This is a genomic window from Dyella sp. EPa41 (assembly GCF_016586165.1).
Classification (GTDB): Bacteria; Pseudomonadota; Gammaproteobacteria; order Xanthomonadales; family Rhodanobacteraceae; genus Dyella.
Map to the genome: position 1 here is coordinate 1 of NZ_BCPR01000041.1, position 40,920 is coordinate 40,920.

Here is a 40,920-nt window from a genome sequence, read left to right on the forward strand (position 1 = left end):
ACCCACGTGCGCGACCGCCTTTCGCGCCAGTCTTCATGGCTCGTCGTCCCGGCGTAGGCCGGGATCCAGGGCCTCGGTTCCTGATTGTCGCGTTATCGTGACTGTGCCCGCCTGCCGCGGGCTTCCGCCCTCCTGCCGGCGACGCGAAGCTAGTCCCCGTGGGAAGGCCGGGTTACTTTCTCTTGCTTGCCCAAGAGAAAGTAACCAAAGAGAACGGCACCCCGCGTGGCGCTGGCCGGGCTTCGCCCAGCCAGTGCGTGAGGGGCGGCCGGGCTTTTCGACCGGGCTCCTGCCCGGACGAAAAGTGCCCGACATCCGTGTCGGGCACCCCTGCGGGGCCTGATCGTCCACCCCTCACCGCCCCACAGGCGTTGGGTGAAGGCTCGTGCCGCGGCGCGGCACATCGCGTTGCGGAGAGGGTGGGCCGTTTCGAGATTGGGTTTGTTCTTGTGGGAGCGCACCCTGTGCGCGACAGCCCTTCGCCCCAGGCCACACCCATGGCAACTGCCCCCGCCGCGCACTACATCGCACCGAGAACATCGTGACCGCCGCCCATCCATTTGTAGGAGCGCACCCTGTGCGCGACATCCTTTCGCCCCGGTCTACTCATCTTTTGCTTTTGACGAAGGCGATAGAGGTATGTATTGCTGCTTTCATCAGGTTGCTCGCCTGCCGCGGGCTTCCGAGCCGCTGCCGCGGCCCGGGTCACTTTCTCTTGCTTGCCCAAGAGAAAGTAACCAAAGAGAACGGCACCCCGCGTGGCGCTGGCCGGGCTACGCCCAGCCAGTCCGTGAGGGGCGGCCGGGCTTTTCGACCGGGCTCCTGCCCGGACGAAAAGTGCCCGACATCCGTGTCGGGCACCCCTGCGGGGCCTGCTCGTCCACCCCTCACCGCCCCACAGGGGATGTTCGAAGGCTCGTGCCGCTGCGCGGCACATCGCGTTGCGGAGAGGGTGGGCCGTTTCGAGATTGGGTTTGTTCTTGTGGGAGCGCACCCTGTGCGCGACAGCACTTCGCCCCCGTCCCCACACCCTCATCACCACAACTGCCGTACCCCTCACCACGCTCATACCCATCAGCCAGCCAAAAAAATCCCCGCCCACTGTCGAAACCCCACCCACCCAAACGTCGCCTAGGTAAGGCAACACCCACCAAGGAAACCACCCCATGCGCCCACTCATCCTGAAGATGTCCATCTCCCTCGACGGCTTCGTGGCCGGGCCGAACGGTGAGCTCGACTGGCTGTTCCGTACCAGCGACGAAGGCGGTCGCCGCTGGGTGGAAGAGATGCTCTGGCAGGCGGGCCTGCACGCGATGGGTAGCCGCACTTATGCCGACATGGCCAGTTTCTGGCCCACGTCGGACATGCCCATGGCGGCTCCCATGAACGAGATTCCCAAGGTCGTCTTCACGCGCCAGAAATCCCTGGATCTCGGCGCGGGCCGTACGACAGCCGCGCTGCGCGACGCCCAGTCAGCGGAACCGGCCGCCGCAGCACCGGCGCACGCGGCAAACCTCAAGAGCTGGACTGAAGCCGAAGTGGCCAGCGGCGACCTGGTCACCGAGATGACGCGGCTCAAGCAGCAGCCGGGCAAGTTCATCCTCGCCCACGGCGGCGCGCAGTTCGCGCAGAGCCTGGTGGCGTCCGGTCTTATCGATGAATACCGGCTGGTCGTGCATCCGGTCATCCTGGGCAAGGGCCTGCCGCTTTTCAGCCAGCTGCCCAAGCCGCTGGACCTGGAGCTGCAGGCGATCACCGTCTTCCGCTCCGGCACCGCCGCGCACATCTATCGGCCGGTCCGGTAGGGCCCGGCCGGCGACAAAGGCTGCGAACCACCGAACGCTCACCCACGGGCGGGAAAAGCCCCAGGCGACCCATCCCGGCCCGCTTCGGCCCGCGACATTGCGACCCCCGGCGCCCGGCGGCGATAATCCCCGGTTCCGATGCCCTGATCTGGACCCATCATGCTGGACCCCGCACTGCTGCGTTCGCGCCTGGCCGAGACTGCCTCGCGCCTCAAGGAAACCCGTGGCTACGAGCTCGACGTGCCTGCCATCGAGTCGCTGGAAAGCCAGCGCAAGCAGCTGGCCACCGAGACCCAGGAGCTGCAGAACCTGCGCAACACGCGGTCCAAGGCGATCGGCCAGGCCAAGGCCAAGGGTGAAGACGTCGCCCCGCTGATGGCCGAAGTCGCCGGCATCGGCGACAAGCTCAAGGCCAACGAGGCCGCGCTTGCCGAGGTGCAGGCCAAGCTTGCCGACATCTCGCTGGGCATCCCCAACATCCCGCACGAGTCCGTGCCGCTGGGCAAGGACGAAACAGAGAACGCCGAGCAGCTGCGCTGGGGCACCCCGCGCACGTTCGACTTCGAGGTGAAGGACCATGTCGACCTCGGCGCCCGCCACGGCTGGCTCGACGCCGACGCCGGCGCCAGGCTTTCCGGCGCGCGCTTCACCGTGCTGCGCGGCCAGCTCGCGCACCTGCATCGCGCGCTCGCGCAGTTCATGCTCAACCTGCACACGGGCGAGCATGCCTACCTCGAATGCAACGTGCCGCTGATCGTCAACGCCGAAACCATGCAGGGCACCGGCCAGTTGCCGAAGTTCGAGGAAGACCTGTTCTCCACCCAGGTGGGCGACAGCAAGCGCTACCTCATTCCCACCGCCGAAGTGGCGCTGACCAACCTGGTCGCCGACAGCATCGTCGAAGCCGACGCGCTGCCGATGCGCCTCACCGCGCACTCCATGTGCTTCCGCGCCGAGGCCGGCAGCTACGGCCGCGACACGCGCGGCATGATCCGCCAGCACCAGTTCGAAAAAGTCGAGATGGTGCAGATAGCCTCGCCCGAGCAGTCGCATGCCCAGCTCGAGGAAATGGTGGGCCACGCCGAAAAGGTGCTGCAGCTGCTAGAGCTGCCGTACCGCAAGGTGATGCTGTGCACCGGCGACATGGGCTTCGCCGCCATCAAGACCTACGACCTCGAAGTGTGGCTGCCCAGCCAAAACACCTATCGCGAAATTTCCTCGTGCTCCAACTGCGGCGACTTCCAGGCCCGCCGCATGCAGGCCCGCTGGCGCAACCCCGCCACCGGCAAGCCGGAGCTGGTGCACACGCTCAACGGTTCCGGCCTTGCCGTGGGCCGCACCCTGGTCGCCGTGATGGAGAACTACCAGAACGCCGACGGCTCGATCACCGTGCCCGACGTGCTGCGCCCGTACCTGCGCAACCTCGAACAGATCGCCTGAGCCCGGCCATGAGCAACCAGCGCTGGGACAAGGTGGAACTCGCAGCCAGCTACACGCTGCTGACCATCCTTGCCACCGAACTGCTGACCCGCCTCGGGCTGGTCAGCATGTTCGAGATCCCCACGGTGGACCTGGTGCTGAGCATCATCGCCACCGTGCTGGTACTCGGCGCCTTCTGGTTCGCCCGCCACAGCCGCAAACTGCGCTTCGCCGTGATCGCCTTCGCCGCCGCCACCCAACTGGTGCCGATGGTGATCCGCCAGCCGGTATTGCTGCTGCCCCTGATCGGCGCCGCGGTTCCGGTGGGCATCATGCTGTGGGCGATGATCGCGTTGTCGAAAAAAGGGCAGGGCAGAGCCCATTCCTGATAGGATGGCGCCCCCTAAAGCTCGTCATTCCGGCGCAGGCCGGAATCCAGTAGCCCAGTGCCCAACTGGAAAACAAACCTGGAGAGATGGCCGAGTGATTTAAGGCAGCCGTCTTGACGCGAAGGCAGGACGCCGAAGCGAACATCGACGAAGTCGATGGCCCCGAAGGGGTGAAGGGCAGGATGCCCGGAATCAAACTGCCGTAGCGGCGCGCAGAGCGCGCCTGCCACGGAGACAAATCGGAGAGATGGCCGAGTGGTTTAAGGCAGCAGTCTTGAAAACTGCCGTAGGTGTAAGCCTACCGTGGGTTCGAATCCCACTCTCTCCGCCAGATACGCAAGCGCCCCCACATGGGGGCGTTTGCGTATCTGATGGACAGACGGGGATGAGAACCCACCGTTCGACAAATTTGCAGGAGCAAATTTGGACGGCCGAAGGCCGGCCCCGCAGCGCGCAGCGCGGAGGGGTTGGGTGCATGGATGCACCCAACAATCCCACTCTCTCCGCCAAAACGGCAAAGAAGCCCTAGAAATAGGGCTTTTTTGTTGTCTGAGAAAAGGCACGTCACTCCACATATCGCTCCACATCCTTACCTCCTTTCTTGCGAAGAAAGGAGGGCAAAGAAGGCTGAGCCGATATGCGCATCCCGAACTACCTGCGACTTGCCCCATATGGGGTATGGCATTTTCGCCAGCGCCTACCTTCCCGACAGGCCCGTGAGACGGGCAAGACTGAACTCACCAAAAGCCTTGGGACACGAGACCTGTTGACGGCGCAGAAACGTGCGCTGGCCCTTGTTCAGGGGTATGCTCAAAGCCAGCAAGTTGATGGGGAGTGGCTGCGTCTTATGACGCGTCCGCGACACGTCAACGGGCATCCACAGGTCAGGGGGCTGAGTGTGGCTAAGGATGGCATTCCAACGGTTTCTGAGGTCGCTCAAGGGAAGACGCCTGAGCGTTATAAGGTCATCCGTCACCCAGATGGCACCGTAGAAATTGAAGCCAACGGTAAGGCAGACCATAGCTTTGCCATGGATGCGCTAGAGCGCATCGGTCCATTAGACCAGGAGCCCTACTATCAGGAACTCTTGCGCGCCGCTCAGGCCGCTGAGTCTCAGCGGGTTCTTCCAACCCCTGACCCTGCATCAAAGATTCCGGTTATTGCCATCGGCAAGGCTGTGACTCAGTGGCTGGCTGAGATTAAGTCCAGCACAAAGACCAAGACCTTCAAAATTAAAACAACAGCGGTTGAGGGGGTCGCCAAACACTACGGCGAAAAGAACTCACTCAAGAATGCGGGTCGCCTCGATGTAGGCAACTGGGTCATGGCACTTCGGGCCAGCAAGCTCGAAACCCCAACCATCGTCAACAAACTCAGCTATCTCAGGGGCTTCTTCGATTGGTCGAAGGCTCGTGGGTATTACCCAACATTTTCTTGCGATGAGAACCCAGCAGCAGGCCAGGTTGTTTACGGCCCCCGTGAGAAGCGCAAGCGTAGGGCGTTGGGTTTCAAGCCATTCACCACCGAACAGATCCAAGCGTTGTATGACGCTAAGACGATGGAGCAGGGTCTGAGTGAATCGGCCCGTTGGGGTGCTTGGATTGGACTCTATACGGGCGCCCGCGTGGCGGAAGTTGGACAACTGACGTTGGCTGACTTCGTGGAAGTCGAAGGCATCCCCTGTGTCCGCATCTGCGAAGAGTCTGAGGGGCAATCGGTCAAGTCGGACATCAGCATCCGAACGATTCCTATCCATCCAAAGCTCATCAAGCTTGGCCTTCTGAAACGCGTCGAGTCACTGCGTAAAGCAGGAGAAACACGTCTTTTTCCGAGCGTGAAGACCGATGGCGTCAACGGGATGGGAAATTGGCTATCGAAGGCTTTCAGTCGTCATGTTTTGGCGACAGTTGGAAAGCCGGAGAAAGGCAAGTTCGGTTTCCACAGTCTCAGAAAGTCTTTCATTCAGGGGCTACAGACTTTGGGCGTGCCTTCTGAGATTCGCGCTGCGTATGTGGGGCATGAGCTGGACGATGAACATCATTCTGCTTACAGCAGGGCTCCAACCATGAAGGAGTTGCTGGATGCGGTGAAGAAGTTGGATTGGGGACCCGTATGACTGGCAAGGAACACCCACTCTATCGCAATGCACTTAATGCGATTCAAGTCGGAGTTGAAGATTTTAAGGCTGATTCTCCAGCCCGTATCGCCTCCGCTGTTCGCAATTTGACTTCGGGAATCTTGCTTCTCTGCAAAGAAAAACTGCGTCGTCTATCTCCAGATGATGAGATTCTTATCTGGAAGAACATCAAGCCTGTTTTGAAGGCGGATGGCAGTGTTCATTTTGAAAAGGCTGGTCGAACGACGGTCGATGTTCGAGATATTTTGGAGCGCTTCAACAATTGTGGGGTGGAGTGCGATTCAAAACTTCTCCAGCGCGTAGCGGATGTTCGAAACGCTGTGGAGCACCACTATGTAGAAGACCAAGCTCAGATTCGTGGCGCCTTCGTAGATGGACTGCGTTTCCTTTCCCAGTTCATGCCAGAGCACTTGGGGATCAATCCGCGAGACGCGTTGGGGGCCGAAGTCTGGGAGACTCTTGTTGGTCTGAAGGAAATCGAGGACGCATTGCGGGCTGAGTGTCGTCTCACCTATCAAGACATGGATTGGCCACCTTTGTTAAAAGAGGCCATCGAAAACGTAGGTTGCCCTGAGTGCCGTTCGCCCCTTGTTAGGCAGGTAGAGACTGAAAACACGGACGCTTTTATGGCGACATGGGAGTGTGCTGCCTGTGGTCATCAAGAGGATGCGCAGGATTGGGTGGGAAAGGTCATTCCGGAGCACTATGCGGCTGAAAGCTTCATTGCAGCCAAGGATGGTGATGGGCAACCCATAGATGCTTGTCCAGAGTGTGGTGAGGATGCCTTCGTTCATGAAATATCCCAGTGCCTGGCGTGTGGATTTGAGTTCGAGGGTGCTGGGGAATGCGCCATTTGTGGGGAGCCTCTTGGTCTAGAGGACTACGAAGAGACGCTCTGTTCCTATCATCGATATGTGGTGGAAAAGGAGCGCGACCGATAGAGCGGTGATTGGTTTCACCGGGGGATGTTTTTCGCTGTTCTTGCTCGAGGACTTCTGGAAGATGAGTAGCACCTGGGATGAAGTCACCGCTATATGTACGGGCGTGGCAGCAATTGCTACCGCCGTGATGGCTGGTTTCACTTGGAAAGCCATTAAGGATAGTCAAAAACAACACTTTGACTTGCACCAGCAAGGTACCGATGCTCAAGTACTAAGCGAGAAGCATCATCAGAATTCGTTCCGGCCCATAGTGGTCGTCTCTCCATATGATGGAGTAGATCCGGTGGACCGTTCTGGCATTCTAAATTTCGATGGCACAGCTCGAACCGGAAACACCCGTCTGATCTTCATCTACGGACTCCTAAAGAATGTTGGCGTGGGTCCGGCACTAGTTGTTCGCCTTCACCTTCGGGCAATGGAAACCAAGGACTACGGGAGTACCCACGAACTATCGCCTCTTCAACTTGGAGAGGCGAGGGGTGGCGTTGATGCACCTCTCAAGCTAGTTCTACAGGTCAATGACGCGTTCAATGAAACCGACTTTGCACTTGCAAGCGGAACACTTTGGGAGCTTGTCATTGAGTATGAGGATGTGTTCGGAAATAGGTTTAGAACGACTCACGCTAAGAACTCTCAACGTCCGTGGACTTTGGTTGAAAAGGTGTAAGGGCTTGCAAGGATGAGGCATGGAAAAGTGCTACATGTGCGACAGGGAGGCCACCTCAAGAGAGCATGTGCCGCCCAAATGTTTGTTCCCTGAGGGCAAGGACATGGATGGAGAGAATCATCGAAGTAACCTGATTACGGTTCCTTCATGCGACCTCCACAATACAGCGAAGTCCAGGGATGATGAATTTTTGATGGTAAGCCTTGCTGGAATTATCGGTAACAACTCCATCGGCTACCGTCATAAGTTTGGAAAGGTCAATAAAGCAATCAGGCGCAGTGCAAACAAGCTTCTTTTAGCAACGTTCAAAGGCAAGCAGCGCTTCTATGTAGTCGAAGTTGGTCCGAACAAGTTCGTAGATGTCATCTGGGGAACGCCTGATTCGGAACGATTGAAAGTCTGCTTCGAGCATATCGTTCACGGCCTTCATTTCCACCACTTTGGCCACACGTTCAGAGGTCGCATCAAGCTGCATTTTGCGTATCTTTGGAGTGATAACAAGAACGCGACAAGCTTCCGCGATCTTATAAAAGCAAAGTTGGACGTTGAGCTTGCCGGGAGAGATAAATTTGGTGAGAACCAAGGTGTCTTCTACTACCAAATCACAGACAGAGACCAGTTTGACCTCTACATGTTCAGACTATGCTTCTACGGTGGAATTAACGTGCATGCCGCCATGATTCCGGAGCATGCTGACGTGCAAAAGGACCTGGCTTGGATGCTGGTTGAAGGTGGCATCAAGACCATCTTTAACGTCGGCGATAAGAAATTTGAGTTCAACTGATTTTCGTATACGGACAGGGGTGGCTAGATGAGTGATGAAGGGAAGTTGACGGTTGAGATTGAGCGCCTACGTTTCAGTGGCGAAGTGATGGCGGACCACCCCGTAACCATCCTTCCTGCGAATATGAATGCGTTGCCTCCCGAGTACGAGTACAGCTCGACATCGATGTCCTTCTATAAGTATGCAAGAGGGCACCTTGCGCTTGACTACCTCACGAAGCCGGAAAGGTTGTACACACAGCAGTCAGTCGATGTGTTTCTACCAGCCTTCCTGTTTGGTGTTGGTCAGGTTGTCGAGAATCCAGACTTGGTGAAGATGCTCTTAGAAGTCATCGTCAACTTTGCCAAGGAGACCTTCGTTGGTGACAAGGCGCCGATAGTCAAGGCGACTTTCTTATCAAGGAAAACCGAGGAGGAGAAGTACGTTAGTGTGACCTATGAGGGTCCCTTGGAAGGTCTTGCGAGTGTCGCTCCTGCTTTCCTTAAGGCCATCAAGCATGAGGACTGACTGGTTTGGTGAGGATGTGTGTTCTTCGCAAGACATCATTGATAGCTACAACAGCTTCATAGATTCGGCAAATTCACTGAACCTTCTTGTTCGCTCGTCTCGTTTGCAGCAGGAGAAGGTTCTAGAAATTGACGAGTACATCGGCTACATCAAAGGTTTTAAACATCAAGTTGCTTCGCGCGGTGATGAGCGCTTTGCGAATCTTCTCTTCCACTTCCAGTGCATGCTTCGATGTGTGCAGTCTTCTATCAGGATGTGGATGCATCTTAAAGAAGATAACCATCAGAAAGCTTGGTGCTGCCTAGTTGATGCCCAAGAATACAAAGATGTTGCGTTGAAGATTGAGGATCACGTTGGGGTTCGGCGAATTGAGGCTTTCTTAGGGAAGGTGCGAGATGCCATTTTTCCGCCATGGACTCACTACAACAGTGCTGCGTTTAGCACCACAATTGGCCAATGCTCGATCTGTGGCGAGCCGTTTGGTGATTGTGACCACGTCGAGGGCAAGGTGTACAAAGGGAGGCTCTGCCGAAGGGTCGGCATAAAGTTTCTTAGCGCGTATCACAGTGCCATCGTCAGCAATCCTCAAGACAGGAGATGCATTATCACGGAAGTGTCTAGAGATGATGGAAGCATGATGGACCTGTTCACTCTGGAAGACACGGGTGATGTCCATGAGAAAGAGGATGGGGTCTTGGGGCATATGAAGGGAATTCTTTTAACTACTACTAATCTGGACTTCGATTGACAGTGGTATCAATGCTGTCTTCACGATTAGATGAAGGTGGTTTGGGTTTGGGTCTTAAGCCAAGGAGTCGGGGCAATGAGTGATAATGTAATTTACTATCTAATACACGCTCTATTTTTTGCGGCGACTCTCGGAATGTTGGGGCGCGCGGCCTATGTTTTAGCAAAAAAGAGGAGTGATATATCGGTTTTTTCCTGAGGCATGATGCTCGTCGCTGTTGGCTTGTTGGCAACGCTTTTGAATGGCGTTAAGTCCTCTGGTATTCCAGTTGATTTAACGGATATGGCGAAGAACTATTTTCTTGTCATCTGTAGCATTGGTGGAAATTTAGTCGCCGCAAGCGCATTGTTGGCATTGCCTCAGCACAGTTGCCAGTGCTGCTCTTGCGGTGATGATGGCGGGCGGTCTAGAAACGTTCCCGAGCACCCGACCAAGCCATAACCTGGAAAGGCAGGGTAATTCATTATCCGCGCGATTGAGAGTTAGCTTGTCTCTTATGCGCTACTTTTGAGATAATTTGATCAATAACGATTGTTGCCAAGATACCTAGTGTTGTTCCAAGTGCGATGGCAAGAATGTCGCAAGATGTTAGAGGCGGGTAGTTCACGTTCGTATCCTAGTAGTTCTGGCGTCCTGGTTGTAACCGAGCATTAGCTTCAGTCAATATCGAGAGCGCGTCTATGTGTTGTTCCAACACGCCGCTCAATGCCAAGTCAAAACCCAGAGCTTTCTAAGCCAACCCTTTCCAAGGTTGGCTTTTTTATTGCCTTTCCCGCTCTTGACAGGTCTCGATAATCTGATTGGATGTATTGCGGGTCACGGATTGACCCGATTAAAAACACTAAGACGCTGTCACGGAGGACATCTATGGATATTCACGCCCACGCTCGCCCCCATCTCGAAGTTCACTCACGCTCGAAAGGTCACTCTGCTGTAGCCGGTGCGGCTTACCGGCTTGGTCTTCGTCTGTACGATGAAAGGCAGAAGTGTTGGCACAACTTCGAGAAGTGTGCCTTGGGCGAAGAAATTGTTCGCGCACTGACCGTTGCCCCGACAGGTTCACCTTCGTGGTGTATGGACCCCCAGGAGCTATGGAACAGGGTTGAGCGGGCTGAACGACGTTGTGATTCTCAAGTCGCCAGGGATTACAGAATCCCCGTCCCGCTGGGGCTATCAGACCAGGATGCAGGGGATCTAGCTGAGGAAATGGCCCGCTTCATCTGTGAGGAACTGCATGTTCCGGTTTCCCTTGGTTTACACAGAGATGCTGACCGGGATGCCCTGGGTAACCTAAAGTCCATCGAGCGGCAGGGATTTCACGCACATCTTTATTTTCCAACGCGTCCTCTATTGGATGTTGCAGATGGAGATGATGGAAAGGGTGCGGCAAGTATGGGTTTCGGTCCTAAGCTTCATGAGTTTTCAAAACAGAACTTGGGGTCAGCCTTCATCGAACTGCTCAACTGCAAGTGGAGTGAACTTGCCAATGACTATGCAAGGAAGGTTGGTTCAAGTAGCAAGTACGAGTACAAGAGCTACAAGCGCCTTGGGGTCACCATCACCCCACAGCCGACGTTAGGAAGGTCGGCTACAGCGATGGAACGGAGGGGTATCTATACCAACAAAGGTGATTCCCTGCGCGAAGCTATGGTCATGGCTCAGGTCTACGAGAAGGCACATGCGGGAGCTTTGAAGGTCCAACATGCTCAAGCCCTTCAAGACGTAAGGCGTGACCATGGGAGCAATCCACACCGCCATTTTGGGCTGTTAGCAACGTCCACTTCCATTCGTTTCCAAGGTTCAAAGAGACCTGCTTCTGCTCCGCCTCTGATAACGCCCCGAGGTTCCTTGGCCTACCGGCTTCGTACATCCGCACCGGCTCCTACCACGAAAGAAGAGGTCGAAGAGTTAGAGCGGTCACTGGTTCTCATCGAAGCACTCGACAAAGCCTTCGCGGTTTACCATCAGCTCCAGAATGAAATGGATGAGCTGTTCAAGATCATCGAGGCGAGTCGAGCCGCCAAGCTAGATGTGGAGTTCCAGGCTGATAGAAGTCGGGAGAAGCGAACAGTTGCTCAGGTCAGACTAAGACGCTGGGAAGATGAGAACAGGTGGAGAATTAAATTCTTGGCGTCCGTTGGGGGTGTGCCGATGGCCACCCATGAGAAGCTCCGACAGAACGTTCAACTGCACGATGGTCACGTGCAAGCCTTGAAGGCGACCATGGTCACCCACGCTATCGATGTGGGTGAGATGGAACAGCAGGTCGAAGGATTGAGGTCGAAGGTCGTCGAGGTGTTATCGACCATCCGGGACATCATGGTGAAGTTGCACGACATGGCGTCAATGCTTCTTCCAGAACTCTTCAGGGCGTTGCCCGAATCCGACAGGACGCTTTTAAAAGAACAGTTGCCGACGTTGATGGATGTCGAAAATCCTAACGAGGATGAAGGTCCATCAAGCAAGCCTGCACCTGAGAAAAGGCTCGCTCTCCCGAAGAATGCGATAAGCTTTTAACCCTCAACATGTCCTTGCTTCGAGGGTAAAATGGCCCGATTGGTAGTCAAGTCCGAGAACCTAGGCAAGGCCATACGGAACCCGGAACAGGTCTATTGCCTTCGCATCGAGCTGGATGGAACCACCCCGTTGGTCTGGCGCCGCATCGAGGTCTTGGCTTCGTCCACGTTCTGGGATTTGCATGTGGCCGTCCAGGACGCCTTCGGCTGGTTGGACTGTCACTTGCATGAGTTCGACATCGGGCCGCTCACCATTGGGGTACCCGACGAATTTGCTGAGAAAGATATTATTCCGGGCTGGACCGTGCCTTTGTCCAGGCACATGGGCGACGTTCGAACCTTTGCTTACCTCTACGATTTTGGTGATGACTGGCGTCACACCATCCATCTGGAAGATGTTGTCGATGCGGATGGGGAATCCTATCCACGTTGCTTGGCTGGGGAAAATGCGACGCCTCCCGAGGACTGCGGAGGCGTCTATGGCTTTGGGGATCTGAAAGAGGTTCTCACCAAGCCGAAAACTGCCAAGTATCGGGAGATGCGGGATTGGCTTAAGAACCGGCACGCGAAGATCTATTGGCCGTTTGATCCCCTGGCATTCGACCAGGCCAAGGTCGTGTTCCGAGACCCAAACGAAGCGCTTCAGATGTTGCGATAGGCGTAGACAGGGCGCTTGAAACGATGGACTTCACCTTCGCTCACACTTTCTGGCAAAGACTACTTTCCCCATCCTGCCCACGCCTGGGCAACGAAGTCGATGATGGGTGGCAAGACAAACGGAGGCGTTGTCCACCATCCGAAACAAGGTATTAGGGCTGGATGATGCGAATTCGCTGTTGATGCCCGAACTGTTGAAGGCTTTGTCACCTTCTGACCGGTAAATACTTGAAGTGCAATTGCCAACCCTTTCTTCAGAGGTGGCGGAGGGTGTGGATAGGGATTGCAGGAGTCGGAACGCAACGACTGCGATGATGGTGGGCCAGCCAAGGCGCGGTTAAAAAAAGAAAGCACCCCAGCAGACTTGCATGAGGTGCTTGAAGGTCCTGCAAGAGGCCATTCTAAGCCTTCGTTTTAGTTGGCGCCCAGGGGCTAGATTTCTTCCAGGCCACGCTTTGCAATTTCGCCCTGAGTTGAGATGACGCTTGGATTTCGCTTGACGTTATGAGCGATGTCGTATGCCTTGTCTACGACCTGTTGATTGGTTTCTACATCGGAGAAGTACCGATACTCAGCGGTTGGAAGCGCGAAATCTTTGTTTGAATCTGAGTAATGTAGGTACTTCTTGAATCCCGCAGCACCCATTTTTTTGTGCAGCGATTCGTAGTCGTCTTCATCTGCGTTATGAAGTTCCACGCGGACGGTAAACTTTTTACTCATCTGGACTCCCCATGCTCGCCACCATGGCGAGGGTCTGTAGGTTCATGGGGAGGCCTGACGGGCTTTCAATAGGACCTAGCCGAATGGCCTACTGACCACCCCACCATTTCATGTATTTTCCACGTGCATCGAACTGCACGAACGTCATGCTTGATTCGTGCGTACTCTTGCCCAGGACATTGCCAGCAAATGGGATATAGGACTTCGCATCCTGCCCGGTCTTGCTATAGAAATAGGTGAGGGTGGTTGTCCCATCTGGGTTCTTGGCGATGCCAGTGGGTTGGCCAAGCAACGCCTCAGTCTAATGAATATATAAAGGCATTTTATATAAGCTTTTGATTTTGACAATAAGATTAAGTCGAGACGCTAAGACGGTACTAATCAGATATTTGAGTTTTATCGGCCATGGATGGCCACCAAAACATACTGAGGAAGAAGGAGATCTCGATGAGGATGCAAGACTACTTTCGCTCCCTCAATGACGAATGTGCGGCTCTAAGGGATCGAATCAGACATTTCATCGAGGATAGGCACTGGTTGACTGATGGAGAGGGGAAGGAATCCATCCTTCGCACCATGATTGGGCGCAGCGCTCCGGACTCGGTCAAAGTTGGTCGGGGGTTTGTAGTCAGCCATGAAAATGTGAGCACGCAAGTTGATGTGCTTCTCTACGATGCTTCACATCCGGTCCTCTATCGCGACGGTGACTTGGTCTTCATCCCACCTGCGTCTTGTCGCGGCATCATTGAGGTCAAGACTTCGCTTACGCCACGAGACTTGGAAAAAGCCTGCAAAAAGCTTGCTGATGTGGCGGAGGATATTCGGCCATGGAAGAACGAGGACATCTTCGTGGGTGTCTTTTCTTATGAAAATATGATTCGTGGAGGTCAGGCCCAGAGACAGGTGCTCGACCTCGTGAAGGGTGCGAGTAACGGTGAGCGAAATCGCATCATCAATCATGTGGCCCTTGGTGACTCCACACTTGTGAGGTACTGGAAGTTTGACCCGGATGCAGAACGTCGTCCCTGTCCAAGACCTGTTCTTCGGCCACCACCGAATTATGCAGGCGACTACCGTCATTGGCATCTCTATCGGATGGAGCAGATGGCTTTTGGCTACTTCATCCACAACGCACTTATGAGCATGGCTTCCAACCTGTCAGCAGAGGAACAGCATGTTTATTTCCCAGACGAAGGGAAGGAGATGACACGGATTCGAGCGCTTGCGTTTGACTAACTGGCCATAGAGGGCATTGAAGTCATCTGAAAAAAAAGCCCCAGGATCTTCTGGGGCTTTTTTGTGGCTCAGTGTGGAAGGTCAGCTTTTGACTTTTCTGCGAACCGTCTTCTTCGCGGCTTTCTTAGCTACATTCTTTGCGACCTTCCTAGATGACTTCTTGGCAGTGGTCTTGCCGCCCACAATCAGAAGAGAGTCAATCGTTACACCACGTTTCCTCAGGGCTTCGGCGACCCAACTTGGCTTACGTCCACGACCTGTCCAAGTCTGACTGGCATCCTCAGGGTTGCGGTACTTCGGGGCGACGGTCTTACCTTTAAGCGCATTGCTTGCCTTGCCAGCCTTGGCCTGCTTGGTGGCACGACGATGATAGACGTCATCAAGGGTCAGTCCCGAATCCTTTAGTAAGGCGTCAATCTTGGCTCTGACATCTTTTACGAGGTTCTTTCGGGCACCTTGAAGATGTGCGCTAGCGTCCTGGATGAGGGCTTCTAGCTCGTTCGCAGATAGGGTTTTCAGATTGACGGCCATAAATGGTCCTCTCTTATGAGATGATGTTTTGGAGAAGGTCGGGGCCTAGATTGGCCGAAGATGAAGAGAATTTTGGGGCAGCCACGGCGTATGGAAGATTACATCTACCGGTTTAGATCAGCCAGGTCGTTGCTCGAAAACTACCAAGAGCTCCAGAAGCAAAGCATCTACTTCGCGAAGCTCGAAGAGTTGAACGACCCGATGGAGGGGTTCAAAGATATCTTCTGGAGTGGCGATGACATTGTTTGGAGCAATCTTTTCCGGCACTACATCCAATGCATGGCCCACGCATTTTTCTTTCTTTGTATAGCTCAAGAAGAACATGCTTTAACGTGGGACATGATTCCTGTCCTCGATGCGCGTCCCGAGCGTCTTACGGATGAGCTTAGAGTCCTCTACGATGAGGCGCTGAGCGAAGTTCTATCACAATCAGAGCTGAGTGAGTGCGTTCAGCGAATTGCTGCCAGAGTTCAGCCTGTTCGACGTAATGAGCTAGAATTTTATCTGCGCAATGTACATGAGCTTGCCGTTCCATGTGTTGCAAGAGTGTTTGCTCGTCGCAAGGTCCATCCGCCTTTTTTAGGCGTCGATGAGTCTATCGAAAATGCCAAGAGCAAGCTCGCCAAAGTGGCCGATTCGGTGCACATGGTCAACCTCATTGAGGAAGGTAGTTCAAGTGGCGAGCATGCATCGGAGCGGATGTTTGCCTCCTTGAATGAGGCTATGAAACAGGTCGCTTTGATAGATAAATACAACGGTATTTTTGATGCTTCTAAGAGGAACTCTGGCTTTGTGTTCCTAAGCTTTCCTGAGCAGTACGTCCGAAACATTGAACGGCTCGTCTACCCGGAATGGTATACCGCGTGTTTCAGCAAGGACTTTCATAACTCGGCAGTTTGGGGCACGTATGGTGACCGCCATCAGGGCGTTTGCCTCAAGTTTAGGGTTAAGAAAGAAGGCGAGTGGTCAGGACTGACATTGAACCGTGTGTGTGGCTGGAGCAGTGTTACTGGGGCTACCAAGGGGGATGTTCCGCATCCGCTTTTGCCGGTTACGTATCAATCTAAGTTCGTCGCCATCGACTTCTTTAGGTCGCTTGGGGGTGTCAGTGCACCGGTGCTCAATCGAGATTGGCATCGATCTCAAGACGGTCGCGTGAGCATTTGTGACTTTGGAGGGGATTTCTCCGAAGAGGAGCGCGATGACTTTTGGAAGGCTTTCATGGTCAGCGCAACGACCAAGCTGAAGGATTGGGAGTATGAGCAGGAGTACAGGCTTGTACTGTATGGCAATGTTTTAGATTTTTCGGACAAAGCAGACCGCGTTGCCAACTATGACTTCGCAGACCTGGAAGGAATTATTTTCGGACTAAACACCACGGATGCGGATAAGTTGGCCATCATGAAGATCATTGACGAGAAATGCCAACAGCATCAACGTGAAGATTTCAAGTTCTACCAGGCCTATTACGAGCATGCTACCGGGCGAATAGAGGCTACCGAATTGGGTCACCTTAAAGTGATTCTCAGTAAGGTTGCTTCAGGGGCTGTTTCTGCTTGAAGGTCCTCCCGAGCTCAGGCAGGATCACTCCACAACCCAAACCACCGGTATGTGGCTGGCAGGCCTTGGGGGAGAAAGAGGGGATCCCACACCACTCTCTCCGCCAGAAACGCAAAGCGCCCCGAAAGGGGCGCTTTGCGTTTCTGACTGAGCGACTGGGTGAGAACCCACCCGGGTTCGACAAATTTGCAGGAGCAAATTTGGACAGCCGAAGGCTGGCCCTGGAGCGCGCAGCGCGGAAGGGTTGGGTGCATGGATGCACCCAACAATCCCACGGTCATCGCATGCGTAGTCCCTAAACTAGCCAGCTCTAGTCACTGGCACTTTTCCGTTAAGACTCTGGCCTCTCTCTCAAGCCTTGACTCGAATCCCGTGCCACCTTCCGGCCTTAAGGCGTCGCTGCACAAATTCTCGGAAGGCTTCAAACGGGCGCGGCTTCCCGGCACGATGTCGATGGCTGTTGCAGTACCAGCATGCGGCGGCAATGTTCGAACTGGAATTGCTGCCGCCATCGCAACGAGCATGCTTGTGTTCAGCGGTGGCTTGCAGCAAACAGGCGCGCCGAGCGCTGATGCCTGGAAGCTCCGAAGGGCTGTGCAACCAAATGGCCACGTCGCAATAAATGCACCGGCCGTGCTGCTGCAGAAACGCGAGATAACGCTGGCGAGCGAGAGTTGCCATAAGGCCTCCACTAAGGGTCAGGGTGTTCCCGCGCTCCCAATGAGGGAAGCAATTCGGGTACCTGGCCCCTAGTCGGGCTATCAGGCCAATCGGGTGTAAGCGCAAGTCGGCCACGTCACCCGGCCGGCAATTGAGTCGCCGGCCGGAGATCTTTATAGCGGACATCTCCCGCAAACCACAACTCGTCGGTTACGGCTATTGCTCTTCGCGGCGAAGCACGTAGGGAGGGGCGTGCATGGAGGGGAGCTCACAATCTCACCCCGGGAGAAAAGGAGACGCTCCCTTGAGGAAGTCAGTTGGGTCAGCCATTTGGCTTACTTGTGGCTTACGAGACTAATGCCGATCATGGAGCTAGCGTCAGATGGGGCGCAAAGCTAGGCGGCATTCCGCAAGATCCAAGAGGCAGTCGATCTTCGCCAAGCCTGCATGATGATTTCAATCGTGCGAGAAGGTCATCGGGCGACATCACTGCATTGAACGATTGTGCTTTTAAAAAAACGGATAGTCGCGGTGGCGCTTTAACTAAGCGAGTTGCCCATCAACTTATAAAGCTAGAGACAGGGGGTCTCATGAAGCGTTTGTTCCTGGTCGCGGCTGCGGCCATGTTGTTTGCTGGTTGTTCGGTGCCGCGCCAAGTGAAAGAAGGTGGTGCGATGTCGGGCCAGCAAGTGTCCTCGCAGAGCAAAGTGCTTCTGTTGAACGTCAGGGATGGTCAGGAGAAGGGACAGGATCCGGCGACCGGTAGTGGACAGGGCATGGTCGCCGCATTGCGCAAGACCCTCTCCGCCCATGGAGTGCCATTGAGTACCAGTCAATCCATGGATCTCTCCAAAGGGTTCGATGAAGCACAGCGCAAAGGCTATGCCTACGTGATGAAGAGCACCATCACCCTCTGGGAAGACAACGCCACCGCATGGTCTGGCAACGGCGACAAGCTAAATATTTCGGTAGAGCTCTACGACGTGGGTACGCATGAGCTGGTCGCCGCGGCGACGGACAAGCGCACGGCCACAGGTTTCACATTCGTGTCCGGAACACCCGACCGCTTTATGGACGAAGTGGCCGCGGGTGCCTTGAGCCAGATCTACGGCTGGCCTGTAAAGAACTGATCAAGGGCGCATACGCGGCAATTGAGGTCAGGGTCAGGTCGAGGCCAAAGCCGGACCATCTCAAACTTCGTTGTAGTCACACCGCCAAGCGACAACCTCAGTCGAATGCCCCAAGGATCATGAGCACGGACGGTATGACGCAGACCGCAGTCAACCCAATTTTTGCCCATGTTGCTCGAACGCAGAGTGATGCGGCGGTGAGTAGGGCAGGTATTAGCGGTGCAAAATTTGTCATCACAATGTGTCTGGATTCATCCGGCGAGAAGCTGCGACAGGAACAATCGACGCGAAGTCTTGTTGGCTAGAGGAAGAGCGACGTCAATTTAACGTCCTGACCGCAGGCTAAGTCGGTAGTCTGCTGGGTATTTTGGAGCCGACATTGACTAATCCGAGCGTTAGACCAAGGACCAACCCAATAACATGAACAAAATTGTTTGACTGGGGATTTGCGAGCCAAGACAGTATGGTTAGGATTGTCGTAAAAACGATCACAATCCACCCGAAGTGCGGAGGGGCCCATCGCCAATTGCGCAATGCAATTCCACCCGCAAAGCCAAATACCGCGAAGACACCCCCAGAGACACCTCCCATGGCTTCCGAATGGAGCGTGGCGGGAAGAAGGCCATACAGGTAAGACGGGAGTATTGCTCCCAAAAGAAAGATAAGTGCGATAGAGCTTCTCTTTGCAAGGGCTGCAGAAAGGCCGGCTGCCATAATTAGAAGAGCGGTATTTCCCGCCCAGTGGGGCAGCCCTGAATGAAAAAGCGGGCCTATGACATATCTCCACGGCTCGCGTTCCGCGATATCATATACAAGGCCATATTTGATAATCATAAGCTCAAAGCCGCCCGAGCGATTTTCAATGAGGTATTGCCCAAGGCCAATGAGAAGCATGAATCCAGCCGCCACTGGAACGGCATGTGTTCTTTGCATATATATCCAAGAAACAAATCTTGCTGTTTCACGCAAGTTGTCTATGTTGGATACAACCAATCTTTCCTGCATTCCAAAAAAGACAGCAAAAAGCGTGGAAAAAATCGTGAGTTTTAGTATGTTTGTAGCAGTCCCATCGCTGCACGCGAAGAAAACCGCCGAGGCAACAGCAACGGACAGCGAAAAATAGAAGATGCTTTGATACTGTAAAGCCATCCTTTTCTGAAGTGCGTGCGTCATCTCTGGCACGCAAACGGCCGGCATGAGGCGCGCTGATGCTGGTGACGCCACCAATATTGGGTCCCATAGGTGCAGCTGTCGTAATGCCCGCTTGACTCGAAGCTCGCCGTTACCTTTCCTGCCAAATGGAGGGCGCCAAAATTGCCATGTGCCATTAGCCTTTGGCAGAAATTCCTCGCTACGCCAATCCATATGTCGCTCCGGATACGATAAAGGAAAGGTGCCTAACGAGGGAAAGGCACCTTTCGCGAGACGTGCTTTTAGTTGGCGTAATAACCAACAATCAAGCAGGCGCCGCCAACTAGCAGGCCGAAAGCGCCAGTTGCCGGGCCACCGGCAAATCCCAGACTGATGATGGCTACGCCGCCATCGCTCCAGCCGAGGCCGCCTGAGACTTCATTGATTTCTTCCAAATTGAGCTCTTTCATGAGCAGTGCTCCATGGTTAATGACGGAAACCCTCCGTCAGAGTACGACGGACTTCTTGCGAAACCCGCTGCGTCAATCTGTGCAAGGTGAAGTGCCACGCTAGCTGAGCGGCGCACTCTTGGTGATTAAAAAAACAAGCGCCAAGCCAATGTGACTGCCATCAGTGCGATGGCGATGTATCGGACCTTGTTGTGCTTACTCATTCCGCCAACAATGCCAAAAATCGTAAGAAGCAAAAGCCACAAAGGGACGCACGCGCCAGGATTGGTTAGCAAAGAACCTCCCGCAATGCATCGTGTCGACCAGGCAACCAAGGGTGATCTCGCAGCTAGCACCGGCACTGGCGCCACCATGAAAGCCAGACAACCGTCCGCTGGATGGTGTGGACCCAGGGCACCAACAAGAACTAAGGGGGTGAAGGTAATTAAGTTCCCCTAACTACCTTCGTCCATATTCATTCGCAATGCCACGATCGTTACCGAAATCCATAATATTCACCATGGAAAATGGCGTTTCCTGGGGTGTGGCGTAGTATTCGGTGAAGAATAATAAGATCTCCGGCTGAGCCCATGCCGTTGAGTATGGAAAGTCCCGCAAGATACGGTGCTGTCTCACGCGAAAAAAGCGAGGACAATAAGAAGGGAATAATGGTCAACGCTACAAAGGGGGCCAGTGCGCTGACAATGATACGGTTCCGACTTTGTTCGCCCAAATAGGCCGAATAGGCCATGAAGCTTTTGGGAAGTATGCCGATAATGGATTGGCTCGATAAGCCGAACTTCGGGTGTGTCATGACGTGCACGATTTCGTGCAGAAATATGATCGAGATCAACAGCGGAATGAATATCTCTGGGGGTTGGTCGAATGTGCCAAAGATGACACTGTTGTCCCATAGTGTTCGCCAGCCAGCAAATAATGCCAGACTCAAAATGAGCCCCCATAGGAGGCCAATTACGTGTAATTTTTGGTAATTTCTTACAAGAATATTTTTTTCTTTAAATGTGCAGTTGACGGCTGGCGGCATTCCATATTTGAAACGCATTTGTATATCCTCTTCCTCTGTACGCGGCGGTCGGAAAGGTTCCGGACCCTTTCCGACCGGATTAACTGCACTCTGCCTGCAAGGCCAAGCGCTGCGTTTCCAGTTGGTGGCCGACCAGTTCATGGGTATCCCTCAGCTGGAGCGGCGGCGAAATTTGCCGACATCGGTGTTCGATCAGATGCGTGCGCCGCTATGAATTCGCGGAGAACCTCAGACTCTGATCCCCGTTTTTGCTATGGCACGTTGGCTTTCGCCTCATTTTCTGGTGCCTGCGCCGGCGATTCTTCTTCGCCCTGTGCTATCAGCCACCCCTCCATCACCTTTCGCACGATTGGGCCCGCGTCCTGTGCCCCCCAAGCACCTGCTTCCAACATAGCTACTACCGCAATGCGTGGTGCATCGGAGGGCGTAAAGGCGATGAACCAAGCTCGATGGCGCGCAGCCAGATAGTCAGCGTCCTTGTTAGTGTCGTAATCATTGGTCCGGCGAGAGAAGCGCTCGGCGGTGCCACTCTTTCCTGCTACCACATAAGGAAAGCCGGTGAACACGCCCTTGGCAGTGCCTCCGGCCACCACCGCCTGCATTCCTTGGTTTACTGTATTCCAGTTGGAAGACTTGCTTATAAGTGAAGGGCCTGTGGGTGGATTATTTAGGGGAAGAGGCGCCTCCTTCATTGCGGCAGTGGCCATTACTAACCGTGGAGCGTGAGGCGTACCACGGTTGGCGAGAGTCGCCGTAGCGTGCGCTAGTTGCAAAGTAGTAACGTTCCAATAGCCCTGCCCGATGCCTGTCATGACGGTCTCGCCGGTGAACCAGCCATTCTTACTGCGTGCGGCCTTCCATTCGCGCGAAGGCAAGATGCCTGTAGCCTCGCCCAGCAGGTCAATGCCGGTTGCATTGCCAAAGCCAAGACGGCCCATCCAACTTGCTATGCGATCAATATTCATGTCCAGTGCGAGGCTATAAAAATAGGTATTGGTAGACAGCTGGATGGCTCGAACCATGTTCACGGTACCGTCGCCTCCACGCTTGTCGTCGCGATAACAGCGTATCTGTCCGGAAATGCAAAACTCTCCAGTAGACTGTACGGTGTCCTCTGGCCGGCGGATGCCCATCTCCAAGCCGCCCAGTGCAAGGAACGGCTTCACCGTTGAACCCGGCTGATAGGCGCTCCTTAAGGCCCGGTTGAGTAACGGCCTGCTTTCATCCTGCGTGTAAAGTGCGTATTCGGCACGGCTAATGCCGTTGACAAACATGTTGGGATCAAAGCTCGGCACGCTAACCAAGGCCAATACCTGACCGTTGCGCGGGTCTATCGCCACGGCCGAGCCTGGACGCCCATTGAAGGCTTCCGTAGCGGCCTGCTGCACGCGCGCGTCGATGCTCAGATATAGGTTCTCGCCGGATACCGGTGGATACGTTTCCAGCACGCGCTGCACGCGTCCGTCGGCATTTACCTCGACCAGCTCATAGCCCGGCTCGCCGTGCAGCACGTTCTCGTAGGAGCGCTCCAACCCGCTGCGGCCCACATGGCTGGTGCCCTTGTAGCGGTCGGCATCAAGCCGGTTCAGGTCGTCCGCATCGATGCGTCCGACATAGCCGACCACGTGTGCGAATAGCGGCCCGAACGGATAGCGGCGAGTCAGGTAAGGCACCACGTCCACGCCGGGGAAGCGCCAGCGGTTGATGGCGAATCGCGCGACCTCATCCTCGGTGAGGTGTAGTTTCAACGGGACACTGTCGAAGCGGCGGTTCTGTTCAAGGTGTTTCTTGAATGCGCCAATATCATCATCATCCAGCGCTATAACGTCAGGAATCTGCGATAACAGTGTCTCTATATTGGGCACTTGTTCGGGCACTATTTCGAGACGAAATGCCAGCGTGTTGTCGGCCAAAAGCACGCCGTTGCGGTCGTAGATCAGACCGCGTGCTGGCGGAATGGTGCGAGGCTTCACGCGATTGTTTTCCGAGCGCAACACAAACTCATCGCGACGTTGCACTTGCAGGTAGTAGTAGCGCCCTACAAGTACGCCAAGCCCCACTAGGATCATCGCAAAGCCGGTCATTGCGCGGGTGCGAAACAGATCCTTTGGGCTGCGAGCCATCTCGGTTGAAATTCGTTTCAATATCATCTGGCAACTAAAGGTAAACACCAGCCTGCTATGAAAGAATCGATATAGAGAGCCACCGAAGAACTTCGGCGGCTCCTATTTCGATAACGATCACGTATTGTTACGTGATCAATGCTGAGGCGCTGGCGTTACCAGAACTCAGCCCACCAACCATCGGCGTAAAATTGATCATCAAAGTACCAAAAACTTCCAAAATACTCTGCGCCACCTGAAATCATTTCGGTCTGTTCGGCGGTGAGTTCTTGCATGTCTCTCTCCATTCGTTATTTGCGTCCTAATTGAGTTGCATTGCCGACAGGACGCGTCACCGGCAAGTCCTTGGTTAAGGCGTCGCGTCTGTGATTGACTCTCTGGTTTCGGTTGTTTTGGTTTGACCGATTGCGATAACTCGCTCAGCGCTTGCGACGGTCTCCGGCCGATGAGCAATGACGATGCGTGTCATGCTCATATGGCTTATCGCGGTATTGATTTGCCGCTCGCGTTCCAGGTCTAAATGGCTCGTGGCTTCATCGAGCACCAGCGTCCTGGGTTGCTGGTACAAGGCGCGGGCCAATATCACGCGTTGTTTTTGTCCACCGGAAAGCGCCGAGCCCATGTCACCTACTTGGCTGAGGTAGCCCATGGGCATGGCGGCGATATCGGCATGGATGGCCGCCAGATGGGCGGCTTGCACCACGCGTTCCGGCCTGGCTTCGGTGTCGAAGAAGCTGATGTTTTCGGCGAGGGTGCCTGCGAAGAGCTGGTCGTCCTGCATGACGGCAGATACCAGGCGGCGGTAGTGCGACAACCCCAGGCGTTGGATATCGATGTCGCCGAAGCGGACTTCGCCGGCGGTTGGCTTGAGCAGGCCGAGCACCAGCTTGGCGAGCGTGGTTTTGCCACAGCCGCTGGGGCCGACGATGGCGACACTTTCGCCGGCCTCGATACGCAAATTGCAGTCTTTAAGAATCCACGGCTCATCCTCGGCGTAGCGGAAGCTCACATTGGAAAGTTCGATGCTGGCATCCGCCGGCTCGAAGGCCTGGGCTTCGCCGAATGATTCAGGAAGGGTCAGGGCGATGTCGGCAATGCGCTCGGCGTGAAGCCGGAGCATGCGGAAGTCCACCCACTTGTCGACCAGCCCGATGGCTCGACCCGTGAACTGGTCTGCGTAGGCGATAAAGGCGATCAACATGCCGGCGGAGAATTTGTTGTCTAGCGCCAGGGCAGCGCCGATCCAGACCAGGGCGATGCGGCCGAAGCCAAAGAGCAGTTGATTTGCCAACGTGAATGCGATGCTCAGACGCTGGATGCCGATATCGCGGTTGGCGGTGGCGACGGTGGCGTTGGCATAGCGAGCCTGTCGTTCGCTCTCCTTGTTTGCCAGCTTGAGGGACATGGCGCCGCGAATGGATTCCAACAGCTCCGTCTGCTGGCGAGCGGCATAGATGATTTGTTCCTCGCTGGTTCGCCGCAGTGGCTTGAAGAAAGCCCACCGAACAAGCCCATAAACCGCGAATAGCCCCGCCACCAGCAGGGCGAGCCACACGTTGTAGAAACCCATGACCACCAGCGTTACCAGCGACATGGCGCCATCGAGCAGGGAGCCGATAAATTGCGTGGTCAGCGTTTTCTGGATGCTCTGGATGGAGCCGAAGCGGGATACCACATCGCCCATGTGCCGCTTTTCGAACCACTCCAGCGGCAGGTGCATCAGGTGGCCGAACAGGTTGCTGGCCCACTGAACATTGATGTTCGTCCCCAGCCACATGACGACCCAGGACCGAGTCGCGCCGGCGATGGCCGAGAAGGCGGTGATGGCCAGGAACCCCAGGCCGAGCAGCGTGAGCAAATCCCTGTCGGCCGAGACGAGCACCTGGTCGATTACCCATTGCATGTAGAACGGGGTGGCCAAGGTGAACACTTCCAGTGCCACTGCGAGCAGCCCTATTTGGAACAGGGCAGGTACCAGGCCGCGCAGGCGTCCGGTCAGGGCTTGCAATGCCACCGGCTGCCGCTCCCTGGCGGGCGAGAAATCGGCCGAGGGTCTTAGCTCTAGGGCGATGCCCGTAAAGTGTCTGGATACCTCATCGAGCGGCAGTCGGCGGATGCCCTGTGCCGGGTCGTGGACGATGGCGACATCGCGCTTTAGGCGCTGGAGCACGACGAAATGGTTCAGGTCCCAGTGCAATACGCAGGGCGTCTGCAGCTGGCTCAGGTGATCCATGTCCAGGCGGAGGGGACGGCTAGCGAAACCCAGCTGGTTGGCCATAGCGCCCAGGCGCGTCAGCGTGATGCCCTTGAGCGACGAGGCGAATCGGCGGCGCAAACCAGCCAAGTCCACATCGTGGCCGTAGTAGCTGGCGATCATGGCCAGGCAGGCGAGGCCGCATTCGGTCGCCTCGGTCTGCAGCATCATGGGCAGGTGTCGCGACCAGCCGAATTGCAGGGCGGCCAGGAAACTTTTTCGAGGCGTCTGCGCCGCGTGGGTCGACCCGTCAGCCATGGGCGTTCCCCTCCAGCAGGCGATGACCGATGCCGTACAGGGGTTCGAACACCCACTCGATCAGGCGGCGCCGCTCCATAAGGATGTCTGCTTCCAGCACCATGCCGGGCTTGATCGGCTCAGGCTTGCCGTACGCCTGGACATGCTGCTGGTCCAGTAGGACCTGGATGCGGTACACCGGCTCGTTGACTTGCTGGCCAATCAGTCCGCCGGCTTCCGACGGAGATAGAGCGCTGCGGGAAACGTTGCCTACAGTGCCGTATTGCTGGCCGAACTTCTGGAATGGATAGGCTTGGTAGCGCAAGACCACCCGGTTGCCGGGTTCGATAAAGCCGATGGCCCTGCTCGGCACAAACAGTTGGGCCTGGAGTTTCGATCCGGAAGGAAGGATGGAGACCAGGGGCTGGCCGCTGGCCACCATCTGGCCTTCCTTGGGAAGCATTGTCGAGATCACGCCGTCTTGCGGTGCACGCAGCACCACCGCACGCTCTGCCTCGTTTTGCGCCATGGATTGGCCGACAGAGGCCAGTTGGCGTTCGGTGTCGTTGCGCTTGCTGGCGGCATCCAGGGGCAACTGCGCCCGCTGCTGCTGGGTTGCCGCGATTTGCTGGCGTGTGTCTAGCTTTTGGCGAACCAGGGCTTTGTACTGGGTCTGTGCATCCAGCACCGTGGTTTCCTGTTGCTGGATCTGCAGTGCCGAGACATAGCCTTTGCTGGCCAGGGGCCTGATGCGTTCCAGCAGCGCCTGATTGCTCATGACCTGGCGTTGCTGAATGGTCAATTGGTCGTCGATCTGCGCAAGCTGTGATTGGAGCAGGGTGAGCTTGGTTTGCAGCGCACCGTGTTGCTGCCTTGTCGTTGCTGCTTGCGTCGTTAGGTCGGCTTGCAGGGCCGCGCGCTGCGATTCCAGTTGATGGCCGACCAGTTCATGGGTATCCCCCAAGGCGGCGCTGTCCTGATGGCTTGCCACCTCCATCAGAACGTCGCCGGCCTTGACCGCCTGACCTTCGCTGACGGCGATACGGACGATAGTTCCGGCGCTGGTGGCTGTAAGCGTCAGCAGGCCGGCGCTGGGTACCAACTGGCCAGTGACTGATTCGCGGCGCGTGTATTGGCCGATAATGAGGAACAGCAGCAATGCTGCCGCCACCGTCGAGAAGAAGGCTATGGGGATCCACCGCGATGGTGGAGAGACGACGATGATTGAGCCAAGCCACTCATCGTGGCGCCCCTGCGCCACCTCCGGCCTGAACAATGGTCTTTCCGACACGCTACGACTCCCCTGTGTTTGGACGTCCATCTGCCGAAATTAGGCATGACATGGAGTCCGTACAAAAGGATGGAGTGGCGCTAGATCCGTAGGAATACCCTGAAAATCCGCTGGATAAACCTCAAGCACGACATAAGAGTGACGCGTGTCGCAATGAGCAGATTGGTAGATGCTCACTGACGAGTAATGGCCAGTTAGGCGAAACGTTGCCTGGCGGTATGAGCAAGAAGCGATCTGCCGATGGGAGGCAGACGACCAGAGTAGTCGCTCATGCAGCGGATGATCATTGCCATGGACATTGCGCATGGACACGTACGTTGCTGGCGTGTCTTAACTACCTCTCAGGCGACGTCGTTGAGCGATGACACATGGGCTGGTGCTCAGCGAGGTGCTTTGCGTGGTGATCGCTGACAGGTGAAGGAGTGCTATTTGCTGCTTCGGCAGGCCATTTTCGGTCTGGGTAAATGACTGAGTGCCAGTGGCCACGACACAACGTCTTGAAGCGCGGACCGCATGAGCGGCAACCCATGGAACCCGCTGACCGTCACAATCCAAAAGTGGGGCATCAACGGAAGCGAGGGGATGGGGGCGACTTCGCTTCGGCTGACCGCGCAGAGTGCCTCTTCATACCCCGCTCCGGCGGGGCGGCCCACAGCATGGGAGCCGCAGCGGGCTCTAGGTGACTATGGCGTAGCAATAGCGCCCATCCTCATCGCTCCCGGCCCGCCAGCAACGAAAGCGCCCTGCATGGGGGCGCAGGCAGTTCGCAGAGGCGATGCTAACGGTGCCTGCCGTGCGCCGGGCGGCTAAGCGGTGCGGTCGGTGTCCGTGAGGGCGAGCGGAAGTCCAAAAGCCTTGAACAGATCGGGGGCGGCGGGCTTCACGAATAAGGTGAGCGAGGAAATCGCATCCTGTTCAAGCGCAAGCAGATGGAGAGAGTGTGCATCCCACGCTGCATCGGCCGACCGGCGGGAGTAGAGCGCGAAGGCCGGCTGGCGATTCGCCGCCGTGGGAACAAGGCGAAAGTCGAGATAATTCTTCCATGCCCAGTCGAAGAACCGATGGATGTTGTCTCTTCCTGCATACCACTGGAGCAGCGGGGGCATGGTGTAGACCGCCTCTTCCTTGAGCAGGGCGACGAAGCCATCCAGGTCCCTTTCCTCCCAGGCGCGCACATAACGCGCGAGTAATGCGTGCTGCTCGGGGTTGGATGTCGCGGCCACAGGCGGGCGCCCATCGGGGTAGCGGCGCGAGAGCGTCTCGCGTGCCCTTTGCCTGGCGCTGTTGACCGACGCGGTGGTGCCGCCAAGCAGCGTGGCTGCTTCCAGCGTGGACCAGCCAAGTACGTCGCACAACAGCAGAGCGGCGCGCTGGCGTGGTGGCAGCTGCTGGATGACCGCGACAAAAGCCAGCTGCACCGCTTCGCGGGACGAGTAGCGCGCGTCGGGGCTGGGGGCATCATCGGCGATGCCCTCCAGGTAAGCGTCGGGGTAGGGTTCGATCCAGGACGCTTCGGCGGGAGGCTTGCCGTCGGGCATCTGGTCGGTGGCAGGCACCTGCTGGTCGGGCAGCAGGCGTGGTGCACGCTTGCGGCTGGCGATGGCGTCGAGGCAGGCGTGGGTGGCAATGCGGTAGAGCCATGCCCGCAGCGGTGCGCGCCCCTCGAAGCTGGCGAAGTTGCGCCAGGCGCGCAAATAAGTCTCCTGCACGAGGTCTTCCGCTTCGTGCAGGGAGCCGAGCATGCGATAGCAATGCAGCCGCAGTTCACGCCGGAAAGGCTCGGCAAGTCGCTCGAAGGTCTGGTTCGCTTGCGTCATGCCGTACTTCTCGTTGGGTGCTTTCGCCCCTGAAACGGACGTCGATAGGGATTCCGTAATGAGCGTCTGCATGATGGCGGCCCTCAGGGCAAGGCTTCAAGGCCCGTGCCCGAGAGGAGAAACGCCTTGCCTCGGGCCACATCAGGTTGAATAGCCAGTTCGATCACGGCAGCGGCCGCATCGGCGCGCGAGGGCGGCGTTCCCATGCTGCCAATGAAATCCTCGGCCGGAATGCCCAGGTAGCGCGAATAGCCGGCAACCGCATATTTGCCAAGTGCCGTGTCCGGCATGATGCGCGGCGCGAGTGCAACAAAGCGCAGGCCAAGCCCGAGCCGGTCGGACTCCTTCTGGGCGTAGCTCGCCATGAACATCTGCGTGCGCTTGGCGCCCGCGTACCCTCCGGAAATCGGTGAGCCGCCGATGGCCGCGCCGCTGGAAACCAGCACGATCGAGGCGCCCGAACCCAATGGCAGCGAAAGCGCCGCCTTGCAGAAGTGGAACGCGATCTTGACGTCTGATTCCCAATTGATTGCGAATTCACTCCAACTGAGTTCATGCAGGGGCGCCGTAGGCGGATAGGCGCCGCCACAGATAACCAGGATATCGGGCCGAAGCGCGTCGAACACCTTCGACGGTGCGTCCTCGCGTGTCGCATCGAGAGAAAGCGTTTTTACGCCGGGACAATCCCGCACCAACCGCCTTAGCGGTTCCTCCTGGCGCGCCACGGCGAGTACATGCCCGCCCTCACGCGCAACTGTTTCCACAATCGCCCTGCCCACGCCACTGCTGCCGCCAATCACGACCACGTTTTTTCCCGCCAAACCAGACATAAATCCTCCGATGGCCCAAGGGGCATGTTTTTCGTCTCACTCATAGGACGGGCGCGGAGGCAAAAATTCATCGGTGATGGATGGCTCGACCCGATTTGAGGACGGGCGGGGGAAGGTGTGATCGGGGCAGGTTGTCCTGGGGAGCGCGGTTGGCACGCTTGGAACGTCTGTCCCTGGGCCCTTAGCGAACCTGGCGTGCGGCGGGCGCTAAGGGGGGTACAGCAGGCAACCTGGAGGCCGGGGGCATGGCGGCAGTCGTCGCACCCGAAGCGGGCATCCTGGATAGAGGTTCAAGTGCCTGGACGGGACCTGGTTTCCATATGGCCGCGTTACTTAAAACCGGAGGGTGTCGGGTATGCTTTCGTCATGACTCCACGCCAGATCCATGCCGCCCGCTATGTCACGCCGTTGCGCGAAGGCGGCTCGTTGCCTGCCATTATCGAGGGCGATGACGACGGCTTGTACGTGCTCAAGTTTCGCGGTGCGGGGCAGGGTGCGAAGGCCTTGGTCGCCGAATGGGTCGCCGGCAGTCTCGCCCGCGCCTGCGGGCTGCCCGTGCCGGAAATTGTGTTCGTCGAACTCGATGGCGACCTGGCGCGCACCGAGCCCGACCCCGAGATCCAGGATCTGATCCGCTCCAGCGCCGGGCTAAATCTGGCGCTGGACTACCTTCCGGGCGCGATCAATTTCGATCCGGTGGCCGAACACATTGACGCGACATTGGCTTCGCAGATCGTGTGGTTCGATGCCTTCGTTAGCAACGTCGATCGCACGGCACGCAATCCCAATCTGATGATGTGGCACAACAGGTTGTATTTGATCGACCACGGCGCCGCACTGTATTTCCACCATGCATGGAACGGGCGCGATGTCGATCCGACGAGGCCGTTCTCGTTGATCCGCGATCACGTGCTGCTGTCATCGGCCGACCGTTTGGCCGAGATCGACGAGGCGATGGCCGAACGTCTGATGCCGGCCGTGATCGAAGACATCGTTGCAGCCGTACCGGACACCTGGCTGCAAGGTCCGGATGCATTTGCCGATGCGGCGACCCAGCGCGCGGCGTATAACGATTACCTCGTCCGCCGCCTCGCGGCCCCGCGGGCCTTCGTACAGGAAGCCATTGATGCGCGCGCATGACAGCTACGACTATGCTGTGATCCGCGTCGTTCCGCGGGTGGAGCGCGAGGAGTTTGTCAACGTCGGCATTCTGCTGTCTTGCGCGGCGGCGCAATACCTGGAAGCGCGCATCGAACTCGACGAGGCGCGATTGCGCGCTCTGGATCCCGCCATCGATCTCGTCGTCGTGCGGCGTCACCTGCAGAGCTTTCCGATCATCTGCCGCGGCGGCCCGGACAGCGGGCCGATCGGACAGTTGCCGTTGCGCTCGCGTTTCCATTGGCTGACCGCCAAACGCAGCGCGATCATCCAGACTTCGCCGGTGCACACCGGGCGTTGCACCGACCTGCCCGCGATAATGGAGCATCTGTTGGAGCGGATGGTCCGCGTCCGCTAGAACCGGGGGCAGAGTGCACTTTCCCCTTCCAGCTCTGGCTTGGGAAGTCGACCCCGACCCTGGTTTTAGGTGCGAGCAAGTAATTGACGATGGAAGGGCTGCTTCCGACCCGATATAGGTAGTCCGCCCCGTTCTCAGTGACCATGTCACGGCGGCCAGATCGCTGGCCGCGAGGGCGGGACTTGCACCGGCCGGCTACGAATATTCCGACCCAAACATCCGATGTTCGCCGCTTCAGTTTCGAGCCGACCGGTGCGCTTGAGCTCACCAACGAATACTCAGGGAACGCCGCGTGGCCGGCTCTCTATATCGACTTCGCCGAGCTCGGGCACGCAAGTCTCGTGTCGTGATCACGTTGCGAGGTGACTTATGCGCACACATCGGGATGACGAGTTCACTGTGTTCATCGGTTTGGACTGGGCGGATGCGGAGCACGATTTCTGCTTGCAGCCTGCCGGCTGCGACGCGCGCGAGTTCGGCACGGTCGCGCATCGGCCCGACGCCATCGAGGCATGGGTGCACGCGCTGCATCAGCGCTTTGGTGGACGCATCGCCATCGCGTTGGAGCTGACCAAGGGGCCGGTGGTGTATGCCCTGCAGAAGTACGATTTCCTGGCACTGTTCCCGATCGATCCCAGCTTGCTGGCCAAGTATCGTGAAGCGTTCAAACCCAGTCGGGCCAAGGACGATCCGACCGATGCGCAGCTCGCCCTGGAGCTGATGCTGCGCTACCCGCACCGCTTCACGCCACTCAAGCCACAGAGCGTGGCCATGCGCACCTTGGGTTTCCTGGTTGAGCAGCGACGTCTGCTGGTCGATGACAAGAAGCGTCTGGTCAATCGCCTGGGCCATACGCTCAAGCAGTATTACCCGCAGGTTTTAGACTGGTTTGAACAGCACGATACGGTCGTCTTCAGTGACTTCCTGCTGCGCTGGCCCACGCTCAAACAGGCGCAGCGGGCACGGCAGGCCACGCTGGAAGCCTTTTTTCGAGCGCACAACGTGCGCCGTGCCAGGGTCATTGCCGAACGCGTGCAGGCGATCCACACGGCGATGCCGCTGACCGAGGATCCCGCAGTGATCACCACTCATCAGCTGCTGGTCATCGCCTTGGTCGAACAATTGCAGGTCGCTCTGCGCGCCATTGAGCGTTACGACGAACAGATTGCGACCCTCGCACCCACGCTGCCCGATTACGCGCTGTTCCATGCCTTGCCTGGCAGTGGCCCGATCCTCACGCCACGGCTGCTGGCCGCCTTTGGCGAACAACGCGACCGCTTTGCTTGCGCCGAGCAACTGCAGCGCTACTCGGGCGTCGCGCCGGTGACGCGGCGCAGCGGTAAGAAGAGCTGGGTGCATTGGCGTTGGCAGTGCCCGACGTTTGTGCGACAGACTTTCATCGAGTGGGCCGCGCAGACCATCACCCGGTCGTTCTGGGCCGGCGCCTTCTATCGCCAGCAGCGGGCCAAGGGCAGCCCGCACCAGGTGGCGGTACGGGCGCTCGCCTTCAAGTGGATCCGCATCCTGCATCGCTGTTGGCAGTCCCGCACACCCTATGACGAGTCGCGTTACCTTAAGGCCCTGCAGCGCCGTGGCTCGCCCTTGCTCGCCGGCCTGGCTTCGTCACATAGTTGACGGAGCGCCTCAGGGCGTGAAGCGGACCTTTCGGAAGTGCCTTGATTGAGCAACAGCAGCAGGGTGACCAACACCAGCGCCTTATTCAAACAGTGCCAGATCGCTGCTCAGTCATTACCAGCCCCGCACATCGAGCGACGATGACCTCTGGCTAGACAGCCGAATATGAGGAACAGTGATCGCCGTGTGAATCACCGGCTGCCGGACGAAACGGACGGGGTGGACATAGATATGGGTGGTTTTGGCTTCGATGGCCCTAGACGGTGCCTTATCCCCTACCTGTGGACTCTCTCCGCGGGCATTGCCTTGTTCTGCGGTCGAGCGTGGTCGTCTGAGATCAGTGACACGAAAGCTCATCTGGTCCAAGAAGGGGTGACGCCAACATTGATCTACGATGGGAGCGTTGTTGCAGATACCGCGGGAGGAACGCGAACGGGTAAGGCTTATGTCGACAATCTTCGATTGCAGCTTTCTTTGGATGGAAAGCGCCTCTTTGACATGCCCGGCTTCACCATTTTTTCTCAGGTGCTATCGATACATGGTGGTCAGCCGAGCCAATTCGTTGGTGACGCTCAGGGGGTGAATAGCTACGCGGCCAAGTCGGCATTACGACTCTATGAGGCGTGGGGTCAGTACAGCTCGCCCAATGGGCGATGGTCGTTTCTCGCAGGTAGATATGACCTCAGCTCAGAGTTTTACCGCCTTGCATCGAGCGGGCTCTTTTTGAACAGCTCGTTCGGCACCGGACCTGAATTTGCCCAGAGCGGCATCGCCGGTCCATCCATCTTTCCCGACACGTCGATTGGCGCCAGGCTGACCTTCAAGCCCACGCCAGGCATTCTGATCCGCACGGCAATCATGCACGGCGCACCGGTCGATCGAATCGACAGTGAATCGCGATTCCCCGGGCAGGAGGAGGGCTGGCTGGCTGTGTCCGAAGTTGCCGTCCTGACGCGGCCCGCCACCGATGACGTACGTGGGCTCGCCCGATTCAGAACGGGACGTGGCGCAAACTTCCCTGCATACGACGGCAAGGTGGCTATTGGCCTATGGCGCTACTCCGGCACCTTCCTGGACCTAAGTCTCCTTGACGCCATGGGCCGCCCCATAGTGCACAAGGGTAGCCAGGGTGCCTATGCGCTGGTAGATCAACAGCTATTCCAGTCACTCGCGAATCCAAGTAAGCGAATAGCCGGCTTCTTGCAATACGGTGTCGGTGATGGACGAGTCAATCGATTCGCTTCATACCTGTCCGCTGGGGTTGTGGCGGCAGGGCTGATCGATCGCAGGCCGGATGACGAGATTGGTATGGCCATCAACCAGGCTCGAAACGGCTCGCACTACGTCGAGTCTCAGAATGCGATGGCGCTCCCGGTCACGGCCGCCGAGTCTGCAATCGAGGTTACCTACCTCGTGCAGGTGAATTCGTGGCTCGCGGTACAGCCTGACATCCAATACGTGATTCATCCAGGTACGACGCCAACACGAGCCAATGCCACTGTCCTACAGATCCATCTTCAACTGATGCTCTAGTGCCATGGCACTCCCTCACAGTGGCGTAAGTATCTACGTTCGCCGTATTCCTGGAACTGCCAGAAGGGAAACGTGCACTTCGTAGAACGTGCGGAGCTAAGTTCCTGTGGACCTCTACGTTGCGGATTCCGGTGCGGGCTCAACCGGTCAACGCAACACCCCAATACCGGGCCGGCGGAACGCTCGCTACAACAAGCACTGGAACCCAATAACGCTACCCGAAGACCACAACGCTGTGTGCCTTGATTCCAGGGAAAACTAACGTAATGGACGAGCAAGATCGTTTGGCGGGCAGATAAAGAAAGCTAGCCTTTGAAATACCGAGGAATTGCGATCTGATCAAAGTGTTGCGTTGACCGGTTGAAACGGCAACCCATAACGGACATATGTTGGCATGATGGCTGCGGGAAAGAGGTGGGGGTAGCTATGGAGAGGGCGACACCGTCGTGCCTTAATTGGACGTTGCGGGCGCTTTGCCTAGCCGCTCTGCTCATTGGCGCCTGCCTCGGCTTTATCTGGATAGCGCTGCCTTTCACTGACCATCCCGACGGGGGCTATGCGCCCGCTGACATCATCGAGACACTAGTTGTCCCGGGCCTATTCTTGAACATTGCCTATGTATGGGTGTTCGCGCGAGCGCGACACGCGGAGCAACTTGCTGTGCTTTTGCTCTCGATTCCGATTGTCGTCCTAGGGCATTGCGTGACTGCCATCTTCATTGCGCACCACGCTCATAGATGGCTTTTCGAGACAATCAACATTCTTTTGGCTTTTGCGGTCGCGCGTGGCGTGCTTGCAATTGGACATGCCTACGCTCGTTTTCGCTCGATCGCGTGATGTCCGCAACCCACAGCGGACATCGCAATCGATGCCCCGACTTGCAGGCGGCTGATCATTCAGCGGTTGCTGGAATAATCCATCCGCCTTAGATCGTCCAGCAAGCCTGGGCCGCCAGGATGCCAATCCAGGGTCTTGCGTGTCCACGCGCTTGACGCCAATAGGTCCATGCCGACGAACCCGGCCAACCATCCGAAATGGTCTTGCGCGTCGCTCGGCGGGATGGACTTTACGGGCACACCCAAGCCCGCGCCGATCGCTTCGGCGATATCGCGAACACGAATGCCTTCTTCGGCAACGGCGTGATAGCGTGCGCCCGGTTTGCATTTCTCGATCGCAAGCCGATAGAGCTTCGCCACGTCGAGCACGTGCGCAGCTGGCCAACGGTTGAGCCCTTCGCCGACATAGGCCGATACGCCCTTTGCGCGTGCCACGGCGATCAACGGACTGATAAGACCTTGCTTCACCGTGTCATGCACCTGCGGAAGCCGCACGACCGACACCGCGATACCCGTTGCGAGCAAATCCGCGCCCGCGACCTCTGATGCCGACCGCGGATTGGGATGTTCTGTATTGAAGACATCCTCGGTCGCGGGCTTGCCTGGCAGGGCACTTCCCATGCCCGTTCCAGAGGTGATCAGCAGCGGACAGTCGGAGCCTGCCAGTGCCGAACCCATGGCCTTGATGGCCTGTCGATCCTTTTCACAGTTGGCGACGAAGTTGGAGAAATCGTGATCGAACGCGGTGTGGATCACGGCATCCGCCTTGGCCGCGCCGCTGCGCAGACTGTCCAGATCCTCCAGGTGGCCGCGATGCACCTCGGCGCCGGCGGAGGAGAGCGCATGTGCCCCCTCATCCGATCGCGTCATGCCAAGAACGCGATGCCCGGCGGCGATCAGCTCCGGCACGATCCGGGAGCCGATAAAGCCAGTCGCGCCGGTCAGGAATATGCGCATGGGAAGCCTCCAACGATGGGTATGGGATATAACTTATCCCGGCGCACATACTGGTAAAGCAGTGACATTATCAGGGTATAAAAACCAACAGGATCGGCATGTCTACGCCTAACGGCAATCAACTCGGCATCTACTTGAAAGACAGGCGCAGCCGGCTCGATCCGGCTGCCTTTGGCTTCACTGGCGGGCGCAGGCGCACGCCGGGCCTGCGCAGGGAGGAGGTCGCCCAGCGCGCCAACATCAGCCCCACCTGGTACACCTGGCTGGAGCAGGGGCGGGGAGGAGCGCCCTCGGCGGATGTGCTCAACCGTATCGCCAACGGGCTGATGCTGACCGAGCCGGAGCGCGAACACCTCTTCATACTCGGCCTTGGTCACCCGCCCGAAGTCCGCTACAAAGCCATCGAAGGCGTCACGCCCAGGCTGCAGCGTGTACTGGAGGCGATGGAGGTCAGCCCTGCAATCGTCAAGACCGCCCTGTGGGATGTCGTGGCCTGGAATCGCGCGGCGGCTGTTGTGCTCACAGACTACGGTGCGCTACCGCCCGCAGAGCGGAATATTCTGCGGCTGATCTTTTCCAATTCACGGGTACGCGCCGCGCAGGAAGACTGGCAGAGCGTGGCCCGGTTCGTTGTCGGCGCGTTTCGCGCAGACGCTGCGCGTGCAGGTGCTGTTGCGGAGATCGGCCAGTTCGTTGAAGAGCTGGCCCGGCAGAGTCCCGAGTTCGAAGCGTTATGGCTGGCCAACGACGTCAATGCCTACGGAGAGGGCGTAAAACGACTGCACCATGCCGAACTGGGTCTCTTGGAGCTTGAGTTTTCCGCCTTCGCTGTTGATGGGCGACCGGACCTGGGAATGATCGTATACAACCCGGCGACTAGTGCAGACAAGGATCGGATTCGTGCGTACATCGAGTCACGGGTAGCGGTGGGTTAAAGGCCTGCTTCCGACGACGGATTGAGCTGGTCGTGCAACACTCTTGCTGCTCGCGCAGTCTCTGGCGTGTTGCAACGGTCGGCTGAATCCGCGACCCGATGCGGACATCACTGCCAGGCTAAGAGCCAACGAGTCGGGAGAAGCCAATGGCGATCTTTGAGCGGCTCCGTACGTGGTGGTCTGCGCGGCGTCCGCTTCCTCTAGATCGACGTCTCGCAGTTGAATTCGATGCGGAAGTTGTGCGAGTTCGCGTCCTGGAACGCATGGACGAGGATTGGGAGCAGTGCTTTCGCTGGGACGACGTGGTCAAGGTATGTTTCAAGGATGAGGGGATATACGCCTCTGACATCCTTTTCATCCATCTGCGCGATAGGGAAAAGCCAGCAGTCGTCCTGACCGAGGCACTTGGTGGAAACCAGTTCTTCGGGGCGCTTTGCGAGCGAGGCCTTTTTCCACTACATGTCATGAAGGCAGCTATTCGTGAAACGGGCGGTCGTATGCATTGTTGGCCCTAGCGCCCGTTTACGGCGCGATGGGAATTGTTCGTTTCCAACCCTTAGCGCACACGAAGGTCGAGTAGCGCACCCATGGAGCGCGCCACTCGAATTGCATGGTTCTGGTTCGGGCCGGCGTCCCGTCAGGATTTGATGAACGCGAGAAGGTCGGGGTTGAGGACGTCGGCGTGGGTGGTCAGCATGCCATGCGGGAAGCCCGGGTATGCCTTCAGCTTACCGTTTGCGAGCAGGTCGACGGCGCGCGGCACCGCGCTGCCGAATGGGACGATCTGGTCGTCTTCGCCATGCATGACCAGAACCGGCACAGTGATCTTCTTCAGATCTTCGGTGTAGTCCTCCAGCCAGGAGGAGACGGTTTCGTAATGGGCCTGGGCGCTGCCGGCCATGCCTTGTCGCCACCAGTTTGCGATCACCGCCTCGGACGGCTTGGCACCCGGACGGTTGAATCCGTAGAACGGACCCTCCGGGACTGCCCGGTAAAACTCAGACCGGTTGCCGAGCATGCCTGACCTGACTGCGTCGAACCATTCCCGCGGCTGGCCGGCAGGGTTCGCGTCGGTTTTCACCATGTTCGGCGTCAACGAGGCCACCAGTACTGCCTTGGCGACCCGCTCCTGGTGGCGGGCAACGTAGCGGGCCACCTCGCCGCCGCCGGTGGAGTGCCCGATGTGGATCGCGTCGCGGAGGCCGAGGTGTTCGGTCAGTGCGGCGAGGTCGGCGACCCAATGATCCATGTCGTTGCCGGTGCCGACTTGCCCGGACCGACCGTGCCCGCGCCGGTCATGGGCGATCACCCGGTAGCCGTGCTGAAGGAAAAACATCATCTGGGCGTCCCAGTCGTCGGCCGACAGGGGCCAGCCATGACTGAAGACGATCGGCTGACCGGACCCCCAGTCTTTATAGAAGATCTCTACGCCGTCCGTCGTGGTGATCGTAGCCATCTCTGACACCTCCTCTCGTGGTCTGTCCCCTGGCGTCTTGGGCGGTGCACTCCGTTCAATAGCACCGCTGGCGTGATTCCGTTGTCACGGCGTTATCGCGGCGCGTGTCATTGCCATGCTTGTTGAAGCGAAGCAGCGAGATTTGAAAGCTCCGTTTTTGACCGGAATTTGAAGCGAGCGACAGCAGCCTGCAAAGCCGTCCATGCCGGTTCGATTCCGGTCCAGGCTTCCACCATAAAAATGCGTAAGCGCCCTTGGCGAGCAACTCGGTAAACCTTTGGCGCGGCGCGCTACTGTTTGATCAGGCCGAATCGCATCAGGCTTTCCGCGGAGGCAACAATGGCCTCTTCGCTGGATCGTGGCGTCCACCCGAGCAGGCGAATGGCTTTCTCGCTGGAAGCATTCATGTTCCTGCCAAGCAGGGTGGCGATGCCTTTCAACGTGGGGTTGCGACGGGCCAGGAGGCGTATGAGCCAATTGGGTACTTCGCGTTTTGGCACCCGGCTGGCCGATGCACCCAGGCGACGATGCAACACGTTGGCCACATCAATCAGCCAGAGGCTTTCACCGGCAATGGCGATGAAGCGTTCGCCCTTGGCATTGGGGTGAGTCATGGCCCTTAGATGCAGGTCGGCGACGTCCCTCACATCGACAAAGCCACAATTCACCTTGGGGCATCCGCGTTGACCGTTCAACATGTTGGTGATCATGCGGACGGAGTGCGAGTAGTCGGGCCCAAGCACGGGGCCAAGCACGGCGGTTGGATTGACGACGGACAATTCCATTCCGCCTCCCTCGCGTGCGATGAACTCCCAGGCCGCACGTTCGGAGAGGGTTTTCGACTTCTGGTACGGCCACACGTCGCCAGACAAATCGCTCCAGTCCGTCTCGTCAAAAGGCCGATCCAGCTGGAGGTGTCCAGCACAGATCGCACCGAAGGCGGATGTGAGCACCACGCGCCGCACACCGGCATCCCGCGCCGCGCGAAGCACCCGCAGATTGCCGCCCACCGCCGGCTTGATCCAATCCTCTTCGCTCACTTGGTCGCCCGAGGGCGTGGGCGAGGCACCATGCAGCACATACGTGCAGCCGGCCGCCGCCTCTGCCCAGCCACGGTCATCGCCCAAGTCGGCGACCACGAACGACAGCCGATCGTTGCCGACCGCACCGCCTGCCTTGAGGTTGGCTCGAACTTCCGGCTCGCGTTCGAGTGAACGGACGGTCGTGCGCACGCGATAGCCTTCGCGCAACAAAGCCAACATGCAGTGCTGCGCAATAAACCCCGTGCCCCCGGTGACCAGTACCCATGAATCGCTCATAGCCGTGCCCTGATGTGTGAGGCGAGCAGGTTAGACACGGAAGGTCGTACTGTGAATAATTAATCGTGCGATATATTTGCGCGATAGTACGAGCATGAGCGCGGATCCCTTCTCCGACATTCTCAAGTTCACCAAGGCGGAATCCTTGGTCACGGGCGGCTTCAGCGCCGGCGGCGCGTGGGCGGTGCGCTTTCCAGCGCCGGAGAAGATCAAGTTCTTCGCCGTGGTGAAGGGCTGCTGTTGGGTTCGCATCGAGGGCGAGCGCGAACCGGTGCTCTTCCAGACGGGCGACGTGGGTTTGCTGACGGCGAAGCGCTCCTTTGTGCTGGCCAGCGCACTGGATCTCGCACCGGTCGACGCCATGAGCGTCTTTTCGGGCGCGGGCAAGACATCGGCGCACCTGGGGTCCGGCGATGACTTTGCCCACATTGGCGGACACATCCTGCTTGATTCGACCAGCGGCCAACTGCTGGCGGATGTACTGCCGCCATGGATCCACGTTCCGTCCAGTTCGCCGCAAGCGGCGGCGTTTCGCTGGCTGCTCGATCAGCTTGTGGAGGAGCGCAGCACCGCGTTGCCAGGTGGCCAGCTCGCGTCGGCGCATCTCGCGCAGCTTCTCTTCATCCAGATCTTGCGCGCGCATTTGAGGACACCCGGCCAGGCGCCCGCTGGCTGGCTGCGCGGGTTGGCCGATGAACGCATCGCTCCCGCACTTCGATTGATGCATGGCGCCCCCGCGCGCGCCTGGCAACTGGAGCAGCTTGCCAAGGCATGCGCCATGTCGCGCACGACGTTCGCCTTTCACTTTCGCACGATTACGGGTGTCGCTCCGCTCACCTACCTTGCGCAGTGGCGCATGCGCCTGGCCGAGCGCGCGTTGCGCGAAAGTACGCAATCGATCGGCTTGATTGGCCAGTCGGTGGGGTACGCGTCCGAAAGCGCATTCACCCATGCCTTCAAGCGGGCCAGGGGCCAGTCGCCCCGGGCGTTTCGGCATGCCGCCAGCAAGAGCGATTCCGTCGGTTCCTGACGCGCCGACAATTTCAATGTCCGCAACCCGCAGCGAACATTCCTGCGCCTATAGTCAACGCCGGGCTTGCCTGGATGGTTGGCCGACGATGGAATGGTTCGCAAAGCCGGTGCCTTGGT

General features: G+C 57.6%; 35 protein-coding genes and 1 tRNA gene. 22 read left to right on the forward strand and 14 right to left on the reverse strand.

Annotated elements, in window-relative coordinates; all coding sequences use genetic code 11:
- Positions 1-1,166 precede the first annotated feature (1,166 nt).
- The 12 genes from JMF82_RS13650 (at position 1,167) to JMF82_RS13705 (ending at position 12,571) form a co-directional block, all read left to right on the forward strand.
- Positions 1,167-1,805: a dihydrofolate reductase family protein gene (locus tag JMF82_RS13650; protein ID WP_201315118.1), complete on the forward strand. Its 639-nt coding sequence runs from the start codon at positions 1,167-1,169 to the stop codon at positions 1,803-1,805.
- A 159-nt stretch (positions 1,806-1,964) separates the two neighbouring features.
- On the forward strand, positions 1,965-3,245 hold the full coding sequence (gene serS / locus JMF82_RS13655) for a serine--tRNA ligase (protein ID WP_201315119.1): 1,281 nt from the start codon (positions 1,965-1,967) through the stop codon (positions 3,243-3,245).
- Positions 3,246-3,253: 8 nt separating this feature from the next.
- On the forward strand, positions 3,254-3,613 hold the full coding sequence (locus JMF82_RS13660; protein WP_038618709.1) for a hypothetical protein: 360 nt from the start codon (positions 3,254-3,256) through the stop codon (positions 3,611-3,613).
- 241 nt (positions 3,614-3,854) lie between these two features.
- A tRNA-Ser gene (locus tag JMF82_RS13665) sits at positions 3,855-3,944 on the forward strand.
- A 306-nt stretch (positions 3,945-4,250) separates the two neighbouring features.
- The gene (locus JMF82_RS13670) at positions 4,251-5,729 is read left to right on the forward strand and encodes a DUF6538 domain-containing protein (RefSeq protein WP_201315120.1); all 1,479 of its coding nucleotides are present in this window, start codon (positions 4,251-4,253) and stop codon (positions 5,727-5,729) included.
- Positions 5,726-6,691 (forward strand): hypothetical protein, encoded by a 966-nt coding sequence (locus JMF82_RS13675; RefSeq protein ID WP_157971474.1) that lies wholly within the window; start codon positions 5,726-5,728, stop codon positions 6,689-6,691. Before JMF82_RS13670 ends, JMF82_RS13675 begins: the two co-directional genes overlap by 4 nt.
- A gap of 4 nt (positions 6,692-6,695) precedes the next feature.
- The gene (locus JMF82_RS13680; RefSeq protein ID WP_201315121.1) at positions 6,696-7,358 is read left to right on the forward strand and encodes a hypothetical protein; all 663 of its coding nucleotides are present in this window, start codon (positions 6,696-6,698) and stop codon (positions 7,356-7,358) included.
- A 19-nt stretch (positions 7,359-7,377) separates the two neighbouring features.
- Positions 7,378-8,142, forward strand: a complete 765-nt coding sequence (locus JMF82_RS13685; RefSeq protein ID WP_201315122.1) for a hypothetical protein — start codon at positions 7,378-7,380, stop codon at positions 8,140-8,142.
- A gap of 27 nt (positions 8,143-8,169) precedes the next feature.
- Entirely contained in the window at positions 8,170-8,649 is a 480-nt protein-coding gene (locus tag JMF82_RS13690) for a hypothetical protein (RefSeq protein WP_201315123.1), read from the forward strand.
- The gene (locus JMF82_RS13695; RefSeq protein WP_201315124.1) at positions 8,639-9,397 is read left to right on the forward strand and encodes a hypothetical protein; all 759 of its coding nucleotides are present in this window, start codon (positions 8,639-8,641) and stop codon (positions 9,395-9,397) included. The genes JMF82_RS13690 and JMF82_RS13695 overlap by 11 nt, the downstream gene beginning before the upstream one ends.
- Before the next feature lie 867 nt (positions 9,398-10,264).
- Positions 10,265-11,914, forward strand: a complete 1,650-nt coding sequence (locus tag JMF82_RS13700; RefSeq protein ID WP_201315125.1) for a MobA/MobL family protein — start codon at positions 10,265-10,267, stop codon at positions 11,912-11,914.
- A gap of 30 nt (positions 11,915-11,944) precedes the next feature.
- A complete protein-coding gene (locus tag JMF82_RS13705; RefSeq protein WP_201315126.1) occupies positions 11,945-12,571 on the forward strand; it encodes a plasmid pRiA4b ORF-3 family protein in 627 nt (208 codons plus the stop codon).
- 431 nt (positions 12,572-13,002) lie between these two features.
- On the opposite strand, the gene JMF82_RS13710 is transcribed toward JMF82_RS13705, so the two are convergent.
- Positions 13,003-13,290, reverse strand: a complete 288-nt coding sequence (locus JMF82_RS13710) for a hypothetical protein (RefSeq protein WP_201315127.1) — start codon at positions 13,288-13,290, stop codon at positions 13,003-13,005.
- A 447-nt stretch (positions 13,291-13,737) separates the two neighbouring features.
- Between JMF82_RS13710 and JMF82_RS13715 the strand changes: the two genes are divergently transcribed.
- The gene (locus tag JMF82_RS13715; RefSeq protein ID WP_201315128.1) at positions 13,738-14,526 is read left to right on the forward strand and encodes a DUF6602 domain-containing protein; all 789 of its coding nucleotides are present in this window, start codon (positions 13,738-13,740) and stop codon (positions 14,524-14,526) included.
- An 81-nt stretch (positions 14,527-14,607) separates the two neighbouring features.
- Here the strand turns inward: JMF82_RS13715 and JMF82_RS13720 are convergent, their stop codons facing one another.
- Positions 14,608-15,057, reverse strand: a complete 450-nt coding sequence (locus tag JMF82_RS13720; RefSeq protein WP_201315129.1) for an H-NS histone family protein — start codon at positions 15,055-15,057, stop codon at positions 14,608-14,610.
- A 90-nt stretch (positions 15,058-15,147) separates the two neighbouring features.
- Between JMF82_RS13720 and JMF82_RS13725 the strand changes: the two genes are divergently transcribed.
- On the forward strand, positions 15,148-16,617 hold the full coding sequence (locus JMF82_RS13725; RefSeq protein WP_201315130.1) for a DUF2971 domain-containing protein: 1,470 nt from the start codon (positions 15,148-15,150) through the stop codon (positions 16,615-16,617).
- A gap of 351 nt (positions 16,618-16,968) precedes the next feature.
- Here JMF82_RS13725 and JMF82_RS13730 read toward each other — a convergent pair whose 3' ends face one another.
- Positions 16,969-17,463 carry an HNH endonuclease gene (locus JMF82_RS13730; RefSeq protein WP_307837979.1) on the reverse strand — a complete coding sequence of 165 codons (495 nt, stop codon included), beginning with the start codon at positions 17,461-17,463 and terminating at the stop codon, positions 16,969-16,971.
- 404 nt (positions 17,464-17,867) lie between these two features.
- On the opposite strand from JMF82_RS13730, the gene JMF82_RS13735 reads away from it, so the two are divergent.
- Entirely contained in the window at positions 17,868-18,407 is a 540-nt protein-coding gene (locus JMF82_RS13735; RefSeq protein ID WP_201315132.1) for a DUF4823 domain-containing protein, read from the forward strand.
- A gap of 342 nt (positions 18,408-18,749) precedes the next feature.
- Here JMF82_RS13735 and JMF82_RS13740 read toward each other — a convergent pair whose 3' ends face one another.
- From JMF82_RS13740 to JMF82_RS13775, 8 genes are all read right to left on the reverse strand, one after another.
- Positions 18,750-19,772: a rhomboid family intramembrane serine protease gene (locus JMF82_RS13740; protein ID WP_201315133.1), complete on the reverse strand. Its 1,023-nt coding sequence runs from the start codon at positions 19,770-19,772 to the stop codon at positions 18,750-18,752.
- Between the two features lie 68 nt (positions 19,773-19,840).
- Entirely contained in the window at positions 19,841-20,008 is a 168-nt protein-coding gene (locus JMF82_RS13745; protein WP_201315134.1) for a hypothetical protein, read from the reverse strand.
- 475 nt (positions 20,009-20,483) lie between these two features.
- Positions 20,484-21,173 carry a DUF3267 domain-containing protein gene (locus JMF82_RS13750; protein ID WP_201315135.1) on the reverse strand — a complete coding sequence of 230 codons (690 nt, stop codon included), beginning with the start codon at positions 21,171-21,173 and terminating at the stop codon, positions 20,484-20,486.
- A gap of 110 nt (positions 21,174-21,283) precedes the next feature.
- Positions 21,284-23,182: a penicillin-binding protein 2 gene (gene mrdA, locus JMF82_RS13755; protein ID WP_201315148.1), complete on the reverse strand. Its 1,899-nt coding sequence runs from the start codon at positions 23,180-23,182 to the stop codon at positions 21,284-21,286.
- Positions 23,183-23,504: 322 nt separating this feature from the next.
- Complete coding sequence (locus JMF82_RS13760) at positions 23,505-25,667, reverse strand: peptidase domain-containing ABC transporter (protein ID WP_236585471.1); 2,163 nt, start codon at positions 25,665-25,667, stop codon at positions 23,505-23,507.
- A complete protein-coding gene (locus JMF82_RS13765) occupies positions 25,660-26,937 on the reverse strand; it encodes an HlyD family efflux transporter periplasmic adaptor subunit (RefSeq protein ID WP_236585472.1) in 1,278 nt (425 codons plus the stop codon). The genes JMF82_RS13760 and JMF82_RS13765 overlap by 8 nt, the downstream gene beginning before the upstream one ends.
- 806 nt (positions 26,938-27,743) lie before the next feature.
- A complete protein-coding gene (locus JMF82_RS13770) occupies positions 27,744-28,754 on the reverse strand; it encodes a sigma-70 family RNA polymerase sigma factor (protein ID WP_201315137.1) in 1,011 nt (336 codons plus the stop codon).
- A gap of 83 nt (positions 28,755-28,837) precedes the next feature.
- Positions 28,838-29,584 (reverse strand): SDR family oxidoreductase, encoded by a 747-nt coding sequence (locus tag JMF82_RS13775; RefSeq protein ID WP_201315138.1) that lies wholly within the window; start codon positions 29,582-29,584, stop codon positions 28,838-28,840.
- Between the two features lie 366 nt (positions 29,585-29,950).
- Here JMF82_RS13775 and JMF82_RS13780 point away from each other — a divergent pair, with 366 nt between their 5' ends.
- From JMF82_RS13780 to JMF82_RS13795, 4 genes are all read left to right on the forward strand, one after another.
- Positions 29,951-30,724, forward strand: a complete 774-nt coding sequence (locus JMF82_RS13780) for a HipA family kinase (RefSeq protein ID WP_201315150.1) — start codon at positions 29,951-29,953, stop codon at positions 30,722-30,724.
- Entirely contained in the window at positions 30,711-31,100 is a 390-nt protein-coding gene (locus JMF82_RS13785) for a DUF3037 domain-containing protein (RefSeq protein WP_201315139.1), read from the forward strand. Before JMF82_RS13780 ends, JMF82_RS13785 begins: the two co-directional genes overlap by 14 nt.
- A 369-nt stretch (positions 31,101-31,469) precedes the next feature.
- The gene (locus tag JMF82_RS13790) at positions 31,470-32,735 is read left to right on the forward strand and encodes an IS110 family transposase (RefSeq protein ID WP_201315140.1); all 1,266 of its coding nucleotides are present in this window, start codon (positions 31,470-31,472) and stop codon (positions 32,733-32,735) included.
- A 186-nt stretch (positions 32,736-32,921) separates the two neighbouring features.
- Positions 32,922-34,268, forward strand: a complete 1,347-nt coding sequence (locus tag JMF82_RS13795; protein WP_201315141.1) for a carbohydrate porin — start codon at positions 32,922-32,924, stop codon at positions 34,266-34,268.
- An 896-nt stretch (positions 34,269-35,164) separates the two neighbouring features.
- Here the strand turns inward: JMF82_RS13795 and JMF82_RS13800 are convergent.
- Positions 35,165-36,061, reverse strand: a complete 897-nt coding sequence (locus tag JMF82_RS13800; RefSeq protein ID WP_201315142.1) for an SDR family oxidoreductase — start codon at positions 36,059-36,061, stop codon at positions 35,165-35,167.
- Positions 36,062-36,159: 98 nt separating this feature from the next.
- On the opposite strand from JMF82_RS13800, the gene JMF82_RS13805 reads away from it, so the two are divergent.
- Positions 36,160-36,996 (forward strand): helix-turn-helix transcriptional regulator, encoded by an 837-nt coding sequence (locus tag JMF82_RS13805; RefSeq protein WP_201315143.1) that lies wholly within the window; start codon positions 36,160-36,162, stop codon positions 36,994-36,996.
- Between the two features lie 146 nt (positions 36,997-37,142).
- Positions 37,143-37,511 carry a hypothetical protein gene (locus JMF82_RS13810; protein ID WP_201315144.1) on the forward strand — a complete coding sequence of 123 codons (369 nt, stop codon included), beginning with the start codon at positions 37,143-37,145 and terminating at the stop codon, positions 37,509-37,511.
- Positions 37,512-37,633: 122 nt separating this feature from the next.
- Here the strand turns inward: JMF82_RS13810 and JMF82_RS13815 are convergent, their stop codons facing one another.
- Positions 37,634-38,452, reverse strand: coding sequence for an alpha/beta hydrolase (locus JMF82_RS13815; protein WP_201315145.1), 819 nt, complete (start codon positions 38,450-38,452; stop codon positions 37,634-37,636).
- Positions 38,453-38,742: 290 nt separating this feature from the next.
- The gene (locus JMF82_RS13820) at positions 38,743-39,771 is read right to left on the reverse strand and encodes an aldehyde reductase (protein ID WP_201315146.1); all 1,029 of its coding nucleotides are present in this window, start codon (positions 39,769-39,771) and stop codon (positions 38,743-38,745) included.
- 94 nt (positions 39,772-39,865) lie between these two features.
- On the opposite strand from JMF82_RS13820, the gene JMF82_RS13825 reads away from it, so the two are divergent.
- Positions 39,866-40,801 carry an AraC family transcriptional regulator gene (locus tag JMF82_RS13825; RefSeq protein WP_201315147.1) on the forward strand — a complete coding sequence of 312 codons (936 nt, stop codon included), beginning with the start codon at positions 39,866-39,868 and terminating at the stop codon, positions 40,799-40,801.
- Positions 40,802-40,920: the final 119 nt, after the last annotated feature.

Excerpts from the sequence above, each read along its gene's own strand:
- JMF82_RS13805 (WP_201315143.1), top strand. The coding sequence starts at position 36,160 with ATGTCTACGCCTAACGGCAATCAACTCGGCATCTACTTGAAAGACAGG.
- JMF82_RS13820 (WP_201315146.1), bottom strand. The coding sequence starts at position 39,771 with ATGAGCGATTCATGGGTACTGGTCACCGGGGGCACGGGGTTTATTGCG.
- JMF82_RS13825 (WP_201315147.1), top strand. The coding sequence starts at position 39,866 with ATGAGCGCGGATCCCTTCTCCGACATTCTCAAGTTCACCAAGGCGGAA.
- JMF82_RS13705 (WP_201315126.1), top strand. The coding sequence starts at position 11,945 with ATGGCCCGATTGGTAGTCAAGTCCGAGAACCTAGGCAAGGCCATACGG.
- JMF82_RS13675 (WP_157971474.1), top strand. The coding sequence starts at position 5,726 with ATGACTGGCAAGGAACACCCACTCTATCGCAATGCACTTAATGCGATT.
- JMF82_RS13775 (WP_201315138.1), bottom strand. The coding sequence starts at position 29,584 with ATGTCTGGTTTGGCGGGAAAAAACGTGGTCGTGATTGGCGGCAGCAGT.
- JMF82_RS13740 (WP_201315133.1), bottom strand. The coding sequence starts at position 19,772 with ATGGATTGGCGTAGCGAGGAATTTCTGCCAAAGGCTAATGGCACATGG.
- JMF82_RS13695 (WP_201315124.1), top strand. The coding sequence starts at position 8,639 with ATGAGGACTGACTGGTTTGGTGAGGATGTGTGTTCTTCGCAAGACATC.
- JMF82_RS13720 (WP_201315129.1), bottom strand. The coding sequence starts at position 15,057 with ATGGCCGTCAATCTGAAAACCCTATCTGCGAACGAGCTAGAAGCCCTC.
- serS (WP_201315119.1), top strand. The coding sequence starts at position 1,965 with ATGCTGGACCCCGCACTGCTGCGTTCGCGCCTGGCCGAGACTGCCTCG.
- JMF82_RS13650 (WP_201315118.1), top strand. The coding sequence starts at position 1,167 with ATGCGCCCACTCATCCTGAAGATGTCCATCTCCCTCGACGGCTTCGTG.
- JMF82_RS13700 (WP_201315125.1), top strand. The coding sequence starts at position 10,265 with ATGGATATTCACGCCCACGCTCGCCCCCATCTCGAAGTTCACTCACGC.
- JMF82_RS13790 (WP_201315140.1), top strand. The coding sequence starts at position 31,470 with ATGCGCACACATCGGGATGACGAGTTCACTGTGTTCATCGGTTTGGAC.
- JMF82_RS13745 (WP_201315134.1), bottom strand. The coding sequence starts at position 20,008 with ATGAAAGAGCTCAATTTGGAAGAAATCAATGAAGTCTCAGGCGGCCTC.
- JMF82_RS13715 (WP_201315128.1), top strand. The coding sequence starts at position 13,738 with ATGAGGATGCAAGACTACTTTCGCTCCCTCAATGACGAATGTGCGGCT.
- JMF82_RS13670 (WP_201315120.1), top strand. The coding sequence starts at position 4,251 with ATGCGCATCCCGAACTACCTGCGACTTGCCCCATATGGGGTATGGCAT.
- JMF82_RS13660 (WP_038618709.1), top strand. The coding sequence starts at position 3,254 with ATGAGCAACCAGCGCTGGGACAAGGTGGAACTCGCAGCCAGCTACACG.
- JMF82_RS13760 (WP_236585471.1), bottom strand. The coding sequence starts at position 25,667 with ATGGCTGACGGGTCGACCCACGCGGCGCAGACGCCTCGAAAAAGTTTC.
- JMF82_RS13810 (WP_201315144.1), top strand. The coding sequence starts at position 37,143 with ATGGCGATCTTTGAGCGGCTCCGTACGTGGTGGTCTGCGCGGCGTCCG.
- JMF82_RS13735 (WP_201315132.1), top strand. The coding sequence starts at position 17,868 with ATGAAGCGTTTGTTCCTGGTCGCGGCTGCGGCCATGTTGTTTGCTGGT.
- JMF82_RS13770 (WP_201315137.1), bottom strand. The coding sequence starts at position 28,754 with ATGACGCAAGCGAACCAGACCTTCGAGCGACTTGCCGAGCCTTTCCGG.
- JMF82_RS13730 (WP_307837979.1), bottom strand. The coding sequence starts at position 17,463 with ATGTCCGCTATAAAGATCTCCGGCCGGCGACTCAATTGCCGGCCGGGT.
- JMF82_RS13685 (WP_201315122.1), top strand. The coding sequence starts at position 7,378 with ATGGAAAAGTGCTACATGTGCGACAGGGAGGCCACCTCAAGAGAGCAT.
- mrdA (WP_201315148.1), bottom strand. The coding sequence starts at position 23,182 with ATGATATTGAAACGAATTTCAACCGAGATGGCTCGCAGCCCAAAGGAT.
- JMF82_RS13780 (WP_201315150.1), top strand. The coding sequence starts at position 29,951 with ATGACTCCACGCCAGATCCATGCCGCCCGCTATGTCACGCCGTTGCGC.
- JMF82_RS13815 (WP_201315145.1), bottom strand. The coding sequence starts at position 38,452 with ATGGCTACGATCACCACGACGGACGGCGTAGAGATCTTCTATAAAGAC.
- JMF82_RS13800 (WP_201315142.1), bottom strand. The coding sequence starts at position 36,061 with ATGCGCATATTCCTGACCGGCGCGACTGGCTTTATCGGCTCCCGGATC.
- JMF82_RS13750 (WP_201315135.1), bottom strand. The coding sequence starts at position 21,173 with ATGAACTGGTCGGCCACCAACTGGAAACGCAGCGCTTGGCCTTGCAGG.
- JMF82_RS13690 (WP_201315123.1), top strand. The coding sequence starts at position 8,170 with ATGAGTGATGAAGGGAAGTTGACGGTTGAGATTGAGCGCCTACGTTTC.
- JMF82_RS13725 (WP_201315130.1), top strand. The coding sequence starts at position 15,148 with ATGGAAGATTACATCTACCGGTTTAGATCAGCCAGGTCGTTGCTCGAA.
- JMF82_RS13785 (WP_201315139.1), top strand. The coding sequence starts at position 30,711 with ATGCGCGCGCATGACAGCTACGACTATGCTGTGATCCGCGTCGTTCCG.
- JMF82_RS13710 (WP_201315127.1), bottom strand. The coding sequence starts at position 13,290 with ATGAGTAAAAAGTTTACCGTCCGCGTGGAACTTCATAACGCAGATGAA.